Raw genomic sequence first — 56,343 nt, forward strand, 5'->3', positions numbered from 1 at the left:
CAGAAACGCGATTCCATAGACCAACAGCATCAGCGAGCCGGCTACATAGCGGTGCAGCATTTCCTTCCACGCTTTCGGGATACTGACCGGGCGCTCCGGATAGGCCTCATTGGCGATGCTGATTTCTTCGCTGGTGTCGGGCCAGGTGACTTCACCGTAACAACCGGGCCAGTCGGGACAGCCGAGGCCGGCATGAGAGAGACGCACCCAAGCGCCGAGCACAACCACCGTCAGCGCCAGACCCACCGAGCCCCAGGCCAGTAATCGTAGTGTCTTCATGAGCGGAACTTGCTGTGGCGAATAAGGCGGTCCAGATCCTTGCGCAAACCCGTGGCGTCAGGCTCCGGCGGGTAATACATCATCGCATTACCGAGCGGATCAACCAGATACAGACCGTCTGCGCTGAGCTCGCGGGTCCGGAACGCGGTGTGCAGGGTCTGACTGAGCGCCGCATCGACACCGCCGCCGGCCGCCTGTACGTCGGTCACCAAGATCTGCAGCTTGTCCTGGTGGCGGCCGAGGGTCTGTTTGATGCGCGTAAGCACGTCGACCTGTGCCTGGCAGGAGGCGTCACACGTTCCCGCCCGCGGCCAGATCAGGCGCCAGGGAGGCAGCTCGTCCGCGTCGGCCGGTCGCTGGTCGTCTAGCGCGTTGAACACCTCGCCGAGCGGCACCACCGGCATGATGAGCTCGCCGTAGTTTTTGGTTGCGCTCGGCTGCCAGTCGCTGAGCCGACTGTTTAGAAACAGGGCGGCGACAATCGGCGCCAAAAATAGCGCGAAGATCAGACCCAGGACCCAGCGGCCGCGAGCCTGAGGCGGCAGCTCGGCGCTGTCGGGCAAAGGGTTGGAAGATTGCGTCATGGTTGTGGAACCGATTTTTTCATTCTCAACAATAGGATCAGCGACACAACGACAACGGCCCCGGCCAGGCTAAACCATTGGATCGCGTACCCGCGATGTTTTTCCGGCGCCATCACCCGCGGTTCCCACAGCTGCACGTACGGCGCGGGGTTCGCATCGGTGGCTAGTAGAATCTGGGGCGTCAGCTGCTGGTCGAGCGCGTCAGCCAATTTGTCGGGTTCGAGATATACCAAGAGCCATGGTGTCGGCGCGTCATAATCCGGTTGCCCCACCTTGATGCCGGGCTGCGGGTAGCTATACAGATGTCCGGCAACCGTTGTCGATCCTTCGGGAATCGGTGGCAGTTTCGGGAGGTTCCGGCGGGTCCGGTCCATGGGCAGCCAGCCGCGATTCACCAAGATAGTAGAAGCTACCGAGTCGAGCGCGAAGGCGGCGTAGACGTGCACACCCGTCTGCCCGTCAAGGATCTGGTTGTCTAAAAAAAACTGCTCGCCGGTGAACATTCCGGTCAGCGACACTCGACTGAACCGGGGTTGAGGTGCGTAAGGGTCCAGCGGCCGGGGCGGCTGCTCCATCGCTATTTCGAAGCCCTCGAAAAGCGCGCGCTTCTCCTGCTCACGATCAAGCTGCCAAAAACCCAGGCGGGTGAAGAGCCCGATAAACAGCAGGGCAGAAATCACCGGAATAACGCGTTCCATCGTTTATACTCCACTGCCGTTTATTTGAGACAGCGTTATGTGGGTGAAAGTCCTTATCGTGGCTATGTTGGTATTCATCATTGCCAACCTGGCCATGAGCATGGCCTACCTGGTGAAAGATCAGGGGGAAGGCAACCGGGCGCTCAACGCCCTGAAGTGGCGTGTGGGTCTATCGATACTGCTGTTTGGTGGACTGATTGTGGCGGTCAAGCTGGGCTATATTCAGCCCCATGAGAACCCGCTTGGCGTCAGGCCACTGCCCGCCGCTAACTCCGACTAGGCGCCCTGCTTAGAGGATGTAGACGAAAACAAACAGGCCGAGCCAGACCACGTCCACGAAGTGCCAGTACCAGGCGACACCTTCGAATCCGAAGTGGTTGTCCGGCTTAAAGTGACCCCGCATGCAGCGGAACATAATCACCGTCAGCATGATGGCCCCGACAGTCACGTGGAATCCGTGAAAACCCGTCAACATGAAAAACGTTGAGCCGTAGATACCGGAGGTCATCTTCAGATTGAGGTCCGCATAGGCGTGAATGTACTCGGTGGCCTGCAGATAAACGAAGATAAATCCAAGCGCTACGGTCGCGGCTAGCCACCACACCAACGGTTTGCGCTGCTCGTGCTTAAGGGCGTGGTGAGCCATCGTCACAGTAACGCCAGAAGTCAGCAGAATCAGGGTGTTGTAGAGCGGCAGGTCGAAAGCCGGGATAGTGGCGAAAGCCCCACCGAGCTCCGCCGGGCCGTTGGTCGGCCAGGCCGCTTCAAAGTCGGGGAACAAAAACTGCTGTGTCGCCAGGCCCGATCCTTCGCCGCCCAGCCAGGGAACCATAAACTGCCTGGCGTAAAACAATGCGCCAAAGAACGCGGCAAAGAACATCACCTCGCTGATGATGAACCAGATCATGCCCATGCGGAACGAGACGTCGACCTGCTCGTTGTAAAGCTCGCCTTCTTCGCTTTCGCGAATCACGATGCCAAACCAGCCGAACATCATGACGACCACAATCGCCAGCCCGCCGAGCATCGTCGTCAGCCAGAAGCTGCCGGTGCCGTTCATGAAGTTGGCGGCGGACACCACCAGCGTGGTCAGGCCGATTGAGCCAACGATAGGCCAGGTCGTACCGTGCGGGACGTAATAGCCGTTGTTTGCGTGTGCCATGGTTAGATTTCCATTCAGCTGCCGTCGACGGCGGCAGTGGTTTCGTTGTCCATTCCGTAGAAGCGGTACGACAGCGTGACCACTTCGATATCGTCCGGGAGTGCCGGATCAAGCATAAATTTGACCGGCATCTCCTTGGATTCGCCGGCCTTCAGTTCCTGCATCGTGAAGCAGAAACATTCGGTTTTCGCAAAATAGATAGAAGCCTCAGCCGGCGCCACGCTGGGCACGGCTCGCCCGACTACCGGGTGGTCAGCCAGGTTTTCCGCGTCAAAAAGCGCTTCGTGCAGTTCTCCCACGCGTACCTTAACGAATTTGTCCTGCGGGGCAAATTCCCAGGGGAGATGCTGCTCGACACTCGAATCCATGTGCACGGTGACCCAGCGCTCCTCGGCTGGCACAGCCATGCTGGCCGCGTCCGCGTCGGAGACCCGGCCGTTGCCGTCCTCGAGTCGAATGCCCAGCACGTCGCAGAAAACATTGTAGAGGGGCACCATGGCGAAGCCGAAGCCGAACATGCCGACCGCAAGCCCGCCCAGCAGCGCAATGACCTTGCCGTGAGACACGTCCCTCAGCCTCCGGCCGCAACCACGCCGCTGGCGATGAACACCACGTAAATCACCACCGCAACCACACCGAGGGCACCGGCCATCAGGAGGGAGCGGTTGCGCTGCTGCGCTGGCGTACGTTCACTCATCGCCGCTAGTGCGCCACGTCGCCGTGTGCGAGGTCTTCATCGTGCAGCTCCGGCGGCTGCTCGAACGTGTGGTGCGGCGCCGGGGTTGGAACCGTCCACTCAAGACCTTTAGCGCCTTCCCAAACCTTATCCGGCAGCTCCTGGGTGCGCTTGCCGAAGGCGGCCTTGAGCACGATGTACAGGAAGATCAGCTGGGTCAGGCCAAAGGCGAAGCCACCGATCGACGACCACAGGTTGAACTCCGCAAACTCGACCGAGTAATCGGGAATCCGTCTCGGCATCCCCGCCAGCCCCAGAAAATGTTGGGGGAAGAACAGGATGTTGACGGTGATGGTCGACAGCCAGAAGTGCAGCTTGCCGAGCTTTTCCGAATACATATTGCCGGTCCACTTCGGCAGCCAGTAGTAGGCGGCGGCCATGATGGAGTAGACGGCACCGGTTACCAGCACGTAATGGAAGTGGGCGACCACAAAGTAGGTGTCGTGGTATTGGAAATCCGCCGGAACAATGGCCAGCATCAGTCCGGAGAAGCCGCCGATGGTGAAGAGGATCACAAAGCCGATCGCAAACAGCATGGGCGTTTCGAAAGTCATCGAGCCTTTCCACATCGTGGCGACCCAGTTGAACACCTTCACCCCGGTTGGAACGGCGATCACCATGGTGGCGTACATAAAGAAGAGCTCGCCACCCAGCGGCATGCCGACCGTAAACATATGGTGCGCCCAGACGATGAACGACAGGAACGCGATGCTGGCGGTAGCGTAGACCATGCTGACGTAGCCAAACAGCGGCTTACGGCAGAAGGTGGGCAGGATCTCGGACACAATCCCGAACGCCGGCAGGATCATGATGTAGACCTCCGGGTGCCCAAAGAACCAGAAGATGTGCTGGAACATCACCGGGTCACCGCCGCCGGCGGCGTTAAAGAAGCTGGTGCCGAAGTAGCGATCGGTCAGCAGCATGGTGACCGCGCCGGCGAGTACCGGCATCACCATGACCAGCAGGAACGCCGTAATGAGCCAGGTCCAGACGAACAGCGGCATGCGCAGGAGGTTCATGCCCGGCGCCCGCAGGTTGAAAATGGTCACGATGATGTTGATCGCGCCCATGATGGAGGAGAAACCCATCAGGTGAATGGCGAAGATCACAAACGCAAAGCTGTTGCCGCCCTGCAGCGACAGCGGCGGATAGAGCGTCCAGCCGCCGGCCGGTCCGCCGGAATCCATCAGCAGGGTGGAAAGCAGCATCGCGAAAGCGAACGGCAGGATCCAGAAGCTCCAGTTGTTCATCCGCGGCAGCGCCATGTCGGGGGCGCCCACCATCATCGGAATCAGCCAGTTGGCAAGACCGACGAATGCCGGCATCACAGCCCCGAAGATCATCACCAGGGCGTGCATGGTGGTCATCTGGTTAAAAAAGTCGGGTTCGACCACCTGCAGACCGGGCTGGAACAGCTCGGCGCGGATCACCATCGCCATGGCGCCGCCGATGAAAAACATCGCCAGCGAGAACAGCAGATATAGGGTTCCGATGTCCTTGTGATTGGTGGAGAAAACCCAGCGACGCCAGCCGCGTACGGGTTCGTGATGGTGGTCGTCCTGGTGGACCGCTGCAGTACTGCTCATAACGTTAAGTTCCTAAAACGTAATCGGGTCGGCATCAACCGCGCTTGGCGGAGACGACTTCGCGGGGCTGGACCGGCGTCTTGTCGGCATTGCCCCAGGCGCTGCGGGTGTAGGTCATGGCGGCGGCGATGTCGGTTTCGCTCAAGGTGCGACGGAAAGCCTGCATGGCCGTACCCGGGCGGCCGTTCAGCACCACTTTCAGGTGCTCGGCCACCGGCCCGGTGGCCACCGGGCTGCCGGCCAGCGCCGGGAAGGCCGGCGCGAGGCCTTCGCCGTTCAGCTGGTGGCATGCCGCACACTGCTGTTCGTAGACGCCCTGACCGCGCTCGAAGAGTTCGGCATGCGTCCATTCCCGCGCAACCTGCTGGGCCTCAGCCAGCTGCTCACCCTTCTGCTCAGCCACCCAGGCCGCGTAGTCTTCAGGCGAGCGGGCGTCGATCACAATCGGCATGAAGCCGTGATCTTTGCCGCAGAGTTCAGCGCACTGCCCGCGGTACACGCCGGGCTCTTCAATGTAGGTCCAGCCTTCGTTGACCTTGCCGGGGATGGCGTCGCGCTTCCAGCCGAGTTCCGGTACCCACCAGGCGTGCAGCACGTCCTCAGCGGTGATCAGGAAGCGGACCTTGGTATTAGTCGGAAGCACCACCGCGTTATCCACCTCCAGCAAGTAGTTGGGCACTGAGGCCGGGTCGATGCCGGAGCCGAGCTGGCGGGCAGCGTTGCTGGCCGGATCGAGGTTGCTCAGGAAGCTGATGTCGTCCTCGATGTAGTCGTACTTCCACTTCCACTGATAGCCGGTGATTTTGACGGTCATGTCCGTGTCACCAGTCTGTTCCATCTGGATCAAGACCTGGGTGGCGGGGATGGCCATCACCACAAGAATCACGATCGGGATGATGGTCCAGATGATCTCTGCTTTGGTGCTGTGGCTGAATTGTGCCGGCTCGTGGCCTACCGACTTGCGGTGTTTGAACATCGAATAGAACATCGCGCCAAACACCACCACGCCGATGGCCACACAGATCCACAGGATGGTCATGTGCAGGTCGTAGACATTGGAGGAAAAGGGCGTGACGCCTCGCGGCATGTTCAGCCCGTATTCGGCGTTCGCTGTTCCTGCCGCCAGCAGCCCCAAACCGGCCGAGAGACCCGCCTTACGCCATTTGGCGCCGGAGACTTGTACTTGTCCGTGTGCTTGCATGAGTGTTCTCAAGTCCTTCAATACTTTGACTAACAAGACCGCAGCGCACCCAGCGTTGCGGTCAGCTGCCCCTGCAGCTCGTTCCGTTCGTCTTCGGTGAGAAAACTTCCCACCTCGACGCGATTTCCATGGCTCGTTAACCAGAGGCGTCGGGGATGCCCCCGAGCCACCGCTGCGCCACGCTCGACTCGCACCCAGTGCGGGTTGAAGCTGGCGCGAAAGTTCTCCATCTCGCCCATCACCTGCACCTGGCCGGGGTCGAGCTCGATAATCTGCTGACGCTCACCGCTGCGCAGCACCAGCCACCAGCAGTACCCCAGGGCCGCCAGTTCCGCGCCGGCCAGCGGTAGCGGTACCCAGAGGCCCTGCAGCGCAAAGAATCCAGCGGCCGCCAGACACATAACGGATATGGCGGTAAAAACCTTCAGTGCCGCTGTGCGATCCATCGACCGGTTGGGCGATACGTGGATGCGCCAGCTGGGCCCCGCGTCAGATTTCGGGGCGGATTTGGATACCTGAATCACTGCCAGAGAGTACTCCTGACAGCGCATTTTAAGCAGCGCACCAGCCCCGGGCAATACGCAGCCCGCTATTGTCAAGGTAATGTGAGCGTTTGTCGAACAATTATCGAGCAAATCTGTCCAAACCCCCGTGACCGCTGAGATTCTGCGTGAAGGCCGGCAACACCTGCCCCCACCGTGAGGTCCGGGAAATGACGACGGAACAAGTCCGTTGTCGATCGACGGCAGCGCCCTCGAGAACCCACCCAAGCAGCCAAATGCAGGCTAGAATCGCGGCTTTGACCTCCTCAACGGAGGAGGCAGGCAATCGGGACAGTCATACGGCATGAACACAGCACCTTCAGCGACATGGATCAGCAGCAACCCGCAGCAGCTGGAATGGCCCGGACATCAGGCCATCAGCGGGGACTGGCTCGCCGATGAAAACGCCCATATGGCCAAGGTGCTCGAAACGGTAGAACTCGCCCCCGAGCTGCAGGAAAAGATCACCGCGCTGGCCACCTCGCTGGTGGTGAAGGTGAGGGCAGGCCAGGACGACCGCAGCCCGGTGGACGCTTTCATGCAGCAGTACGATCTGTCTTCAACCGAAGGCGTGCTGCTGATGTGCCTGGCCGAAGCGCTCCTGAGGATCCCCGACGCGGACACCGCGGACGCGCTGATCGCCGACAAGCTCGGCGACGCCGACTGGGAAGCACACCTGGGCAAAAGCCAGTCGATGTTTGTCAACGCTTCCACCTGGGGCCTCATGCTGACGGGCAAGATGGTCCGGGTCCCGACGGAGATGGAGCGCAGCTTCCTCGACCCCTTAAGAAAGCTCGTTTCGCGCAGCGGCGAGCCGGTGATTCGTCAGGCGGTGCGCCAAGCCATGCGCATCATGGGGCACCAATACGTAATGGGCCGCACCATCGACGAGGCGATGAAGCGCGCCCGAGAAAAGGACAACCGAGCCTATCGATACTCCTTTGACATGCTCGGCGAGGCCGCGCTGACCGATGCTGACGCGGAGCGGTATTTCGAAGCCTACCAGGAGGCGATCCGGCGGCTCGGCGCACACGGCCAGACGGACACCGACCCGTTCAGCCTGCCCAGCATTTCGGTCAAGCTGTCAGCGCTCCATCCGCGGTATCTGTTCAGCCAGTTCGACCGGGTGCTGGCGGAACTCACGCCACGACTGAAAACGTTGGCCATCATGGCTCGCGAGGCCGGCATCAACCTGACGCTGGACGCCGAGGAGGCCGACCGACTGCAGCTCTCGCTCGCGGTGTTCGAGCAGGTCTACCGCGATCCGGACCTGGCCGGGTGGGAAGGGATGGGCCTGGTGGTGCAGGCCTACCAGAAGCGTTCGCTGGCGGTGCTGGCCTACCTCGCAGACCTGGCCCGGGAGAGCGGCCGGCGCCTGCCGCTGCGTCTGGTCAAAGGCGCCTACTGGGATACCGAAATCAAACGGAGCCAGGAACAGGGGCTGGACGGCTACCCGGTATTTACCCGCAAAATCAACACCGACTGCTCTTATCTGGCGTGCGCACGGGTGCTGCTCGATCAGCGAGAAACGTTCTACCCGCAGTTCGCGACTCACAATGCGCACACGATCGCCGCGATCTATCTGCTGGCCGGCGACGCCGACGGGTATGAGTTTCAGCGTCTCCACGGCATGGGGGAGGAGCTCTACGATGAGGTGATCGGCGAGGGCAACCTTGCGCTGCCCTGCCGGGTTTACGCCCCCGTCGGCAGCCACAAAGACCTGCTGCCCTACCTGGTTCGCCGCCTGCTGGAAAACGGCGCCAACACCTCTTTTGTTAACCGCATCTCCGACCGCGACCTGCCGGTAGCGGAGATCGTCGCGGATCCGGTATCCCAAAACCGATCCATCGACTCTAAGCCTCATCCCCAGATCGGTCTTCCGGAGACGCTTTACGGTGAGGAGCGCAACAACTCGCGGGGCCTCAACCTCAACGACCCGGCGGCGCTGAACTCGCTGAAAGCGCAGCTGGAGTCAGTACCCACAGACGGCTGGCAAGCGGCGCCGCTGATCCCGGGTTCAGCCGACGGCTCGGACGACTTCGACGTCCACAATCCGGCGGACCGAGGCCAGCGGCTCGGCAGCTGGCGAGCCGCGAACGAGGCCGCGACCGGCAAAGCGCTGGAAAACGCTGCCGCGGCGGCACCCCGCTGGGACGCAACGCCGGTCGAGGAGCGCGCGCGCTGTCTGCTAAAAGCTGCGGAGCTCATGGAGGCCCGGGCGCCGGAGCTGATCTATCTGTTGACACGCGAGGCTGGTAAGACCCTCCCGGACGGCTGGGCCGAGCTGCGCGAAGCGGTGGACTTCTGTCGCTACTACGCAGCCAGCGCACTGGATATGAAGGCCCACCGGCTGCCGGGACCGACGGGCGAGTCGAACGAGCTGACCTTCCACGGGCGAGGATCGTTCGCCGCGATCAGCCCCTGGAACTTCCCGCTGGCGATCTTCACCGGCCAGGTGGTCGCCGCCCTGGTGACCGGCAACGCGGTGCTGGCCAAACCCGCCGAACAGACTAACCTTGTCGGCCACCTGGCAGTTCAGCTGATGCACGAGGCGGGAATCCCTAAGGACGTCCTGCAGTTTGTGCCCGGCGAGGGCCGCCGCGTCGGACCGGTTTTGACCGCCGATCCGCGGCTGGCGGGCGTAGCGTTTACCGGCTCGACGGAAACCGCCCAGGCGATCAACCGCGCGCTGGCCGCGCGAGACGGCGCCCTGCCTGCGCTGGTCGCCGAGACGGGTGGCCTCAACGCGATGATCGCGGACAGCTCATCGCTGCCAGAACAGCTGGTCAACGATCTGGTGGGCTCAGCGTTTATGAGCGCCGGCCAGCGCTGTTCCGCCGCTCGGGTGCTTTTTATCCAGCGTGACGTGGCGCCTCGAGTGCTGGAGATGCTCGAAGGCGCGATGGCGGAACTGACGGTCGGCGATCCGGCGCTGCTGTCGACCGACGTCGGGCCGGTCATCGACCGGGCAGCCCAGCAAACGCTCCAGGCCCACATCGATCGGCTGTCGGCCGATGGCGGGCTCATCGCCAGCACCCCGCTGCCGTCCTGGCACGAGCAGGGTACTTTTGTTGCACCCACGGCCTTTAAGATCGACCGGCTCGATCTGCTCAAGCGAGAGGTCTTCGGACCCATCCTGCACGTGATCGAATATCGCGCGCAGGACCTGGACCAGGTGCTCGACCAGATCAACCGGAGCGGCTATGGCCTGACGCTGGGCATCCACAGTCGAATAGAGGATACGATCGAGCACATCCGAGCCCGCGCCCGCGTCGGCAACTGCTACGTCAACCGCAACATGATCGGCGCTGTCGTCGGCGTGCAGCCGTTTGGCGGCGAGGGGCTGTCGGGTACCGGGCCGAAGGCCGGCGGTCCGCATTACCTACACCGGTTCATCACCGAGCGAACCTTCACCGTCAATACGGCCGCCGTGGGCGGCAATGCATCACTGCTGGCCATGCAGCCGGCGGTGGACTGACGGGCGGCCGGGGATCGCGGTGATTACCAGGCGAACCCAACGCGGTGACGTCGCGCCCCCTCTAACAGCCGGAGGGACGTGATGTATCTGCAGTACTTTGGTTTGCACGAGGCCCCGTTCTCCATTACGCCAGACCCGCGCTTTGTGTTTCTGAGTGCTCGGCATGAGGATGCGCTGGCCCATCTAAAATACGGCATCACCGAGGGCGGCGGCGGTGGCTTTGTGCAGCTCACCGGCGAGGTGGGAACCGGCAAGACGACGCTATCCCGATGCCTGCTGGAAACCCTGCCTGACAACATCTCGGTGGCGCTGCTGCTGAATCCGCGGCTGCCGCCGCTGGAGCTGCTGGAGGCGATCTGTGAGGAGCTGAAGGTTTCCACCCGAGCTGCCAAAGGCAGTCAGAAAAGACTGGTCGACCGTCTCAACCGGTATCTGCTCAGGGCCCACGGCGAGGGCCGCAACGTCGTGTTGATCGTCGACGAAGCGCAGAACCTGCTGCCGGAGGCGCTGGAACAGGTCCGCCTGCTCACCAACCTGGAAACGCCAACCAAGAAACTCCTGCAGATTGTGCTGCTGGGACAGCCGGAGCTGCGCGACCTGCTGGCGCGCGCCGACCTGCGGCAGCTCGCGCAGCGCATCACGGCCCGCTATCACCTGACCGCGCTGGACGGCACCGAAACCGCCGACTACCTCGCTCACCGCCTCAAGGTCGCCGGTGCCCTGGAAAACCTCTTTACCCCCGGCGCCTGCCGAGCCGTCCATCGCTACACCGGCGGCGTACCCCGACTGATCAACATTGTGGCGGAGCGCGCGCTGGTGGCGACCTACGCCGCGGGCGAGCGGCGGGTGAGTGCCGCGCTGGTCAAGCTGGCCGCTGAGGAGGTGCTGCCGCCGGCGGTCGGCACCGTCGAGCCTGGACCTCAACGATCAGCACCCCCCCTCGGTGCGGTGCTGCGAGGCCAGCTGGGAGGACTCGCCGCAGGCCTGACGCTGGCGGCCGCAGCGGCCGTTGCCTGGTGGTGGTGGGACAGCAGCAGACAGGCTGCTGCTACCTCACCGCAGAATGCAGCGCTGAGCGGCCTGACAGCGAGCCGTCCGGCGGTCGGGTCTGCACCGGACTCGAGCATCGCGGCTCCGTCGGTTGAGGCGAAGGGCCGCTTGGGGCAAAGCGGCGAAAATTGGATCCAGACCTGGGACCAGGCCTGGCTCCGGCTGAGTGATGGGCTCAGCACAGCTGCGGCGGCTGCGCCGCGCCGTGGGGAGTGCCCTGACGAGCCGGTTCCGCCCCTGCGGTGCCGGCGCGCGCGGGCCGGCACCGATGAGCTTGAGGCTCTGGACCGGCCGGTGATGATCCAGCTGTCGGCCGCGGATAATCGCTACGCGCTCGTGCGGTTCGCCGACTCGGCGGTTGAGGTCATGGGGCCAGAAGAGTCGAACTGGCTCGACACGCGAGAGATCGAAGCGCGCTGGAGCGGTCTGTATATCGATCTCTTTATGATTCCCGGCTACGTCCCCGACGTCCTGCGTGAGGGCGACCGCGGACCCGGCGTGCTGTGGGTCAAGGCGGCGGCCAGTCGTTCCAAGCCGGCCTTTCAGGCAGACGCTAGCGACCCCTACTTCGGTCCCGCGCTGCGAAGCTGGGCCGAGGCGTTCCAGTCAGCTCACGGACTGCCGTCCGACGGACTGATCGGTCTGGCGACGCTTCAACGGATCGCTGACCGCGAAGATCTGATGCCATGATGGGGCCAGCGACGCTGGCGGCTGGCGCAGCCGCTGATCGGGGAGAAGCCTGATGTCCAGCATCCTTGAGGCGCTCAAGAAATCAGAGGCGCAGCGCGCCGCCGGCAACGCATCGCGGGCGCCGCTAGCGACCGAGCCGCAGCACAGGTCATCCCAAAACCGGCGGCTGCTGCTGATGATGCCACTGGCCATCGGACTGGCGGTGACGGTCGCGTGGCGCTATGGGCTGTTGACGTCACCCGATGACGTCGACTCGATCGAGACACCGACCGTGGCCGGCACGGCGCCCGCTGCCGGTGAAGCGGTTCCAGCTGTCGCCCCGGCGCCGGCGCAGCCAGCCCCCGCTCGCGCCATTCAGCCGACCACCGCCGCCGAATCGGCCGGCGCTGCACCAAAGCCGGTCACCGAGGCACAGCCGCTCGGACCGACGACGGAGGCCCCGGCGCCGGCATCATCGCCTGAACTTGGCGACGCCACGGTGCAGACCGAAACCCCGGCTGCGCCGGTTGCTACAGCAGGGTCTTCGCCGCCCTTGGCTGAGCCTACCGACGTACCCATGCCTGCGACGGCAACGGCCGAACCCCCGGCACAACCTGCCGACGACACCGCGGACGCACCACCGCCTAAACCCGGCTCCCGCCTTCCCTCACTGGCCCAGCTCCCGGCTTTGGAACAGGAGATCGGGGCCGTTGAGATGACGATGCTTGTGTATAGCCAGGATCCGGCGCGCCGGTTTGCGCTGGTTAACGGTCAGCGGCTCAAGGAGGGTGAAACCCTGGAAGGCGGGGTGGAGCTGCTGGAGATCCGGCGTGACTCCTGCGTGTTTGCCGCTCGCGGTCAGCGGTTTGTCATCCGCAGCCAGTAGGCGAGCACAACCCATGATGGCGTTTTGAAAAGGACTCGGCGCGACAAGGCCTGGTTTCGTAAGCCTCAAAAGCGGCGCTGGCCGCTCGCGGCGGTGCTGCTGGGCGTGGCGATGGCCGCGACGGGCATCTGGCAACGGGCCTCAGACTGGACTTTTGGCGCCTGGGGGCTGATTCCGGCGGAGTTTGTGGCGGCGTTTCAGGGCAGCGTCGAGTGGTGGCAGCCTCCGCTGATCACGCCGCTGACCTCGCTGTTTATGCACGCCGGCTGGCCGCACTTGATCGGCAACCTGATCTATTGGGCCCTGTTCGCTCCCCGCGTAGAAAGTCGGATCGGCGCGCTGGGCTTTGCGTCGCTGCTGCTGGGCTGCGGCGTGCTGGCAAACCTTTACTCGGTCTGGCTCGAACCCGAGGGCCTGGCGCCGCTGGTCGGGATGAGCGGGATGGTTTCAGCCTGCATGGGTGCATTCCTCGGGCTGTTTCCCCGCTCGAAAGTGGGCGTCATCCTGCCTCTCGGGCTATACCTTCAGTTCCTGCGCATCCCCGCGATCGCGCTGATTGGCTCGTGGTTTGGATTCCAGGTGTTATACACTTTTTTCGGTGACGCGCTTGGCACCGTGGCCTGGTGGACCCATATCGCAGGCTTTGTGAGCGGACTGATCCTTGCGATCCCGCTCAGCTTTCTCACGCCCGCCGTTGCGCAGCGCGAGCGCTGACCTGCATCGGGAAACGCGCCGGCATCGTGCGCAGTAGCAAGGACAGAACATGGCCAAAAACACGCTCTATAAAGTCATCTTTCTCAACCACGGGAAGGTCTACGAACTGTTTGCCCGCAGCGCCAGCGCCAGTGGCCTCTATGGCTTCGTTGAAATCGGCGAGCTGGTGTTCGAGAGCGGGGAGTCCCTGGTGGTCGACCCCACCGAAGAACGAATCCGGGACGAGTTCAGTGACGTCAAGGTGCTGCACCTGCCCATGCACAGCGTCATTCGCCTGGAAGAGGTGGAAAAGCGCGGCACCTGCCAAATTCGCGATCGCGAGAGCGGCGAGAAGATCACACCCTTTCCGCTGTCAGCCCCGACCGGCCGCAGCGAAAGCTAAACCATACCGTGGATACTAGTAGGCTGTTGAAAAAGCCTTCCCTGGCCCATTTTTTTACTATGGCAACAACGCCATTGAAAATGCCGGCACGTCCATGTGCCGGATGCAGCGCGCCGAAAAACTTCGGTTTTTAGCGCGCCGCTAGTTCGACGCAGCTCCGGCCGGTTGCCCGGCGAAGTCCGACTGCCGCAATAGCTTCGTCGCCTCCAGCAGCGCCCGGTCGATGCCGTCGGGCCCCGGCTTGCTCTCCATAGCGATATCAGGCTCGATGCCCGTACCGTGGATCGATACGCCAGATGGCGTGTAATACCGCGCGGTTGTGAGCTTGATGGCGCCGCCGTTGCGCAGCGGTAGCACGGTCTGCACCGATCCTTTGCCAAAACTCTTCTCCCCGAGCAGCGTCGCCCGGCCGTGATCTTTCAGTGCGCCGGCGACAATCTCTGACGCGGACGCGCTGACCTTGTCGAGCAGCAGCACGATCGGCGCACCCTCGAGCGCGTCGTCTGCATCCGACTGGTAGGTCGCCAGGTCAGCGCCGTCTCGGCCGCGGGTGGAAACGATGTCGCCCCGGCTCAGAAACAGGTCGCTGACGCCAACCGCTGCCGACAGCACGCCGCCCGGGTTGCCGCGCAGGTCGAGGATCAATCCCCCGAGCGGTGCGCCATGGCCCGCCTCGAGTTCGGCCAGGGTGTCGGCGACCCGGCCAGCCGTTCCCGTCTGAAAATTCCCGATCTTCAGGTAGGCGAGGCCACCGTCCAGCAGCTCACCGTGCACGGCGATGATTCGAATTACCTCACGGCGCAGAGTCATGCGGCGGTCTGCCTGACCCTCACGCCCAACCGTGATGGTCACCTTGGTATCCGCAGGTCCACGGACCCGCTCGAGCGCGCTGCGGGGCCCGGCTTTGGTAATGGGGATGCCCTCCACTTCGCGAATGGTGTCGCCGCGGACGATGCCCGCTCTCGCGGCGGGTCCTTCCTCGGTGACCGCGACCACCGCCAGCTCACCGTCGCGCCAGTCGACCTCGATGCCGATGCCGCCGTACCGACCCTGACTGTCACTCTCGAGCCGCCGGTATTGGTCAGCGTCCAGGTAAACGGTATGCCGATCCAGTCCGGACAGCATGCCGCGGATGGCGTCTTCCAGCAGGTCAGCATCCGCCGTATCGTCGACGTAATCTCGCTGCACGTGACCCATCACGTCCGTCAGCGTGCGCATCTGCATCAGGGTCAGCGCCATATCATCAGGCGGCGCGGCCACCGCGCGGCTGGTGCACACCGCGGCGACGACAAGCGCCAGAATCATCGTTGTGACGCACCAATCTCGGGTGGCTGGACGCCTCACGATGCTTATAGAGGAGCGGCTCGCGGTCTGTCCGCGAACGTCGTGCTGGCTTCGACTTCGGTGGTTTGGCATTGCGCGGTTCCTCGCGTGTGCTTAGCTGGCAGGGCCACTACCCCTGTCTCTAACGTCGGCCCAGGATCATCGGGGCTTTATCCATAGACCGCGCTAGGGCACAAAAAGATTCATCCAGCGCGGCTGGGCTGTGGCACACTCCGTGCCATGACCGATCCTGACTATCGTTCGAGCAAGCTCATCGACCCGGCGGAGCGCCTGATTTTTGCCCTCGATGTGCCCCATCGCAGCGACGCTTTAGCGCTCGTAGACCAGCTTGGAGACGCGGTACGTTTCTACAAACTTGGGCTTGAGTTTTTTCTGAGCGGCAGCTTCTTTCCGGTACTGGAAGAGCTCTGCAGCCGCGACAAGAAAATTTTTGTCGACCTCAAGCTATTCGATATTCCGGCAACCGTTGCCGGCGCGGTCCGGCAGCTGAACCAATACCCCATCGACCTCACCACCGTGCATGGCAACGACGCCATGCTGCGGGCCGCAGCGGAGGCGGCCGATTCGCTGAAGGTTCTGGGTGTGACCGCCCTGACCAGCCTGGACCGCGGTGATCTCGACGACCTGGGGTTCAGCTGCAGTGTCGAAGACCTGGTGCTGTCCCGGGCTCGCCGCGCGCTGGAGGCCGGCTGCGCCGGCGTGGTGTCCTCGGGGCTTGAGGCCACGCGACTGCGCGAGAACCTCGACCACAAGCTGCTGGTTGTTTGCCCCGGCATTCGGCCGGTGGCCAACACCGACGACCAGCAGCGCACCGTCGACGTGGCGCAGGCGTTGCGCAATGGCGCTGACTACCTGGTCATCGGCAGGCCCATCCGAGCCGCCGACGACCCTCGGGGTGCTGCCAGCGCCATCGTGGAGACAATCCACTCAGTGTTCGATTCACCCTGACACGGTCCGATGCTCGCAAAACGGCTCTACGAGACCGCTTCGACGGCCTTCGCCGTCAACCATCCCAGGTAAGCCAGGTAGCCGGCGAGCAGCGCCGCCCCCTCAAACCGATTGATTCGACCGCCGCCACCGCGGCGATAGCCGAACACCAGCAGCGCAACCGTCATCACCAGCATGGTCGGGAGGTCGCGGTCCAGCACAGCTGGCGAAACCGGCACCGGGGCGATGCTGCCGGCCAGGCCGACCACCACCAGCGAGTTAAACAGATTCGATCCGAGCACGTTGCCCAGCGCAATCTCGTGCTCGTTTTTTCTGACCGCCACCAAAGAAGCCGCCAGTTCAGGCAGAGAGGTGCCAACAGCGACCACCGTCAGGCCGATCACCAGTTCACTGACGCCCAGACCGGTGGCGACACCCACCGCGCCCCAAACCAGGAACCGGGCGCTGACGATCAGCAGCATCAGACCCACCGACAGCTTGAGCAGCGCCTGCCTGAGCGGCAGCAGACGGCTGGTGATCTCCTCCCGCACCTCTAGACCCAACGCGTCCACCGTGCGCAGCTTGCTGCTGGCGTACACCGACCAGCCGAGAAAAGCGCCAAAAACCCCGAGCAGCAGCAGCCCGTCGAGGCGACTAAGCGTACCGCTGTGGAGCATCCAGCCGAGGAGACCCGTGACCAGCAAAAGAAACGGGAGCTCCTGTCGCAGCACCTTTGACTCGACGCTGATCGGTTTGAGCAGCGCCACCAGCCCCAGGATGAGACCGATGTTCGCGACGTTGGACCCCATGGCGTTGCCGAGAGCCAAAGCCGGCGTACCGTCCAGGGCTGACTGAACGGACACCACAATCTCCGGGGCTGAGGTGCCAAAGCCGACGATCAGCATCCCGATCAGCAGCGGCGACATACCGGCGTGGCTGGCGGTGGCCGCAGCGCCTTCGACAAACCAGCTGGCGGACGCCATGAGCACCAGCAGGCCACCTGCGATAGCGAGGAGCTCGAGCGTCATCGAGCCCCCGGCTCAAACGAGCGCACGGACGCAAAGTCGCCGGTAACCAGGCAGACGAAAACGAGGAAGCGACATTCGGCGTAGCTGTCGGTCGAGGAGGTAGAAGAAATGAGTCCCGCATCCCGCGGTGGCGGCATCAGACCGGCAAATTACCACTCTTTGGCGGGACCCAGAGCCAAATGCGGGAAATTTTTGCGGCTGGCCAGGGCTGTTGGTGGCGTTTTTGTCCGCGAATCCGAAAAGGATCACGGAAATATTGGGATTTTCAGCTTACTTAGAGTGTTTTTCTAAGTATTTTCTCAGAAAATGATTGTAAGCCACTCAAAAATATATAAAATACCCGAAAACCAATAAACGAAGGGAATCGGAGGGGATAGCCTTCGGGCCATCCATTACTGCCCCGGCGAAGGCCGGGGTTTTTTGTGTCCGATGTCTACAGGGTCGCTCAGGCGTCCCAGTCCAGGTCCAGATCGACGTTGACCAGGTCCTCGTCATCCAGGAGTGCCGCCACGTCCTCCGGGTCGAGCTGGCCGGCGATGTTAACCAGCACCGCCTCCGCTTCATCGTCCATCGCGATGACGGTAATGCCTTCCAGCATGTCCTCGCTGCCCTTGACCAGGACATGGACCCAGCTGTCGGGCTCGATAACCTTGGCGAAACGCTCCCATCCCTCACCCATAAGGTCGCGAACAACGCGGTTGGCCTGAGCCTGGTAGTCACGCCGCTGGCTCACCTCAAAGACCTTAACCCGGACGCTTTCGACCTTGCTAAGCACCTCGAGATCCTCGTCCCCTTCGGCCGCCGCCTGGGCCCAGCTCAGCAGCCAGCCGCCGATCTGGATATCGACGGTCACATTCGTTTCATCAAAGCCTGCCAGCGTTGCGAAGTCGATTTTTCCGGGATGGCGCGACTGCGCCAGCGCCAGCGTTGAAACAGTCAGCAGGGCGCAAAAAGCGCCGGTAATCATTTTTTTCATGGTGAATCCTCAGCCTGTGTGAAAGGGATACGCTCAGCGTGAGATTCGGTTACAGGGCCCGCACATTATTTTGAATGTGTACGTGGCCCCTGGCTCTAAGGACCGGGGCGGTTTGCGAAGCGCCCGCCGATCGCTGAAAATGGTTGTCCACCACAGCACCGCTCTGCATGGCGACCCACCTCACACCCAGACGTTCTTCCGCGCGCTTGTCGGACTCCCTGTTCGGCCGACTGCTGCGCGCCCTGGTGAAAGAAAAGGTCATGCCGCGGGAGCCGGCCATCGACCCGGATCGACCGATCTGTTACGTGATTGAGTCGGACGCGCTGTCAAACCTGCTGATTTTGCAGAAAGCGTGTCGGGATCGTGGCCTGCCGCTCCCGCTCGACCCACTGGACCTGGAAAACGAGCAGCCGTCCGATCGACGGGTGATCGGTCTGCAGACTCTGCGAGGCCTGTTGTTCCGACGACCCGACTGGCGGCCGCATCTGCAGGAGCTCAACGCCATGACCCGGGTGCTGGAGGCTCGGCCAGACCTGGATCTGCAGCTGGTCCCCGTGTCGATTTTCCTCGGTCGTCGGCCGGATAAGGAAACCGGATTCTTCCGTATCCTGTTTTCGGAAAACTGGACCGTCGCGGGCCGGCTTCGCCGTCTCCTGGCGCTGCTGCTCCACGGTCGCAACACGCTGCTCCAGTTTTCACAGCCTATCGAGCTGCGCGAGGCGCTGGACGAAAATCTCGGCCGCCCCCGAACCGTCAGAAAGATCTCGCGGCTGCTGCGAGTGCACTTTCGCCGGCGGCGGACCGCCGTGGTGGGACCCGACCTGTCCCACCGTCGCACCGCGCTCGATCAAATTCTGCGCACCCGCAAGGTGCGCGACGCGATCCGTACGGAAGCCGATAAAAACAGCCAGCCGATCCGACGCGTGCGCCGCCGTGCGGCGGGCTACGCGAGGGAAATTGCCGCCGACTATTCGCACACCATGATCCTGATCATGTCACGGCTGCTCGGCTGGTTCTGGAATCGGATTTATGACGGCGTTCACGTCCACAACGAACAGCATCTGGATGAGGTACCGCCGGGGGCAGAGATCATTTACGTGCCCTGCCACCGTAGTCATATCGACTATCTGCTGGTGTCGTATCTGGTTTACCACTCGGGCTTTGCGGTGCCGCATATCGCCGCCGGCGTGAATCTGAACATGCCCGTGGTCGGCTCCGTGATCCGCCGCTGCGGTGCTTTTTATCTGCGCCGGAGCTTTCGGGCGAACGCGCTCTACTCCACCGTCTTCACCGAGTACCTGGACACCATCTTTTCGCGCGGTGTGTCGCTCGAGTATTTCATCGAGGGTACCCGCAGCCGCACCGGGCGGCTGCTCAAGCCCCGCACCGGCATGCTGTCGATGACGGTTCGAAGCTACCTGCGCCACCAGGAGCGCCCGGTGGTTTTTGTGCCGGTATATTTCGGCTATGAGCAGCTGGTTGAAGGCGACTCCTATCTGGGCGAGCTGTCAGGCGGACGCAAGAAGAAAGAGACCTTATCCGGGCTTATCCGCTCCTTCTCGATCCTCAAGAAGAAGTTCGGGCAGATGCATGTGAGCTACGGTAAACCGGTGCTGCTGGCCGACCACCTCGACCAGCAGGAGCCGCAGTGGCGCGAGCTGATTCCCACCGACGACCAGCGACCGCCCTGGCTCGCCGGCGCCGTCGACCAGCTTGGCGATCGCATCATGCGCCGGATCAACTCCGCCGCGGTGGTCAATCCGATGAACCTGCTGGCCATCGCGCTGCTTTCGAGTCCGCGTAACGCGATGGCGGTCGATGACCTGGAATCCCAGATCGATCTGCTGCGCGAGCTGCTGATTCGTCTGCCGCTGTCGCCTCACGCTGCGGTGACCGACCTCACCGGCCGAGAGGTGATCGAATACTGCGATCAATTCGGGCTGGTCGAGCGGCGCAGCGATAGCCTCGGCGACATGGTGGTCTGCAGCGAAAAGAACGCCTGGCTGCTGTCGTACTTTCGTAATAATTCGCTGCACGCAGTGGCCCTTTACTCCTGGTGCGCCTGCGTATTTCGCAACAACATGAGCTTTCGGCGGGAGGACTTTGAGCGCATGGCGCGCGTGCTCTACCCGTTCCTTAAAGACGAGCTGTTCCTGCCCTGGACCGGCGAAGAGTTTTTAGAAGCGTGCGACAAGTGTTTGGCACAGTTTCGCCAGCTAGGCCTGCTGGTGGCCTCCGAGCAGCCGGACGTGCTGCAGCGGGTTCGCGGCGAAACGCTGCAGGCGCTGCAGCTCTCGATGCTCAGCCAGCCGATCTTCTCCTCGCTGGAGCGCTTCTACATCACTGTCGCGCTGCTGGTGAAAAACGGCCCGGGCACGATGACGGCCTCGGAGCTGGAGAACCAGTGTCACCACACCGCCAAACGCCTGGCTGTTACAGTCGCTTTCGAAACGCCCGAATTCTTCGACAAGGCCCTGTTCAGAAACTTCATCCGGATCCTGCGCCGCGAGGGTGTGCTCACCACCTCCGAGGACGGCAAGCTGGTGTTCAACGAGGCGCTAGAAATTGTGATCCGAGACGCCAAGACGGTCCTGAGCAAAGAGGTCAGGCACAACATCTGGCGTCTCTCGCCGGCTCCTAAGCCGGTAGAGGAGATGGCGGCCTAGGCGTCGATATCGGGGATCAGCTGGCTTTCCAGAATCGTGATCTGATCGCGCAGCTTGAGCTTGCGTTTCTTCAGGCGGCGAATGTTGAGCTCATCAGCGCCGGTCTGACCCATAGACTCGATGGCCTGATCCAGTGCGCGATGTTCCAGCCTCAGCTCCGACAGTCGCCCCGCCAACGTATGATCGGTTTCAGCCACCTTCGGGCGCAGCCAGCGCCATCATATCGGCGCGGAGCTGCTCAGCGACGGCATCCATGGCTTTGGCAAGCCCCTCGGCAGCGCGATCTTTTTCTGCCAGCATTGCCTCAGTGTCTTTAAAGGCATAGGAGCTGTCGGCATCCAGCGTGATCGTCGCCTCGTCGGCATCCAGCGGGTTGTACTCAACCCGGGTCAGATAGACCTCGTCCAGCGTTTTGGCATCCAGCAGGCGGGCGCCGACGTGGAGCGTCGGCAGGTAATCCTGGTTGATCGACGGCGCGATGTACCCGACGACATCGATGTAGACGTCCAGCAGGAAATCGACCGGCTCGTTTTTCGGCGGCCGGCGTTCGAAGCGACCCGGCGCCACCTCACCCAACACGTTATCGATCGTTCGCTTGAACTCGATTTCCTTGAGGTTCAGCCGCGACTCGACGAACGCCTCGCGCAGGCGCCGGTCCACCTCCTCGCGGTAGGCGAAGTCCGCCTCAGTCAGCGCCTCAACCAGCCGCTTCTGACGAGTCTGTTCACCCTTGAAGACTGCCAGCCGGCCGGCCGTCCCCGCAAAGCCGATGGGGTTGTCGTCGACCCGGGCCTCTAACTTCTGCTGCATATTGATCGGCAGCACGCCGATAACGGCGCCTTGTTTTGCGGTGTCGGTGCTGAGCTCGGTGCGTGTCGCCGGTGCGCTGCATCCGACAAGCGCCAGCAGCAGCAGGATACTGAATCTCATTTGGGCGGTTCCCCATCAGGCATGCTGTCGCTACCATATACGCGCACCCAGGCCTTGTCTACGAAGGCCCGCCGTGCCGTCTGATCGATGCCCTCACCATCCGGGAAAACCACCTTGACCACCACCGAACGCAAAGCAAGATACCAGCAGGGCAAGCTCCAGCAGCGCCTGCGCCGCGCCACGGGTAAAGCGATCATGGACTACCAGATGATCGGTGACGGCGACCGGGTCATGGTGTGTCTTTCCGGCGGCAAAGATTCTTACACGCTGCTCGACATGCTGCTTGCGCTGCAGAAGAAGGCGCCGGTGTCATTTGAGCTGATTGCGGTCAACCTGGATCAGAAGCAGCCGGGTTTTCCTGAGCACGTGCTGCCCGACTATCTGGGTGAACTGGGGATCCCTTTTCACATCATCGAGCAGGACACCTACAGCACGGTGCTGTCGGTGGTGCCCGATGGCAAGACGTTTTGCGGCCTGTGTTCCCGGCTGCGGCGGGGGGCTCTGTACACGTGGGCCAGTCAGAACGGCATCACCAAGATTGCGCTGGGCCATCACCGGGATGACATTATTGAAACGCTGTTCCTCAATCTGTTTTTTGGCGGATCACTGAAAGCCATGCCGCCGAAGCTCAAGTCGGATGACGGCCGCCACATCGTGATTCGACCCCTGGCCTACTGCCGGGAGACCGATATCGAGGCGTACGCCGCCGGGCGCAACTTCCCGATCATTCCCTGCAACCTGTGCGGCACCCAGCCCAACATGCAGCGCCAGGCCATCAAGCTGATGCTAAAGGACTGGGCGCGCATTCATCCCGGACGCATCGAGAGCATCTTCGGCGCCATCGGCAACGTCGCCCCGTCACAGCTGGCCGACCGGACGTTGTTCGACTTTGCGGCGCTGGAGGCCAACGACAATGCCGGAGACTGGCTGATGCCCGGACAGGAAGCGGCAGAATCCGATCTCAGCAACGCAGACCCGATACGCTAGTTAATCTCTGAAGCTGGATCGTTCCGGTGCCGTCCGCACCGTCGTAGCTGAACTCCAGCTGCTGGCAGTCGAGAAAGCGAAGCGTCACCGAACCCCACGATTCCCGCTGCACGTCGTTGCGGTCAAAGGCCGGACCAAAATCGGCACCGCTGGTGCGAATCACGGGTATCGTCAGCTCGCGGGCACCGGCCGGCAGCGGGGCGCTGCCGATGAGCCACTGCTGGCGACCGGCCAGGTACGTGTACCAGCTCACGACCAGCGCCCGGCCCTCGGGCCCTTCACTAACCTCGACGATCACACCTTCACCGTCTCGGACGCGATTAAACCAGCTGCCGGCGTGGCGGGCCGAAATCTGCTGAAACGTCGGCACACCGTATTCGGCCGGGCTGTAGGCGGGATAGTCCAGCGTTCGGCGAAACTGGACGTCCTGGATGATCAGGGTCAGCTCATCGTCAAAATCGATCCCGGCGTTGTCGGTGGCCGGGCTGGACTCCACCACCAGGCGCAGCCCGGGACCCTGGGCAGCGTCCGGGCTCTGTATCAGCTGCCGACCCGAGTCGTCCTGGGTCAGCGTGTTGGCCTCCGAGGCGACCCGCACCGGCACCTGGACATCGTTCTGGACCAGGTCGACCAGGGGCGCGAGCGGCAGGCCACCCTGAGGCGTGATTTCGATCAGCAGCGCGGAGCCGTTGGTATGGCAGGGTACCCGCCATGACCGGATCTGCACGGGGACCGAAATGCCTCGCGGCGCGGTGGCGTCAGGCAAGACGGCTGAATATTCGAAAAGGATGGTGCCCTCTACGTAGCTGTTGGCAAGCGTCGGCAGCGGGCCTGGCTCAAAACAGCTTGGCGGGTAGGCGTTCTGGGCGAGTGCGGGGACCGCAACGCTGATCATCAGGGCCAGCGCAGCCCGGAGGTTTCTACGGCGCAGACCCCTAGGGGCCCGGTTGGAAAACGGCATGACAAGATATTACCGCACAAGCGCCTTTTCTGCTGAAATAGCCGCTTTCCACGAAAGGCCATCCGGTGTTTTCCAACCTCAGTATCTACGCCGCCCGTTTGCCGGGTCTGGCGCCCGAACAGCTCGCCGAACAGCTCTCGGCCGGCGTCCTCAGCCCCTGTGGCCGGCTCGAGCCCGGCTCTGCCGGCTGGGTCTCACCCTACGGACGAGATTCCGACGTGCTAACCCACATCGTCGGCCGCTGCGCGCTGTTTCGTTTCGGGATCGAGGAGAAAGTCCTGCCTCCCGCCGTCATAAAAGAGGCGGTCAGTCAGCGGCTGCTCGAAGCTGAAAAAAAGACCGGGCAGCGGGCCGCCCGCGCTGAGAAACTCCGCGTCAAAGACGAGGTGCTGATGGACCTTCTGCCGCGCGCGTTCGTCAAACCGAGACACGTGGATGCCTTTCTCGACCTCGAGGATGGCTGGCTGGTGGTGGACACCGCCAGCCGTAAAATCGCCGAGGATCTGCTGGGGCTGCTGCGCATGAACGTGACCGGTATCACCATCACCGCACCCGACGCCAAACCCGCTATCTGCCGCAAGCTCACCGCCTGGCTCCAGAGCGGCGACGCACCCCAGGGCTTCACGCTCGGAGAAGAGTGTGATCTGCGCGACGAACGCGACGCCAGCGCCACCATCCGCTGCCGACGCCAGGAGCTTGAGCGATCGGATATCCGGCGTCACGTGGAGCAGGGTATGCAGGCCTTTAGGCTCGGCCTGGTCTGGCAGGAGCGGCTGAGCTTCAGCGTGACCGAAGAGCTTTCGCTGCTGCGGGTTAAGGCGTTGGATCAGGTGCAAAGCCAGCTGAGTGACATCCGATCCGAAACGGCGCTTGAGGAACTGGACGCGAGATTCGCGCTCTTTTCGCTGGAGTTTCGGGCCCTGCTGGAGCAGCTTTGCGGCGTGCTGGACTGGCCGGGAGCAGCGGAAGACTAGCCGGTCGAAGCTGGCCCCAACGATAAAACGGCCGAGCGTTGGACCTCAAACATTCTTTGTTAGAATGGCGGCTGTTTACGTAGACACACATCTTCTCACGGAGACTCCCCTATGAAGCGTCAAAACTTTTTTCTGATCCTGCTGGCCACGCTGCTGACGCTGGCACTGACCGCCTGTGGTGGTGATGATGGCAGTTCCGGCAGCGGTTCCATGGCTGAGAAAGCGGCCGACAGCGTTGAGGAAGCGGCGGCCGAGGTGGCTGACGCGGTCGAGGACGGCGCCGACGCTGCAGCCGATATGGCCAGCGAAGCCGGTGATGCGGCCACCGACATGGCCGGCGATGCGATGGACGCCATGAGCGATGCTGGCGATGCCGCGGCTGGGATGGCCGAAGACGCCGGCGATGCCGCCATGGATATGGCTGACGATGCGATAAACGAAGCCAAAGACATGGCCGGCGCCGCGATGGACGAAGCCAAGGACATGGCCGGTGACGCCATGGACGAAGCCAAAGACATGGCCAGCGATGCCGGCGATGCAGCTGCCGGCGCGGCCGCCGGGGCTGCGGCGGGCGTGATGGGCAAAGCTGAAGAGGTTGCCAACGTCGCGGCTGGCTGCACCCTGGACATCGAGGCGGGCGACACGATCGCCTACAGCACCAACGAATTGGCCGCCCCGGCGGGCTGCGACGCGGTGACCGTGACCCTCACCCATACCGGTCAGTTTCCCAAAGAGGCCATGGGCCACAACTGGGTCCTGCTGCCCACGGACGCCATCGATTCGGTCGCAAACGCCTCGATGGCGGTGGGCCCCACCGGCAACTACGTGCCCGATGACGATCGCATTATTGCTGCTACCAAGCTGATTGGCGGCGGCGAGTCGGCAAGCATCAGCTTTTCGCTGGAAGGCCTGTCAGGCACCTACTCGTACATCTGCACGTTCCCAGGACACTGGGCTGTGATGCGCGGTACGTTCACCGTCGGCGGCTGACTCCAGCCGGTCTGGCGGGCTGCTACCCGCTCGCCTAACTCGCAAGGAAGACCCCGGGCTCAACGTCCGGGGTTTTTATGTGGGCCTTGCAACTCGTCGCTCCCGCTCATAGGCAAGAGCAGCGTCTGCAGCACCTGCTCGCCTACCTGATGGCCCAGACGGTTGCCTTCGATCGAGTCATAGCGAAAGTGAATCCCCAGGTAGACCCGTGATAGGGCGCATTCCATGGCCGCCTCGGAGAAGCTGTTGAATTGACGACCCGGAGGTTCCATCGGGCGCTTACCGGATAGAGGTCCAGCCATGTCCACCTCTGCGGTGATCATAGTGAACGCCATATCGTCCCCAAACGTTTCTGCCAGCGCACTCATCGCTGCCGCGCACGCGGTGCCGTGAGCTGACGGGTAGGAGGGAAATGCGTAAGTGTGGCCATGGGTATTGTTCCAGTCGGGGTCCGCGCTAGTCGCCGGATTACCGTCATTTTCCGCCCAGCGTATCGCCGTGTAGGGTCGCCAGTGATTGTAGAAAAATTTGTTGTTAAACGAGCTGACGTAGGCGTCGAAGACGGCCACGTTCAGCAGCGCAAAGAGGCGGTTAGCCGTTACGCCGGTCAGGCCCCGCTCGAGGGTCAGTCGGCGAGCCAGCCGATTGTGGGAGTTCTCAGCGAAATCCTTCCACCAGAGCGCCAAATGCGTCTGATCGGGACTTCGTTCATCGCTCAGATCCCGCCCGACCCGCTTCACCTCGTCGAAGGCTTCAGCATAGGCCGGCCCGTCAATCGCTGGCGGCGGCGGCACCCGTAGGCTCGCGGGTGCGTTTATGGCAAAAGGCTCTGCTTCCGCCCAACCGGCCCCGAATACGAACCCTTCCGGCGTGCCGCTGTGGTCGGAGAACTCGGCATAAACGCCGGGCGCCATCGGGTGCCAGCGGTATTCCGCCTCGCCGTCCCAACCATCACCGGCCCTCGCGGCCAGGATGGCTGCCGCCGCCCGATCGCCGAGCTCAAGGCCAAGCGTCCGGGCGCGGCCCTGAGGCACATCCGCCAGCCACCGTTCGCGTTCGGTCGACCAACGCTGCACTTGGTCCGGGTACTGTGAGCGGGCCAGCGCAAAGGCGGCTTGGGTTAAGGCCGAGAGGGGGTCGGCCTCCGGTTCCGGATGATTGAGCCGATACGGCTGGAAGCGCGGCTGAATGTTGCTCAGCGCATCATGGATAGCCAGATGCATCAGCGTTGCGGTACGAAGGCCTTTGAGCGTGAGGAACCCGTCTTCCGCTTCGGCGGTCTCCATCACCAGCTGATTCCAGCGCACCACAGGCTCCGACGTCAGGGGTGTCGGTTTGGTGGTTCCTCTCACGCTGCAGGCGGTCGCGAGCACGAAGGTCAGCCATAGGCTGATGATGATGTTCCTCATGATTGCCGAGCCTCTGGATGCTTGGTCCTTCAACCTAGATTGCCGCGCCGCGTTTTTCCACTACTGTTTCTGTAGTTGCACTGGCAGCCGACGCCCTAGAAAATCGTCTCATGAACAAGGGATATGGGCAGTACTGCCCCTTGGCGCTGGCGGCGGAAATACTTTCTCAGCGGTGGACGATTCTGGTGATCAGCCGGCTCATCGATGGGTGCACCCGCTTCAATGAAATTCATCGCGGCCTGCCGCGGATGTCACCCACGCTGCTGACCAAGCGTCTCGCGGAGCTGGAAAACGCTGGCCTCGTAAAGCGACAAAAAGAACGCGGTCGCGATCGCTACCGCTATCTCCTCACCCCAAGCGGCGAAGAGCTCGAGGAGATCGTGATGCAGATGGCAGTCTGGGGGCAACGCTGGGCTCGAGACATGACCACCGATGATCTCGACCCAGCATTCCTGGCGTGGAGCATGCACTTGAGGCTCGACACCTCAGTGATGCCGCCCGGTCAGACCGTCATGGAGTTTCGTTTTTCGGGTAGCCCGGAACAGCTGGATCGCTTCTGGCTGGTAAAGCAGGCTGACACCGTGCAGATGTGCCTCAGAGATCCGGGCCTGGAGGTTGATTTGCTGGTTCGCGCTGACCTGCGCCGGTTCATCGAAACCTGGCGAGGGTTTCGCAACCTGCGAAAAGAAATCCGGTCAGGCCGTATCAAGCTCGCGGGACCCAAAGAGCTGAAAAACAGCTTTCCTCATTGGCTGCAGCTCAGCACTCTCGCGCCCTACAAGCGTCAGCGATCTGGTCGAGAGCGACGCTTGGTGCGCTGAACGTTAGCCGGCTTATCGAAGCATCCCAAAGTCAGCAAAAGAAAAGGGCCCGCTTGGGCCCTTTCCTTGCTCTCGAACGAAACGGATATATAGCACTCTGGTCAGTCTTGCTTCTTACGGGTTGGGATTCGGCGCGATGCCATGTTCCATGGCCCACAGGTACCAGTTATCGACCACCGTCCCGGAGAGGATAATCCCGATGCCGCCGGTCAACGTGCAGAGAATGGCAAACCACAAGGCCCAGCGATGGATGGACTCGATTGAAGCGTTGAAGCCCATCGTCCAGCGCCAGAACAGCGCGCCGCGTTCAGCACCCGTACCGCGGTCGAAGATCTGCTCCACCTCTTTATGAGCACCGAAGCGGTCGGTCGCCAGGATGGTTGCGCCATGCATGGCAAACAGCAGCGTTGATCCGTAGAGGAAGGCAATGGACAGCATGTGGAACGGGTTGTAGAACAGATTGCCGTACTTCAGCGAAAAGTTCTGCGTCCAGTCCAGGTGCGGGAAGATGCCAAACGGCACCGCTTCGGAGAAGTCGCCCATGGCCAGCGGTCGCAGGAAACCCAGCACCAGGTACAGCCAGATAGCCGAAGCAAACGCCCAGGCGATGTGGGTACCCATTCCCAGCACCTTTGCCCGCAGGTACATGCGCAGCCACCAGAGCAGGATTGACACGGTCAGGAACAGACCGGCCAGCTGCCACCAGCCGCCTTCTTCCAGCGGCGCTAACCCGAGTCCATGCTCAGCGGTCGGCGGATCCAGCGAGAGCCAGAACAGTTGCCTGACAAACTCAATGGGGTTCCAATCGACCTGAGCCAGCATGTTGAGACCGATGATCTCAAAAGCGATAAAGCCGCTGAAGAGCGAGGCCAAAGCCAGCCAGCCGAGGTAGAACGGACCCACCTGGGCATCGCCGAAGGTGCCCAGCAGCCAGCTATCGAACATGCCGGTGCGGGGCCAGTCTTTGTCGGGCCCGACGCTGGCTTCACCGCCAGCAGTGACCTGAACGCGCGAAAAGATATTTTGATATTCCATGGCTTAACGTCCCCTCAGCCCCAGATCGGCAGCTGCCGCCACCACTCCCACCACAGTGGCCAGCCTTTGGTCCAGGCCGGGCCGCTGATGATCATGCACACCGCGCTCCAGAAGCCCGCATTCAGCGCCAGGAACAGGCCCAGCCGATGAATGCCCAGAGACCCAACCGAGTAGCCGATCGCGTCACGGAAGTAGCTGTTCTCGTGCTCAGAGCCCTTGGACAGCTGTCCTTTGCCGGGATTGGCCGCCGACAGAATCAGGCCGCCGTGCATGGCCAGCGCCAGCGTGGTGGTGAAGAAGAAGGTGATGGCAATCATATGAGCCGGGTTGTAGTGGAAGGCGATGTGTGAATAGCCCACCGCGGACACCCAGTCGAGATGACTCATGATGCCGTAAGGGAATCCATAGCCCCAGGCACCCATCAGAATCGGCCGGAACACCACCAGCGTTGCGTAGGCAAAGATGGCCATGCCGAACGTAAACGGCACGTGGTAGCCCATCCCGAGTTTACGGCAGATTTCGACCTCCCTGAGCGCCCAGGAGATGAACGCCCCCAGCGCACAGATGGTGACCACCTGCCAGATCCCACCGTCATTCAGTGGTGCCAGACCCAAGCCATAGCTCACGTCTGGTGGCTTGATGTTGATTAACCAAGGGTTCCAGGTGTCGCCCAGTGCGGCGCCATAGAAAATCATTGCCGAGCCGAGCAGGGCAAAAAACATCGTGGTCACACCAAAAAAACCGACATAACACGGCCCCATCCAGAAATCGAACAGGTCGCCCCCCAACAAGGTGCCGCCGCGCACCCGGTATTTCCTTTCAAAACTGAGCATCGCCATCAGCTCTTAACCTCCAAATTCGGCGTGACAATCACTGTCGTACAGACACCAATAATGGCTGCAGCCCGCGGCCCGGTGCATCGGGCCGCGAGCTGCGGCCAGCTACACAACGGAGATATGCGACAGATCCTCGCGGGTTGCGGAAACCAGCGCTTCTGTAGCGAACTCCGTAGTAGCGTTTGCCCCACTGGGTCCTTCAATCCAGTTAAACCGATCTGTGCTCAGAACGACGAAATGGATAAAAATTGCCAGCGTAAATAAGAAGACCGCAACAGCAACAAGTGCTCTGCGCGGATCGAACATCATCCATACACGCCACATGTTTTAGTCTCCTTATGTCAAGCGCGCTAAGACGCTTTGGGCGACGGCGTTAACGCCGTCAGAAAGTGATGCATAGCCTTCCGGTCCAGGGAACCATGGGCGCCATTGCCACACTAGGAAGTGAGCAACGATTGCAACCACCGTAAACACAACAAATCCCACCATGAACAGCCGATGGAATTCCTGTGCTTCATTTGGGGTAAAGCCCGACATCGAGCCCCCCGTTTCTCCGAAATCAGCCATAGTTTTCTTCCTTATGACTTGGTGGCCTGACGGCCGTTACCGTACAACTCCCGTACGGCAGGGAACATCGCCCGGACGGAGACCAAGGCGAATCCTGTAGCGGCGGCGCATTACCTGCGACCGCCACGAAACCCCTTCAGGCGGAAAACACCATCGCCGTAATGGTGATGGCTTTCAGCCGCGTTTCGCTGAACACCGGTCGATAGCCGCGCGCGCCGGGCGCCCAGGGCTGCCAGCGCCAGCCGGTGGCGGCCGCAACCAGAGCCACCGGGAGCAGCAACGTGAAGCTCACGGCAAAAATCAGTTTGCCGATCAGCGCCTCGTTACGCCGCGGTGCATGGCTGTTGCTGTTATGGTGAGTCGCAAGGTCCATGGTGAAATCCTCGTTTGATTTCGCGGTGTTCAATTCGCGGTTTCTTTTGCTGCCTGCTCAACGCAGGCCACGTCAACGGTGTCGCATTGCCCTAGGCGAGCCGCTTGCTCAGCGGCGTCCCGGACCTTCTTGGCGGCAGAGATCCGCACTAGCACCGGTCGGGCCTCGACAATTTCATCCAGCCGGCGGCGAGCCTCTTCATCCCAGGGCAACGCCTCCTCCAGCCTGGCGGGGGTCTTGTCGACCTGATCGAGATCCGTTCCAAGCGGGAGAATGTGGAACAGGGCATCGAACAGGGCGTTGCACACCTCCTGGACCAGGTAGGTTGCGCCGCTGTAACCCATGAACGGGGTGCCGGTGTGTCGGCGGATGATCGCGCCGGGAAACGATGCCGGAATAAACTGCGTACCGGCACCAACCTCGGCCAGATACATCCGCTCGTTGTAGCTGCCGAACAGCACGAGCGGTGGGTTGCTCGTCAGGGCCTGGCGGACACTCTGGTTTTCCGGCTTTATGCCGGGCTTCCGGGAAGCAGCCAGGGTGCACGGCAAACCCAAATCGTTACAGAGGAAGTTTTCGATGCCGCGGACGTGTGTTTCGTTCGCCACAATCGCAAAGCTGGCGGTGGCAAAAAAGTCCTGGGTCACAGAACGCCAGAGGTCCCACAGCGGCTTGATGGTGGTGTGCTTCTCGCGTTCGATAAACGGCTCGGGGTCGACCTCCAGCAGCTTGCCCAGCTCCCGCAGGAATGCGGTAGTGCTGTTGAGGCCGATGGGTGCCTGCAGATAGGGCCGTTCGAGCTGTTCACAGAGGATGCGCCCGTACTCACGGTACATGCAGATGTTGACCTGCGCGTCCATCAGCTTGGGCACGTCGCTCAGGTGGCTGCCGAGCGGGAATTCCAGGTTTACCTCAGCACCGATACCCTCTACCAGGCGTCGGATCTCGGCAAGGTCGGACGGCATGTTGAAGTAGCCGTAGCTCGGGCCGATGATGTTGACCTTCGGCTTCTCACCCTCTTTGGGTTTGCGCGCTGCCTTGATGCGACCCTTCTTGGGTCCAAACTCCGACCATAACCACGACATCGCACGGTCGGCGCTCTGCCACTGATCCTCGTCGATCGTGCGTGGCAGAAAGCGTTTGATGTTAGTGCCTTCCGGCGTCACGCCGCCGCCGATCATCTCGGCGATGGAACCGGTGACAACCACGGAGGGTTGATCGGGGTCGAGCGTCTCGTGGGCCCGGCGCATGGCACCCTCGGTACCGTGCTGACCCAGCTCCTCTTCGGCCAGCCCCGTGACGGTGATCGGCAGCTCGTGCGGCGGCAGCGCGTCGGTATAGTGCAACACCGACGTCACCGGCAGATTCTCGCAGCCCACGGGACCGTCGATGATCACCTGCAGACCCTTGATTGCCGAAAAGACGTAGACGCTGCCCCAGTAGCCGCCGGCGCGGTCATGATCCTGGACCAACATCAGGCGACCACCGAACTGGCGACGGGATTCTTGGACTTATCCCGGGATTTGGGTCCGTGGATGGCGCCGCGCGACCGTTTTTTGGGCGGTGCTTTCGGCGTATCGGAATAGATACCCGCCGTATCGCCCTGGCCGACGCCTTCAAAGAACGCTTTCATCTGGCCCATCCGCTCCGCCTGGCCCATAGCGCCGTTGATCACCTGCGCCAGGGATGCCGGGCCGGGCATACCCATGAGCGGCCTGGCAGAAATCAGGTTGGTGAAGTAGAGGCCCGGTACCGCCAGCTCTTTGGCTTTCTGCACCACTGGCGTGGTACCGATAGCCAGATCTGGCTGGAACTCTTTCATGGCCGCAACGTCCTGCTCGAGCGATGCCCGGTATTCGACGTGGACGCCCCGAGCTTCGAGCCACTCCCGATCGTCATTCGACCAGGCGGTTTTGGGACACGCCGTGCCGACGTACCTTAAGTCCGCGCCGCACTCCATCAGCAGGCGGCCCACCAGCAGCTCCGAACCCTCGTAACCGGAAAGCGTGATGCGACCCTTGATCGGTGCACCGGCGATAGCGCCCTTCAGGGCCGGCAGGAATTGTGCTTTGGCTTTTCCAATCAGCTCCGCGCTGACGTTGCAGGCCGCACCGATCTTTTCCAGCCACTGCTCGGTGGCGTCGTGGCCCACCGGCGCTGAGCCCACAATCGGCCGACCCGCTGCTTCGAACTCGCGGATGCTCGCGGTGTAAAAAGGATGGATGGCCGCAACAGCGGTGCCGTCCAGCGCACCGTAAAGCTCGCGCCATTCGCGTGTCGGCACCACCGGACCTGCCGCCAGGCCGAGTGGCTCCAGCAGACCGCCGATCGACATCGGGTCAGCCGGGAACATTTCACCCAGCAGCGTGACCGTCGGCCGGCCGTCAGATTTCTGGGCTGGCGCCTGCACGGGGCCTGCCTCGACTTCGGCACGCGCGTATTTCAGCATCGCGCCGGCGAGGATATCTTTGGCTTCGGCATGGGTCGGAACCCCAAAACCCGGTACGTCGATGCCGATGATTCGGACCCCGTTGATCTGCTCGGGCAGCATCTGCAGCGGAACGCCAGAGGCGGTGGGGACGCAGAGGTTGGTGATCACCACGGCGTCGTAATGCTCCGGATCCGCCATCTGGTAGACCGCGTCACGGATATCTTCAAACAGCTTTCCGGTGACCAGCGTTTCGGAGTTGAACGGGACGTAGCCGACGCTGCGACGGGCCCCGTAAAAGTGTGAGGTGAACGTCAGACCGTAGACACAGCAGGCCGAGCCGGACAGGATGGTGGCCGTCCGCCGCATCCGCAGGCCCACCCGCAGCGATCCGAAGGCTGGACACATGCTTTGCGGCTGATCGTGCGGACCGACGGGGTAGTCCGCAGCGTACTGCTCGAGGATCTCGCTCTTGCCGGCAGCTTCCGCCGCCTTCTTGAGCTCGCCGCCCGCATGACAGCCGCCAGCCGCCTGCGCGTCGTTACTCTGAGATTCGGTCATCGGAGTTTTCTGGGTCATCGTCAAACGTTGTCGTAAACCACTTCCAGAGAGGGCTTCGATTTGATCTCTCCGCCCATCATGTCCGCCGCCGTGGCGGGCTGCAGGACCACATCGCGGCCCGTTTCTTCACTGCTGAACAGCCCCAGCAGACCATCCTGATCCAGCGGCTTCGGCTGACGGGGCGGCGCCTCGGCGACGTTGACCGCAAGCTCTTCGAACAGCGGCGCCCAGGGACCCCCGGGCTTGCCAATAATTTCGTAGTTCGCGCTTTTGCGGCGAATGTCTTCGTCAGCGGGAATGGCCGCGAGCACCGGGATCCCGACCGCTTCAGCAAAGGCCTGGGCTTCGCCGGTGCCGTCGTCTTTATTGATGGCCATGCCGGCAACGCCCACGTTGCCGCCGAGCTTGCGGAAGTACTCCACCGCCGAGCAGACGTTGTTGGCCACGTAGAGCGACTGGAGATCATTGGAGCCGACGACAATCACTTTCTGGCACATGTCGCGAGCGATCGGCAGGCCAAAGCCTCCGCACACCACGTCGCCGAGAAAATCGAGCAGCACGTAGTCAAAATCCCACTCGTGAAAACCGAGCTTCTCCATCAGCTCGAAGCCGTGGATGATGCCTCGGCCGCCGCAGCCTCGGCCTACCTCAGGCCCGCCCAGCTCCATGGCGTAAACGCCGTCGCGAGTAAAACACACGTCGCCGATTTCAACCGGCTCGCCGGCGGCCTTTTTGGCGGAGGAAGTTTCGATAATGGTCGGGCAGCTGCGCCCGCCAAACAGCAGGGATGTGGTGTCACTTTTCGGATCACAGCCGATCAGCAGGACCTTCTTCCCCTGCTGGGCCATCATGTAAGAGAGGTTCGAGAGCGTGAAGCTCTTGCCGATCCCACCTTTCCCATAGATCGCAATAATCTGCGTTTCTTTGGCGGGCTCTCCCGTCGGCACCGGGTCGGGCTCAATGGCCGCTTCGTCGCGCAGTCGTGCGTGCACGGGCTGGGTTAGATCGACAGATGGGGTTACCGGTTTGTTGCTGGCACTCATTGAAGATTTCTCCAGTCCAGAATCATTTTCAGGCAGGTCGGCTCGGCAAAAGCCGTTTGATAGGCCGTGGCTGCGTCATCAGGGGTTGCGTGGTGGGTGATCAGCTGGTCCAGATTCAGCGCGCCGTCTTCCACAAGCTGACGCACGCGCTGGAGATCCTGGGGCTGCCACTGCGCGGCAATCCGAATACGCGCTTCTCGCATAAACGCGGGGGCAAAGTTGAAGGTCACGGGCGCGGAATAAAAACCGGCGAGCACCACCTCACCCAGCGGGGCCAGGTTGAACATGACCTTATCCAGAATGGCGCTGTCGCCGCTGACGTCAAAGACGCGCTGGTAATCGCGGCGGGCGTCGCTGTCCGGCTGAATGACGGGATAGCCCTCGTCGCCGGTCATGCGGTCAGCGTTGAGCTCCCACACGGTCGGCGCCGGGCCACCGCAGGCGATCGTCGCGCGGGCGAGCAGTCGCCCGAGTACGCCGTGGCCGATGATCAGCTCGGGCCAGACGGGTTTACCGTCGGGCGCGCAGTAGATGGCATGAACGGCGGTGGCAGCAAGCGCCATCAGGGTGCCCGTTTCGTCCAGCCCCGGCTGGATTTCAAGCGCCTTGGATTGATCCACCAACAGGCGAGACGCGGCGCCACCAAACAGACCGCGAATCTCGCCAAAACACGACGCGCCGGAAACAAAAACCCGCTGACCGATGCGCTCGCGGCACGCGTCGCCGGCGTCGACGATGCGACCGACCGACTCGTAACCCGGAACCAGCGGATAACCCATGCCGGGAAAGTTCGGCATGGTGCCGTCCCACAGCAGGCGCTCGGTGCCGGTGCTGATACCACTGTATTCGACCGCCACAAGCACCTCGTCAGTCTCGGGCTGACGGAGCGCAATCCGCTGTAAATCCAGGCTTCCTGGGGCGTTCATGACAACCGCCAGGGAAGTCACGTCCGAATCCGGCAGAGACTTTTCGGCGGAAGTATGGAGTAAGGAACTCATGAGAAGTGTCAGTTTACGCTGACTAATGACACTGTCAACTTTTTGTTACGTTACCTTCGCCGTCAATTTCGGGCGGCGGACTCGGCTTCTGAACCGTCACCACGCTGGCCATGAGCGGCAGTGCCGTCGGGTGGTGCTCAAACAGCACAAATCCAACGCGCTCCAGGAAACCGCGCAGCTCCTTTAACGACCTCGGACGGCCGCTGCCCATCGCTTTGAAATAGAGCGAGAAGTAGGCACCCGCGATGGCTCGAGCGCCGGTCGTTTCGGCCATGGGCTCAGCGATCAACAGGCGCCCGCCGGGCGGCAGATAGTCAAAAATGCGCCGAAAAAGTGCCATCACCGTCGGGTCGTCATGGTCGTGTACGATCCGAATCAGCGACACAAGATCCGCGCCTTCCGGCAGCGGATCGTCGGCAAAGCTGCCGCCAAAAGCCTCAATGCGGCTGTCATCCTCAGCCAGCTTGCGCCGCGCCAGCTCCGCAACGGGTGGCAAATCAAACAGCTTGAGGTCCAGAGCAGGAAAATGCTCACCCACCTCGGACAAAAAGGTGCCGTCGCCGCCGCCGATATCCAGGAGGCAGCGGTGCAGGCCAAAGTCATACGCAGCGACGACCTGCTCCGCCACCATAATCTGAGACTGAGACATCAGATCGGAATAGCGCTGAGCGGCGTCCGAGGACACGTCCCCGGCAGCGTAGGGCCAGTAGGCAGCGAGCTCCGCCTTGACCTCACCGCGCAGCATGGCGAGCGGATCAGACAGGTCACGATAGAAGTGTTCGTGGTGCCGGATCATCGCCAGCAGGGAGGGATTGGCCAGCAGCACCGCGCCCTGGGGCCCCAAGGCAAACTCATCGCCAACACGCTGAACCAGGCCGGTGGCGGCGGCCGCATCGAGCAAGGCCAGCAGCGCGGGCGCCGGTAGCTGGACGCGGTCGACCAGCTGCACGCCGCTTAACGGGCCGTCTCGAAGGATCTCAAACAGCTCAAGCTGGACACACGCCTGCAGCGTTTGGGAGTAGACAAATCCTGCGACCAGATCAAACAGCGCGCTGGCGCGCTGGCGGACCAGAGGACGCAGCAAGCGCATCGCGCCGACGCGGCTGTGGAAAGCCGGATCAGACAGGCGACGGTTGCGCCAATTGATCCAGGATTTTTGCAGCGACGCTATCAGGACCAGGTGACCCTACTCTTTTATGCGGCCCACCGGAGTCGCGAGTCGAATGGAACGGTCGGTATATCCGAGCTCAGGCAGCAGCGCTGCGCATCAGCGCATGGTCGATAAACGCGCGCGCTTCGACCTCGATCAAGCCCCGCAGCTTCTCCTCACCCGGACAGGCGGGAATCGAATCCATCGCCTCGGTCACCAGCCGCTTGAGGCGCTCTTCCGAGGCACTCATGCCTCGCTCGAGCACCGAGTTGGGCCGGTGAAGGTCGCTGTCACGGCCGATCGGCTTCCCGATCTCTTCCGGGTCGGCTGTCACGTCAAGAATGTCGTCCGCCACCTGATACGCTTCACCCATCCGCCGGCCCAGCATTTCCCAGGGCTCTGCCTCAACGCCGGCGGCTGCCGCACCCAGGGCCGTTGCTGCGACAAACAGCGAACCGGTTTTCTGCCGCTGATAGCGACCCAGCGGCGCCTCAGGCTCACACTCCCAGGCCTGGCCGGCGGCGATCCCGCACGGAGCACCAACCGATGAAGCCAGCACGCCGACAAGCGCTGGCAGCCGTTCCGGATGGTTGGCTGCACCGCGCGCCAGCGTTTCGAACGCCATCACAATCAGCGCGTCACCCGCCAGCACGGCGAGACGTTGTCCGTAGGCCATGTGGACTGACGGTTTGCCGCGCCGGGTCGCGGCATCGTCAAAGCACGGCAGGTCATCATGGACCAGCGATGCACAGTGGATCATCTCAACCGCACAGGCGGCTGAAGCCACCGTTGCCGGATCATCCGCATCGCACGCCTTGGCGACCGCCAGCGTCAGCTTCGGCCGAACTCTCGCGCCACCTGGCATCACCGCATAATTCAGCGCCTCGAGAAATCGGGGCGGACAGCATTCGTCGCTGGCGTTAGCCAGCACCTGCTCGAGCGACGCGTTGATGATTGCGGTTGGATCCATGGGCGCACCGTCAGTAGTTAATTGTTATTGACACTTGTGAGTGTCATGTAGAATAGACACCTGGTCAAGCAGCGTCAACTCGCACCGTTTATGTCCGTTTTTCCGGTTTTCTCCCGCCCGGTACCGCGACGCGGCTATCAGTGGTGGTACGTGGACGCCAGCAGCAGCGACGGCCGCGAGCATCTGGTCATCATCGCTTTTGTCGGCAGCGTCTTTTCGCCCTACTATGCGCGTGCCTGTCGGCGGGTCGAGGCCGATCCGATGGACTACTGTGCCATCAACGCGGCGCTTTATCGAAGCGCCGGCAAGCGATGGGTACTCACGGAAAAGCCTCGTGGATTGATCAGCCGCGGCGACGATCACTTTCAGCTGCACGATTCCAGCCTCCGCTGGAATGGCACACATCTCGACATCGAAATCCGGGAGCGTGGCGTTCCGATCCCCCAGCAGGTGCAAGGGCGGATAACAGTCAATCCGCGCTTCACGACCGACCCTGACCAGGCGCAGATTCATCTGGATCCTCACGAGCGCCATCAGTGGTGGCCTTTTGCGCCTTCGTGTGATGTCACCGTCCAGTTTGATCATCCCGACTGGCAGTGGCGCGGTTCAGGCTACTTCGACACCAACCAGGGCGCGGAACCGCTGCATGAGGGGTTTGAGGTGTGGAACTGGAGCCGCAGCCATCAGGCTGAAGAGACTCTGTTGACCTATAACGCGACTCCCCGCAACAGCGAGGCCAGCTATCTGGCGCTGGCGATCGATCCGCAGGGCAATATCAGTCCGCGGGACATCGCTCCGGCGCAACGCCTCAGGCGCGGACTCTACGGAATGGATGGCGAGGTGCATCTGGCCCAGCCGGTGACGTCGGTAAAAATGCTGGAAGACACCCCTTTTTACACGCGCTCCATGATCGCCGCTGGCGATCAGCAGGTGATGCACGAAAGCCTGTCGCTGCGGCGCTTTCGGCAGGCCTGGGTGCAGTTCCTGCTGCCGTTTAAGACCCGGCGACAGCGCTGACGCTCAGGTGTCCTCGGGTGGCGGCGGTTCGGCGGGCTGTTTGTCCCGCTCTTTGCGCTCCCGCTGGAGGCGAAGCCGCCTTAGGTTATAAAGCTCTAGCAGCGCCAGACCGAGCACGGTTCCCGCTATCCCAAGCTCGATCCAGGCCAGCTTCACCTCGCTCGCGGCGCGGCGGCGTCGACCAGGAACGCCACTTCTTTCAGCGGCGGAGAATAATCGCTGCGGCTACGCCGCACCACGGAAGCCGCCGCCTGCGCCAACAGCGCAATCTTGCGCGACCGCATCACCACGGCCCGCTGCGAAACGCTGTCTAAACCGTTTGCCCGGACAACCGTGCCAATTTCTGAATAAATTCTGCGGGCCGCCTCAATGCCCGGACGGCAGCCGGCGGGAAGCTGATCGATGCCGGCGATCGCGCGCCGGTAGAGTCCGTCAGCCGTGTCGAGAACTTCTGCCACGACCTCTCCTAACGCCTGGCTGAACTTAGGCTTGGAAAGGAACGCATCAACGTCGACGTTCGCCGCGGACAACAGGTCGAGCGGGAGATAAACACGGCCGGCGCGCGCGTCTTCACCCACGTCCCGGGCGATGTTGGTGAGCTGCATGGCCACCCCCAGGTCGCAGGCGCGCGCCAACACCTCGGGTGCCCGGGCGCCCATCAGCATCGCCATCATCACCCCGACGGTACCGGCCACGCGCGCCGCATAGCCGTAGAGTGCGGACATGTTGGGATAGCGACGCTCGTCCACGTCCCATTCGAAACCCTCGATAAGCGCTGCGGGCAAGGTGTATGGAATGCCATAGCGCTGGACCACTTCGGTCAAGGCGCGATCAGCCGCAATCGGCTGCGGGTGACCGGCGTAGATACACTTAAGGCGCGCATAAAGCGCATCGACGGCCGGCGTCGGATCTTCACCCTGAAAATCATCGATGGCGTCGTCCGCCTCGCGGCAAAACGCATACAGCGCTGAAGCCGGATCACGGACCGGTTTTGGCAGCACCATGGAGGCTGCGTAAAACGATTGGGAACCCACTCGCAGCTGCCGCCGACAAATGCGGATGTCAGCAGGATAGCGAAACGTTTTTTGCCAGTTTTGTCTTGTTGTCATTGTGAGCTCCCCTCAGAGCGGTTGATCAGTCCGTGGTCAGCGGCGATGTGATTGAGCAGGGCTGCCACCGACGCCGGCTGCTCCTCATGGGCCAGGTGGCCGAGACCCGGCAGGTGGTGAGTGGCCGCCAGCGCTATACGTCGACCGAGCTGCTCAGCCTGCCGCGGCGGGACGGTCTTGTCGCGGTCGCCCACAAGCAGGTACAGCGGTCGCGGCAGCCCGCGCAGGTCGCGCAGCAGCGGGCGCAGATCCCAGTGGGCCATCATGCGCAGCGTGCCCGAGACGTGCTCCGGTCGCTGGAGCTGTTCCCGATAACGCTCAGCAGCCTCTTCGGTCACCGCAGAACCGGTCTGCTCAAGCAGCCGTTCCACGGCCCCCGCCTGCGACGCCCGGCGGGCCAGCTGTCGGGTCAGCACGCCGCTCTCAGCACACCAGCGCGCGATCGGCATCATCAGGCCCGCCGCGGCGCCGCCGTAGGGCATGAACGCACCGTTGATCGCAACAAGCGCGCGCGGCGCAATCTGCGCATCCAGCGTCAGCCTCGCCGCGAGTGCGGCCCCGGCCGAGTGACCCACGACAAGATCCGGCTCGAAGCCTTCGGTTTCCAAAAGCGCTGCCAGCCCGTCAGCCATCGCGGGCAGCGACGGTCGCCAGCGATCGGGCGCATGGGTGCTGCCATGACCGGGAAGGTCGGGTGCCAGCAGCTGAAAATCTTGGGCGAGCAGTGGCCAAATCCCGTTCCAGGAATGAATGCCGGCACCGGTGCCATGAAGCAGCAGCAGACGAGGCCGGGCCTCTTCCCGAGCGTCATCAGCGCGCATGCGCCAACGAATCCCTCCGGCACTGACCTGGCGAATACCGCCGTTCGACGGCGCGGTCTTGCTGAAAGCGCCCAACGTTGCGGGTCGATCACCCGCTGGCGGAGGGCTTAAGCGGACGTCCGCTGAAAAATGGACTGCGCTGCTCACGGCGCAGACGCCTGCTGCACAGCAGCCGACAGGCTGTGGGCATCCACCCGCGGCAGCACCAGGTAGCTTGCACCCAGCGTATCCGCCAGCTCGCTCGCCTCTTTTCGGGGCCGGCGCGCCACGTCAACCAGCAGCGTGTTGAAGCCTTCAAGACCCAGCTCACCCGCAGCATCCAGCGTCTGGCTGGCTGCTTCGGGGTGGCCGGGCGTGCCGTCTCGACCAACGTTGCCGCGCCCGTCCGTCAGTACCACCAGCACGGGCTGCTGGTGTTTGCGCTGAAGTCCCGCGGCCAGTTCCCGCGCAGCGTCCAGCGCACCTGCCAGCGGCGTTGCGCCACCGCCAGGGAGGTCCGACAGCGCGCGCTTGGCGCGGGCCAGCGATCGCGTGGGCGGCAGGAGGAGCTCCGGTGCGCTGCCGCGAAACGCCAGCAGCGCAACCTGATCGCGACGCACGTAGCAGTCGGCCAACAGCAGCTCAATCGCCCCTTTTACTTCTCCGAGGCGCTGCATCGCCGACGAGCCCGATGCGTCCACCACAAAAACGGTTGTCAGCTGGGTTTTCTGTTTGAACCGCGACACGCGGAAGTCGTCGGTGCGCACCGCCAGGCGGCCTTTCCTGCCGCCGCGCAGGCGCTGCCAGGGCGCCGCGGCTTTGATCGTCGCCAGGAGATTGAGGCGCGGTCCCCGGGAAGCGTGACCGCGGCGAATGCCGATAGGTCGACCACGGGTCGCCGGACGCCGTATCCGCGAACGTCCCCCGGCGCCGGCTCGTCGGCGGTTCTTGCCGCTGCTGAGCGAGGCCAGCAGTCCGGGCGGCAGCACCGCCTTGGCGGCCGCAATCAACATTTCGTCAGGAATCTGGTCCCCGGCCGGCTCCCGGTCGGCCTCTCCTGGGTCGCTATCCGTTTCGGCACGACTATCGGGCGGCTCCGGGGCTTCGGGTTCGGGCTCTTCCGGTGATGGCAGCGTCAGCGCGTGGGGGAGCAACACCAGCCGGGCGGCGTCACCGATCTCTTCGGCTCCAACCGTCTGGAGCTTGCGCAGCCCCGCCAGAGCGCACGCAGCCAGCGCCGCCTGCCGCACCCGACGCAGCGAGGTGATTCCCATGCTGAGCGCCGCGCGATCCAAGGTCGCGATGGCCTGCTCGGCCAGCGGGGGAAGAGCTTCCCGAGCGGCACGGATTTGCGCCTCGGTAAACGGTTCCGCGGGCAATTCATGAAAAGTGTCTGAGAACGAGCGAAACGCCAGCCGGTCGGTCAGACCACCGTCCATGGCCTCGTCATCCTCGAGCGCTTCGTCCAGCGCCAGCGCCACAAACCGCGCCGGCCTTGTGGTTGAAAAGCCGTCGCGTTCCAGTCGATATTCCCCGCGATCCAGCGCCGCGGTCAGGGCGCTTGCCACCTCGCGGCTCTGCCGCTCCGCCATGTTGACAAGCAGCAGGCCGCCGTCAGCTTCCGTTAGCAAACCTTCCTGGAGGATCGGTTTACCCAGCCCAGCACCGTTGGGAGAGGACGCCGCCAGCGACGCTGCCAGATCCAGACCGCCCAGCAACCGTTCCGGGCTGACGCCCAGGGGTAGCCGCACCGCTCGCCGGCCGTCGTTCAACGTGTGCTCGGCGCGGGCCAGCAGCGCGTCCCGGCCAGGTCCCGGCAGGCCGCAGATCTGCAGACCGCCGAGCTTCGGTGCCACCGCCAGCAGCGCCAGCGCCAGCGCGGCGTCGCCGGCCGCGGTCGGTTCGCCGCTCATCCGAAGACCTCTTCGACGGCCCGCTCTACCCGAACCAGGGCCCGCGACTCGTCCAGTGGATTGCGCCGCAGGCGGTGGCCTAACGCGGCGCCCGACATGGTGCGCAAATCTTCCGTCGTGACGGCGTCTCGACCATGATAGGCAGCCAGGGCGCGCGCCGCCCGGATCAGCGTCAGCTCGCCGCGCAGGCCGTCGGTTTCCAGAGCGAGACAGAGCCTCGCGGCATCTTCCAGGACCGCCGTAGGCACCTCTACCGCATCAAGCTTTTCGCGTCCGGTAAGTATTTTTTTTCGGATGGCACCTTCGCGGCGCGCCCAGCGGCGACGGAAGCCGGCGGGATCCCGATCGAAATCGTCGCGCCGCCTGATGACCTCCACGCGCTCGGACAGCTCGGTCGGCGTGGTGATATCGACGGCCAGGCCAAAGCGATCCAGGAGCTGGGGTCGTAGCTCGCCCTCTTCCGGATTACCGCTACCGATCAGGACAAAGCGCGCGGGATGACGCACGCTTAAACCTTCTCGCTCGACGGCATTTTCGCCGGAGGCCGCCACGTCCAGCAGCAGATCCACGAGGTGGTCTTCCAGCAGGTTCACCTCATCGATGTAGAGAAAACCCCGGTTCGCCGCCGCGAGCAAACCGGGCTCAAACGACTTCTCGCCGCGCACCAGCGCCGCTTCGAGGTCCAGCGCGCCGACCACGCGATCTTCGGTTGCCCCCAGCGGCAGATCCACCACAGGGATCGGACGTTTAACGATCGCCTGTTTGTCACCTTTGAACGGCGGATAAAGCCTCGCCGGGCTATCCGGCGGGCGATTATAAGGGCAGCCATTCACCATCTCGATCTTCGGCAGCAGCGCCGCCAGCGCCCGGACGGTTGTGGACTTCCCCGTGCCGCGGTCCCCCAGCACCAGTACGCCGCCGATGCTCGGGTCGACCGCGCTGACCAGCAGCGCCTGTTTCATGGCTTCTTGGCCGACGATCGCAGCAAATGGGAAAACGGTTTTCATCAGCTTGCGGGCGTTCGCTTTGCCGAGCAGTGCTCAGCGGCTTTGGTGAGAGGTCCGGGCAAGCTGCCACAGCTTCCCGTCGGGCACGTCCATCATGAGAAAAATATGTTCCAGCAACGCCAGCGCCGTGAGCGTTGCCAGCAGCAGTGAGCTGCTGACGGCAAAATCGCTGGCGCCCGTCGCGAGGCCCTGCACACACCAGTAGCCGACCAGGGCCAGCCCGGCCGCCACCGAAAGCGGAAACAGCGGGTTCATCCGCCGTCGAGCCATGTAGCTGGCAAGGTAAGACAGGCGCGGCGGCAGGTATTCCAGATGGAAATTCCACACGCCGAGAAAAATATTGAGCTTGGTACTCCAGCGCATCAGCCACAGCAGACAGAAGGTCGCTAACCCGACCTTGTTGGGCTGACCAAGACTCATCCACGCGATGACGCCCGCCGTGCCAATCACGGCCAGCTCGTGCCACAGGCACGCACGTACACCATGCAGAAATCGCTGCCACTGGCTCAGACCCGGCGGGCAGCGCTGCGGTCGCGGGCCGGTGACATAGCCCAGAAAGTAGGTGATTTCGTGCCAGCTCCAGATCGCCAGCGCGGACGTGAAAGCCAGGTACGCGTGAACGCTACTGCTGTTGCCTACCGAATACGCCAGACCCGCAACGCCGAGCATCGCAATCGCGCTGGCCAGCCAGAACGTCGACCCATAGGTACGTTCCGGCAGACCTGTGCGATACAGCGCCAGGATCGTGAACAGCCACCAGCAAGCGGCGGCTGACGCTATGGGCAGGAGTATGCTCATCAGCTACCAGGTGGGCGCCAAACGAACGTTGCTGCGTCGCTCGTTCTTTTTCACCGGCATGAAATACAGCCGAGCGAAAACGCCAAAGGCCTGCAGCCCCAGGCCAGCTCGGCGGACGCGATTGACGATGCCGCCTTCCGCTTTGGCCTTTTCCACCGACGCATTGATCTCCACCAGGCGATCCAGCATCTCCCAGAACCGCGGATTGTCGAGATCGAGCGAAATGGGGAAGATCTGCTCGCTGATGGTGGAGGTGACGTTGAGCACCTCCTTGTCGTAGTCGGTGGGATTCATACCCAGGGCTTTGTGCAGCTCTGGCCGACTGTGATCTCGCACGTACATGGTGGCGAAGACCGCCAGCAGGAAGAACCGAATCCACAGCTTGTTGTGCCCCTTCAGCAGCTTGGGGTCAGCCTTCATGATCAAGGCGAAAACCTCGCCGTGTCGAAACTCATCGTTACACCAGTCCAGGAACCACCGGAAAATCGGGTGGAAGCGTTTATCCGGATTGCGCTCAAGCTGCCGGTAGATCGTGATGTAACGCGCGTAGCCGATTTTCTCCGACAGATATGTAGCGTAGAAAATGTACTTGGGCTTGAAGTACTGATATTTCTTGGCTTTGCGCAGAAAGCCGAGATTTACCGGCATATCGAAGTCGTCGAGACACTTGTTGAGGAATCCCGCGTGCCGCGATTCGTCGCGCGCCATGTGGGCCATCACCTCTTTGATGTCCGGATTATTGACGGCCTTTTGAATGTCTTTATAGAGCACGCAGCCCGAGTACTCGGAGGTGATCGAGGAAATCAGAAAGCCGAGAAATTCTTTTTGCAGGGCCGGCGGCAGGGTTTTGATTTCGTCGAGGAACGCCTCGTCCCGCTGAAAGTGATCGTGGTTGGCGTCACCGCGAAACTCGTCCATCAGCTCATCCCACTCGCGCCGAACCGGCTCGAGATCCAGACGATCCATCGCGTCAAAATCGGTGGTGTAGAAACGGGGTGCGAGCAGCGCCTCCTGTCGAGCCTCCTCGGTGGAGTTGGCGATACCCGTCTTGCGATCTTGCGTACTCATCAGCTCTTCTCCTCGACGGCGGAAAGGCCGCCATCGCCGTCATGAACAGGCAATACATATTTTTCAAAAACAGCCTTGTTGGGGGCACCAAAGGCCCACAGATCGATCACCTGCTCGGTCGTCGGATCGATCAGCAGCAGCTGGCCGCTGGCGTAATGCTCCAGGTGAAAGGGTGAGTCCATCGGATGGCCAGCTTCGCGGCGCGTTTTGCCCAAAGCACGCAGCGTTGCGCGCAGGAACCCGTTGCCGGCCCCCAGCGTTTCGACCGCCTCGCCGGTCTGGGCGTCGGTGACCACCACGGTTCCGTCAAGGCCATCAGCAAAGGTCAGCGATCGAAAGCCGACCATCGCCGTCTGCGGCGAAACCTGGGCGACCGGCTCGGTCCAGGTCGCCGCCAGGGTAAAGGTCATTAGCAGCACAACGCCGATGGCGGTCAGGGGCTTCCACATCATTGCGGCTGGCGAGTGATCATGGGCATGATCATGGTGATGATTGGATTGGTGCCGGTGGCCGTGAACCTGGTGATCCATGATTAGCGCCCTGCCGCAGCCAGCGGAAGATCGGGGTGGGCATCACCCACGGTACCGACGTCTATGGCGCCGCGCTCAGGCGTCATCGCCTTTGCCCTTCCTTCGGTCACCGTCGGCTTGATCGCGTCAACAAAGACCTTTGCCACGTGCTCAACGTCTTCGAGGCACCGCAGGCTCGGCTGCGGCGACAGGAACCGAAATGGGCGCACAAAAGGCCACATCAGGCAGTAGCCAACCCGCTGCCCAGGCATCAGTTTGAGGCAGACGTCGCCGCTACCGTCGCGACTGCGCCGGATTCCCGCGTCCTGAATATGTTTGAAAGGCAGATTGACGGTCATCGGCAGCGCCACGCCAAAGCGCATGACAATGCGCTGGCTGGTGATCGTATAGACCGTCGTGCGGGCAATCAGGTAAGCGAGCAGCTGCAGAATACCAATAGCCGCTACGCCCACAATCGCCAGATTGACCACGGACCCGACGCCGGAGGCTGCGGCGTTTTCCACGCCGCCAGCGTTGGCGTCGATGAGCCGCCATAAGCACAGGAGCACAAAATAGACGGCAACTTTGCGCCAGTGAAACAGGCGCCGAGCCAATAAGGCTCGGGTCGGAGCGCCCCGCCAAAGCAGCGTCTCGCCGTCGGTGAGGTTCTGTTCCAGCTCAACGATGTCGTCCGCTTCGGTCAGCTCGGTCACAGCAGCGGCTCCTGTCGCGTATCGTTGGCGTACAGCGTTCCACCGCCGAAGTAGCCCATGATCTTGTCTTCCTCGAGCCGGGTGATCCGATCGGGATTGCCCAACGCTGGAACCTGAGCAAACTGATTAGCGTTGATCGAGGCGACGTTGATCCGATCGCCCTTGACCCGGGAGAACGTAAAAGGCAATAGGGCGGTATGGTTTTCGGTACCCTCCACCGCCACCTCAAAAAAGACAACCATCGGCTCGCAGCGGTCGACCCAGATATCCACCACCTTGCCGGCCAGCTCGTCATCAGCGCCGTAAACGGGGAAGCCCATCGGATCGGTCCCGGAACGCTGACCCGTACCGATCAAATCGATGCCGGGATTCACCTTAAAGTCCGTGGCAACGCGCATCGGTACGATGCGGTCTTCGCCGTGGATCGTATGGTCCGGCACATCATCTCGATCCGAGTAAGACGCCGGGCCGACGCCGTCCAGCATCGGGTTGCCGGTGGGTTCACCCGGTGCGCCGGGATAGCGGCCGGCTGGCCTTAAGGCGAGCTTACGCTCATTGACTGGACGCGGTACGGTTACCGTTTCGCCATTTTCCAGCTTGAAAGTCTTAGGTGGCGGGGTCATCGGAAAGCCATGCACCTGAACCATTCCGCCGCTGCGGTTGGTCCGATCTGAGTCCAGGGGATAACCCTCGCGCTTGCTCTCGCGGTGCAGGTACAGCACCAGAACAAGGAAGAAAATCCAAAATAGCGTGAATAGGATTTCGACCAGATCAATTTCGTTCATGACAAAACTCCACCTCGTTTAACTGACTTCTCGCTTCGCCGCCGTCAGGCTGTCGAAGATCGCTCTCTCAACATGTTGCTACCCAGGAAACTCCGCCAGGCCGACCGAATCGTCTTCCCCCAGCGGCTCACGCGAGTGCCGAGCCAACGGGCCGATCACTACCAGCGTGACAAACAACAACAGGATTTCGAACTGATAGACGGCGCTGTAGCCGGCGCCGACAGTCGTGAGGGCCGGCCCCAGCAAACCACCCTCGGCCAGCATGCTGACCAGATCGCGGGCACCGCCGCCGGCCGCAACGGCCAGCCCGGCTGACGTCGCCTGGACCGCACCCCAGGCACCTAGCGCCAGACCGTTGCGCTCACCAGCTTCGGCACCATCTCGGTCAGCCAGCTTCATGGCGGCGGTCATCGTGCCGACACCAAACAGTCCGGCGCCAAAGCCAACCAGCGTGACCCCGACGCGAAATAGATTGGTCCAGTAGAACGCCGCCACCAGGGTCAGCATGGCAAAAGCGAGTATGCCAACGAGGGCGCCGTAGCCAGCCAACCGATGCGGATCGATGCCCACCTTTAGCGCGCGGGCGGCACAGGCGAAGGCCAGCAAAGTCCCGAACGCGAAAAGCGCGGTGAGCACAGTGGTTGCGGAGACCGACAGACCGAGTACCTGTCCTCCGAACGGTTCCAGCAGGATGTCCTGCATCGCGAAGCCAAAGGTACCGAGGCCCACCGCGACCAGCAGACGGACGCAGCGGCTGTCGGACGTCAGCTGCCGCCACGCCTCGCGGAATCCTACCCGGGGGCGGTCGGGTCGGGTCAGCTCGCGGTTGCGTGGCTCTTGCTTCCACAAGGCGAGCAGGTTCAGCGCCATCGTGACGATAGCGGCACCCTGAATCACTCTGATCAGCCGCAGCTGGCCGAAGTCGGTCAGCAGCGCACCGAAGATCAGGGCGCTAAAAAACATGCCGACCAGCAGCATGACAAACAGGAGCGCAACCACCTGCGGTCGCTGAGACTCGTCGGCCAGGTCGGTAGCGAGCGCCAGGCCCGCGGTCTGCGACATATGCATGCCGGCGCCGAGCAGCAGAAACGCCAGGGCCGCGCCAAGCTGGCCGTAGATAATGGGCCCGTGCGTGTCGCCGGAAAGGACCAGCAGCGCAAATGGCATCATCGCCAGACCACCAAACTGCAGCAATGTGCCAAACCAGATGAACGGCACCCGACGCCAGCCGAGGGCCGACACATAGCTATCGGACCGGTGTCCGATCAAGGCGCGCAGCGGCGCAAAAACCAGCGGCAGGGCAACCATCACCGCCACAAGCCAGGTCGGGACCCCCAGCTCAACGATCATGACGCGGTTCAGCGTGCCGGTCAGCAGCACCATCGCCATGCCGACGCTGATCTGGAACAGGGCCAGGCGCAGCAGGCGCGACAACGGCAGCTTCTCGCTTGCGGCATCGGCGAACGGCAGCAGCCGGCTGCCGAGCTGAGCGACAAGCTGGTGCCAGTTGTTCGCCGGCGTTTGGTTCATCGGCGATGCAGCTCCAGGGCCTGAGACGTGTAAAAGCCGCCACTGATGCGGCGGGTCTGAGAGATGGCCCAGTCATTGAGCCTGGGCTCCCGCTCGACCCGACGACACAGATCGGCGTCGGAAACCGGGACGATGGCGGGCGCGCGGTGGCTGCGGCTCGGAATCAACCGACCGACTCCGTGCATCAGCGACAGCGCGGGCGTGCGCGGCGCAAACGTCATCAGCATGGCCCGGCTTACGCGCGGCGCCCAGGTGCTGAGCATCCGGACCATGTCGGCGGGCTCATAGTGGATCATGGAATCCATGGCGACGAGGTAGTCGAATTCGCCGAAGTCGCCGTCGAGCATGTCGCCGACGTGAAACGAGACGCGACCGTGAAGCTCATCAGGTGTTCGCTCCCGAGCCAGCTCGATGAGGGTCGGCGATACGTCGACGGCCACCACCTGTCCACCTCGTCGGGCAACTTCCAGCGCCAGCGCCCCGGTGCCGCAGCCGGCGTCGAGCAAACGCAGCCCGCTCATATCCCGGGGCAGCCAGCTCAGCAGCGTATCGCGCATGGCGTCGCGGCCCGCTCGGACCGTGGCGCGAACCCTTCCTACCGGGGCGTCGCTCGTTAGCCGCTGCCAGGCGGCCGCTGCCGTCCGGTCAAAATATTCGGTCAGCTGGTCGCGGCGGCTGAGGTAAGAACCGTTCATCAGTCAAATCCCAGAAAATCGAAGATGTCTCGATCTTTCATCGGCTGAGCGGACAGTGGCTCCGTGCCGTCCCACAGCCGCTGTGCCAGCCGCAGATATTCTGACTGGACCGCCTCAAGCTCCGGCGACTCTTCCATTTCAAAAAGTGTGGACTTCTTCAAACGGCTGCGCCGGATCACATCCAGATCAGGAAAGTGAGCGATCCGATTGAGACCGATCGCTTCGTTGAATCCGTCGATCTGATCCGTACCCGCGCTCCGGTTCGCAATGACGCCACCCATGCGCACCTTGTAGTTTTTCGATTTGGCCCCGATCGCCGCGACAATCCGGTTCATGGCGAAGATCGAGTCGAAATCGTTCGCCGTGACCACCAGCGCGCGATCGGCATGCTGCAGAGGCGCAGCGAAGCCACCGCAGACGACATCCCCGAGGACGTCGAAGATCACCACGTCGGTGTCCTCGAGCAGGTGATGCTGCTTGAGCAGCTTGACCGTCTGTCCGACAACGTAGCCGCCGCAGCCGGTGCCGGCAGGCGGGCCGCCAGCTTCAACGCACATCACACCGTTGTAACCCTCGTAAACAAAATCGTCGGCTCGCAGCTCCTCGCTGTGAAATTCCACCGACTCGAGGACGTCGATCACCGTCGGCACGAGCTTCTTGGTCAGCGTAAAGGTCGAGTCGTGTTTCGGATCACAGCCGATCTGCAGCACCCGCTTGCCGAGCTTGGAAAACGCCGCGGACAGGTTCGACGACGTGGTGCTTTTTCCGATGCCGCCTTTGCCGTAAACGGCAAATACTTTGGCGCCGTCAATCTTGTCGTTGGGGTCCATCTGGACCTGAACGCTGCCTTCACCATCAGGCACTCGGTGCTCTACCTTTACGGGCAGCGGAAATGGGGTCTGGCTCATGCGATGTTCACCTTGGTACGTCGGTCAAGACGGTCTTGAAATGGATTGCAGCGAGACTTTGGCTCAGCAGGAGCCGCGCAAAGCACGAGGGTGGCACTAGCGGCTGAAATGCGCTTTAGCATCGTACAAAGTCTCGACGGTAATGGTGGATACGCCCTGATCACGGGCGAAAGATTCGGTGTTGCGCCGGGCCTTGCCGCGGACAAAAAACGGGATCTGTCCCAGCGCCCTCTCTGCGTCCGGGGTCCAGCTGGGCGCGCCGGCCGGTACAGGCTCTACCGGCAGAGCCGCCGGTGCCGCAGGCTCCGGCGAGTCGACGGCGGATGGGCCTCCGTAGCGTCCCAGGTGGGACGGAGCGGCCGTTTCGTTGAACTCGAAATCTTCCCGGAACATGCCCAGCAGGTGTTCTTCCAGACCCATCATCAGCGGATGGACCCAGGTATCAAAGAGCACGTTGGCGCCTTCAAAACCCATCTGCGGCGAGTGAGCCGCCGGGAAATCCTGAACGTGAATCGGTGAGGAGATTACGGCACACGCGATCCCGAGGCGCTTGGCGATGTGGCGCTCCATCTGAGTGCCGAGCACCAGTTCTGGCTGCAGCTCGGTAACCCGCTGCTCGACCTCTAGATAGTCGTCGGTGATCAGCGCCTCCAGGCCCATGTCCTTGGCGAGGGCCCGGACCTCCCGGGCGAACTCCCGGCTGTAGGTGCCCAGACCGACGACCTCGAACCCCAGCTCATCGCGGGCCACCTTGGCGGCCGCCAGGACGTGGGTGGCATCACCGAAGACGAAGACTCTTTTGCCGGTCAGATAGGTTGAATCGATCGAACGCGAATACCAAGGCAGACGCGATTGATGCCGCTCCAGCATCGGCTGGGCGTCCAGTTCGGCCAGCGCGGCCACCTCGCGGATAAAGTCGCACGTGGCGTTGACGCCGATCGGGACCACGCTGGTCATCGGCTGCCCGAAGGTTCGCTTCAGCCAGCGTGCGGCCGTATCGGCGATTTCCGGATAAAGCACCACGTTGAAATCGGCCTCGCCAAGCCGGGCCAGATGTTCTGGAGCTGCGTCGAGCGGGGCCACCACGTTGATCGCCACGCCGAGCTCCTGCAGCATCGCCACCACCTCTCGCACGTCGTCCCGGTGCCGGAAGCCGAGGGCGGTCGGGCCGAGAATATTGCAGCGAGGGGTCGCGTCCGGACTTCTTTCGCGCTGCTGCCCCGGCGGCGGTGCCTGGGGGCCGGCGAGCGCCCGCACCAGGTGATAAAACGTCTCGGCGGCTCCCCAGTTCTCCTTGCGCTGATAGGCAGGCAGCTCCAGCGGCACCACGGGGATCGGCAGCTCTAGCGCCTCAGCGAGCCCGCCCGGGTCGTCCTGGATGAGTTCCGCCGTGCAGGAGGCGCCGACGATCATCGCCTTGGGCTTGAAGCGTTCATACGCTGCCTGCACCGAGTCCTTGAACAGCGTAGCCGTGTCCGAACCGAGATCCCGAGCCTGAAACGTGGTGTACGTGACCGGCGGGCGCCGCGGAATCCGCTCGATCATCGTAAAAAGCAGGTCCGCGTAAGTATCACCCTGGGGCGCGTGCAGCACGTAGTGCAGATCCCTCATCGCGGTGGCCACCCGCATGGCGCCTACGTGAGGCGGCCCTTCGTATGTCCAGACCGTAAGATGCATTAGACGGTCAGCACCTGACGGCGCCGGAGCGGCCGGCAGAATAGCTCGGCGCAGTCGCCGGCCTGTTCGTAACCCTGGATCGGCGTGAACAAGAGCTCGATCGACCACTTGGTCGTGATTCCGTCGGCTTCTAGCGGATTAGCCAGTCCCAGTCCGCACACCACGATGTCCGGGGCCAGCTCGCGGCAGCGGTCGAGCTGGCGCTCCACGTCCTGTCCCTCGCTGAGCTGAACGGCCTCGGGCAGTGCCGGCAGCTCGCAGTCCAGATGCTCCTGATGCAGGTAAGGTGTCCCCACCTCCAACAGCTCCATCCCGAGCTCCCGATAGAGGAAGCGGGCGAGCGGAACCTCGAGCTGGGAGTCGGGGAAGAAAAATACGCGCTTATCTTCAAGCTGCGCGCGCTGGGCGCCAACCGCGTGCTGCGCCCGGCGGCGACCCGCGGCGGTGGCCTCGGCAAACGGTTCCTGACCGACGCCAAACTCTGTCGCGGCCGCCTTCAACCAGCCGGTGGTGCCTTCTTCACCCAGCGGAAAGGGCGCGGCCAGCCGCCGTGCGCCACGCTGATTTAGCGCCAGCGCCGTGTCGGTCAGAAAGGGCTGCGCGAGCAGATAACACGTCTCTTCCCCAACCGCCGGCAGATCGGCAGCCTGGCGCGGGGGCAGAAACGCGACCGGCCCGATCCCCATGGCGTCGAAAAGACTGCGAAACTGATCCTCCACCACGTCAGCCAGGGCGCCGACGACCAGCAGCTGGCGCTCGGCGGTGTGGGCCATCTCGGGAACCAGCGCCGCCAGACAGGCATCTTCACCCTGAGTGAAAGTGGTTTCGATGCCGCTGCCGGAATAGTTGAGCACCCGCACGCTGGGCATAAAGCGCTGCGACAGCCGCTCGGCCGCGCGATGGAGGTCGAGTTTGATCACCTCAGACGGGCACGAACCGACCAGAAACAACAGCTTGATATCGGGCCGCCGATCCAGCAACCGTGTGACCTCGCGGTCGAGCTCTTCGTTGACGTCGGCCAGACCAGCAAGATCTCGCTCGTCGATGATGGCGGTGGCAAAACGCGGCTCAGAAAAAATCATCACGCCGGCTGCTGACTGAATGAGATGCGCGCAGGTGCGTGATCCCACCACAAGAAAAAACGCGTCCTGGATTTTTCGGTGCAGCCACACGATGCCGGTCAGCCCGCAGAACACCTCCCGTTGACCGCGTTCCCGGAGCACCGGGGGTGCGACGCTCATTTGCTGAAGCGCTTCGGTCACTAGGCGGCCTCCGCGGTGGCGAAGGTGGCCGTCAGCCGTGCGCGCCGGAATTTCCAAAGGAACTGACCCGCATTAACCATGTAGGCCGCGTATGCCGCGATGGCGATGTACATCTGTTCGACTACGCTGAGACTGCCGCTCATCCACGCGTATAAATAAAGCGTGTGCAGCGCAATTACGCCCATGCTCACCAGGTCTTCCCAGAAAAAGGCTTTGGCAAAGAGGTATTGCCCGAAGACCTCGCGCTCCCAGATCGCGCCGGTCACCATAATGGTGTAGAGCACCAGCGTTTTGGTGACCACGGAGGCGGTGGCGACACCGGCGCCGTCGCCGGTGACGAGGAACCGGACGACGAGGCCCAGGCTGCAGAGAAAGATCACAAATTGGAGCGCTGCCAGCACACCCTGTACCTGGGTCCAGGGTGACGCGTCGCGGCGCCTCCGTTGCTCCGGCGTGTAGATGGGCGGCGGCGAACCAGACACTGGTGGCAGAACTCCTTAAATTCAGGCGGCAGGACCGCGAGATACCGAATCTAATGGGCGCGAGGCAATGTGTCAACTAAAGTGTACGTAAGTGTAACTTGACAAATGATGGCTGTCGCGCTTTATTCACACTTCTATATGTCAGATTGGCTGGCAGGCCGCGCGATGCGGATCAGCCGGGGCGGCCTGTCTGGGAGGACAGTCTCATGCGTAACCGTCAGGGAACTGACCGTATCGACCACACCGAAGGGAGCACCCGCTGGGCCGGCAGCGCCGATTCCGAAGACTCTGGCGATCAGGAAGGTGATCAACGACCGGCGGGGGATGATGCGTGGAATCAGCTTGAGTCGACCATCGAAGGAGAAATTGTTCCCCGCCTGATGATGGCTTTCCAGCAGCCCAGCGCGATGCCGATCGCCGCGCCCGTTGCTGCCGATCCGAACACCCAAATGGACGAGTTTGTAGACCTCATCCTCGCGGGTGACACGCCCGCTGCGATTGGATTTATTCGGCAGGTGTACGGCGCCGGCTCCTCGCTAAAGCCCAGCTACCTCAATCTGATCACCGACTGCGCGCGTCAGCTCGGGAGCCTTTGGGACGAAGATCGATGCAGCTTCTTTGACGTAACGGCGGGAATCACCCGTCTACGCCAGATCATGCTGGAACTGAGCCCCCAGTTCTGTGCCTCCAACCGTCACGAAGTGCGGGAGGGTCTGCACGCGCTGATTCTCCCCGTGCCGGGTGATCAACACACGCTGGGCCAATCGACGGTGGTGGAATCCTTTCGCCGGGCCGGCTGGAACGTACAGGCCGGCACGTCCGAGACCGTCGGCGCCATCACCCGGCTCGTTGAGCGTCAGCATTTCGACGTGGTTGGCCTGTCGGTCAGCGCTGACCGATTTGTCGACGATCTCGGCCCGATCATCACCCGGATTCGCGAAGCTTCCTGCAACCCCAAGCTCAAGGTGCTGGTCGGCGGTCGATCCGTCGCAGCTCGAGACGGCCTGGCGGATGAGCTGGGTGCCGACGCCACGGCCGGCGACGGGCATGCTGCCGTGGCGGCTGCCGAACGCCTCGTCTGCCACTAATGAGCTTTCGCTGTGGCTGACAAAAATTCTTCGACTCTCGGCGAAAACTATTTCGCTGACCTGAGCCCGGCACAGCTGGCGACGATCGTCTCCGGCGCCAACGACCTGGCGCTGATCGTCGACAGTCAGGGTGTGGTTCGAGACGTCGCGGTGGAAGATCCCAAAGGCGCGATGGCCGGCGCCCCGGACTGGGTCGGCCAGCCCTGGGTGGACACAGTCACCGTCGAATCGCGGCCGAAGATCGAGGCGCTGATGGCCGAACAGAGCGGCTCACAATCACGCTGGCGTCAGGTGAACCACCCGACCAGCACCGGGCTCGATCTGCCGATTATGTATCGCTCCTTTAATTGTCAGGATCACGCGATTGTGCTCGGTAAGGACCTGCGCCCATTGTCCCAGGTGCAGCAGCAGCTGCTCGACGTGCAGCACTCGATGGAAAATGAGTACGCGCGCCTGCATCACGCCGAAACCCGGTATCGCATGCTCTTTCAGCTGGCCGCAGAGGCCATCCTGATCCTTGACGCTGACGGTCGTTCCATCCAGGAAGCGAATCCAGCAGCGGCTCAGCTGCTTGGCGAGTCCGTGGCGAAGCTGGTTCGGCGCTCGCTGGCCGATTACCTGCGGGACATCGACCTGACCGAGCTGCTCGCCGAGTCGCGCTCCGCGGGTCAGGGGCGGGAGCTGAAGGTCAAGCTGCAGGACGGCCGCGAATGCCAGCTCTCCGCAACCCTGCTCCGGCAGGACGACGCGATGCTCTACCTGATTCATCTAACGCCCAGCGATCGCCAGCTGCTGCCGGACCGCAGCGATGAGGCAATGTCGACGCTGGCGGTGGTTCGCGAATCATCCGACGGTTTTGTGATCACCGACATGGACGGCCAGATTCTGGCCGGCAACGAGGCGTTTGTGCGCATGTGTCAGCTGGGCAGCGAAGCCCAGCTGAAGAATCAGCCTCTTGAGCGCTGGCTGGGACGCTCCGGCGTTGATATGCGGGTGATCCGCAAAAACCTCAGCCAGCGTGGCGTGGTCCGCCAGTACAGC

At 62.7% G+C, this 56,343-nt stretch carries 58 protein-coding genes (1 of these 58 only partly in view); 15 read left to right on the forward strand and 43 right to left on the reverse strand.

Annotated elements, in window-relative coordinates:
* The 3 genes from AAF358_07975 to AAF358_07985 all read right to left on the reverse strand — a co-directional run.
* Window positions 1–279, reverse strand: a 279-nt coding sequence (locus AAF358_07975) for a COX15/CtaA family protein (protein MEM7705471.1), incomplete at its 3' end; no start/stop codon positions are given.
* Window positions 276–863 carry a hypothetical protein gene (locus AAF358_07980; protein MEM7705472.1) on the reverse strand — a complete coding sequence of 196 codons (588 nt, stop codon included), beginning with the start codon at window positions 861–863 and terminating at the stop codon, window positions 276–278. The genes AAF358_07975 and AAF358_07980, both read right to left, overlap by 4 nt.
* Window positions 860–1,561, reverse strand: coding sequence for an SURF1 family protein (locus AAF358_07985; protein ID MEM7705473.1), 702 nt, complete (start codon window positions 1,559–1,561; stop codon window positions 860–862). The genes AAF358_07980 and AAF358_07985 overlap by 4 nt, the downstream gene beginning before the upstream one ends.
* Before the next feature lie 43 nt (window positions 1,562–1,604).
* Between AAF358_07985 and AAF358_07990 the strand changes: the two genes are divergently transcribed.
* Complete coding sequence (locus tag AAF358_07990) at window positions 1,605–1,841, forward strand: DUF2909 domain-containing protein (protein MEM7705474.1); 237 nt, start codon at window positions 1,605–1,607, stop codon at window positions 1,839–1,841.
* A 9-nt stretch (window positions 1,842–1,850) separates the two neighbouring features.
* Here the strand turns inward: AAF358_07990 and AAF358_07995 are convergent, their stop codons facing one another.
* Genes AAF358_07995 through AAF358_08020 form a run of 6 tightly spaced genes read right to left on the reverse strand, consistent with a single transcriptional unit; the run spans window position 1,851 to window position 6,770 of the window.
* A complete protein-coding gene (locus tag AAF358_07995; protein ID MEM7705475.1) occupies window positions 1,851–2,723 on the reverse strand; it encodes a cytochrome c oxidase subunit 3 in 873 nt (290 codons plus the stop codon).
* 14 nt (window positions 2,724–2,737) lie between these two features.
* Window positions 2,738–3,289, reverse strand: a complete 552-nt coding sequence (locus tag AAF358_08000) for a cytochrome c oxidase assembly protein (GenBank protein ID MEM7705476.1) — start codon at window positions 3,287–3,289, stop codon at window positions 2,738–2,740.
* 5 nt (window positions 3,290–3,294) lie between these two features.
* A complete protein-coding gene (locus AAF358_08005) occupies window positions 3,295–3,420 on the reverse strand; it encodes a hypothetical protein (protein ID MEM7705477.1) in 126 nt (41 codons plus the stop codon).
* A gap of 5 nt (window positions 3,421–3,425) precedes the next feature.
* Entirely contained in the window at window positions 3,426–5,045 is a 1,620-nt protein-coding gene (gene ctaD, locus AAF358_08010; GenBank protein ID MEM7705478.1) for a cytochrome c oxidase subunit I, read from the reverse strand.
* Between the two features lie 34 nt (window positions 5,046–5,079).
* Window positions 5,080–6,246, reverse strand: a complete 1,167-nt coding sequence (coxB, locus tag AAF358_08015; GenBank protein MEM7705479.1) for a cytochrome c oxidase subunit II — start codon at window positions 6,244–6,246, stop codon at window positions 5,080–5,082.
* 29 nt (window positions 6,247–6,275) lie between these two features.
* Window positions 6,276–6,770 carry a DUF2244 domain-containing protein gene (locus AAF358_08020; GenBank protein MEM7705480.1) on the reverse strand — a complete coding sequence of 165 codons (495 nt, stop codon included), beginning with the start codon at window positions 6,768–6,770 and terminating at the stop codon, window positions 6,276–6,278.
* A gap of 322 nt (window positions 6,771–7,092) precedes the next feature.
* On the opposite strand from AAF358_08020, the gene putA reads away from it, so the two are divergent.
* The 5 genes from putA (at window position 7,093) to AAF358_08045 (ending at window position 13,967) form a co-directional block, all read left to right on the forward strand.
* Window positions 7,093–10,266 carry a bifunctional proline dehydrogenase/L-glutamate gamma-semialdehyde dehydrogenase PutA gene (putA, locus tag AAF358_08025; GenBank protein MEM7705481.1) on the forward strand — a complete coding sequence of 1,058 codons (3,174 nt, stop codon included), beginning with the start codon at window positions 7,093–7,095 and terminating at the stop codon, window positions 10,264–10,266.
* Between the two features lie 81 nt (window positions 10,267–10,347).
* Window positions 10,348–12,006, forward strand: coding sequence for an AAA family ATPase (locus AAF358_08030; GenBank protein ID MEM7705482.1), 1,659 nt, complete (start codon window positions 10,348–10,350; stop codon window positions 12,004–12,006).
* Between the two features lie 52 nt (window positions 12,007–12,058).
* On the forward strand, window positions 12,059–12,871 hold the full coding sequence (locus AAF358_08035) for a general secretion pathway protein GspB (protein ID MEM7705483.1): 813 nt from the start codon (window positions 12,059–12,061) through the stop codon (window positions 12,869–12,871).
* A gap of 24 nt (window positions 12,872–12,895) precedes the next feature.
* A complete protein-coding gene (locus AAF358_08040) occupies window positions 12,896–13,585 on the forward strand; it encodes a rhomboid family intramembrane serine protease (GenBank protein ID MEM7705484.1) in 690 nt (229 codons plus the stop codon).
* 49 nt (window positions 13,586–13,634) lie between these two features.
* Entirely contained in the window at window positions 13,635–13,967 is a 333-nt protein-coding gene (locus AAF358_08045; protein ID MEM7705485.1) for a DUF1820 family protein, read from the forward strand.
* 141 nt (window positions 13,968–14,108) lie between these two features.
* On the opposite strand, the gene AAF358_08050 is transcribed toward AAF358_08045, so the two are convergent.
* Complete coding sequence (locus AAF358_08050; GenBank protein ID MEM7705486.1) at window positions 14,109–15,272, reverse strand: S41 family peptidase; 1,164 nt, start codon at window positions 15,270–15,272, stop codon at window positions 14,109–14,111.
* Window positions 15,273–15,530: 258 nt separating this feature from the next.
* Between AAF358_08050 and pyrF the strand changes: the two genes are divergently transcribed.
* A complete protein-coding gene (pyrF, locus tag AAF358_08055) occupies window positions 15,531–16,259 on the forward strand; it encodes an orotidine-5'-phosphate decarboxylase (GenBank protein MEM7705487.1) in 729 nt (242 codons plus the stop codon).
* A gap of 26 nt (window positions 16,260–16,285) precedes the next feature.
* On the opposite strand, the gene AAF358_08060 is transcribed toward pyrF, so the two are convergent.
* Entirely contained in the window at window positions 16,286–17,266 is a 981-nt protein-coding gene (locus tag AAF358_08060) for a calcium/sodium antiporter (protein ID MEM7705488.1), read from the reverse strand.
* A 445-nt stretch (window positions 17,267–17,711) separates the two neighbouring features.
* Window positions 17,712–18,242 (reverse strand): DUF4252 domain-containing protein, encoded by a 531-nt coding sequence (locus tag AAF358_08065; protein ID MEM7705489.1) that lies wholly within the window; start codon window positions 18,240–18,242, stop codon window positions 17,712–17,714.
* 167 nt (window positions 18,243–18,409) lie between these two features.
* Between AAF358_08065 and plsB the strand changes: the two genes are divergently transcribed.
* Window positions 18,410–20,908 (forward strand): glycerol-3-phosphate 1-O-acyltransferase PlsB, encoded by a 2,499-nt coding sequence (gene plsB / locus AAF358_08070; protein ID MEM7705490.1) that lies wholly within the window; start codon window positions 18,410–18,412, stop codon window positions 20,906–20,908.
* Here plsB and AAF358_08075 read toward each other — a convergent pair.
* A complete protein-coding gene (locus tag AAF358_08075) occupies window positions 20,905–21,105 on the reverse strand; it encodes a DUF465 domain-containing protein (GenBank protein ID MEM7705491.1) in 201 nt (66 codons plus the stop codon). The two genes, plsB and AAF358_08075, sit on opposite strands and share 4 nt — an antisense overlap.
* On the reverse strand, window positions 21,098–21,838 hold the full coding sequence (locus AAF358_08080; GenBank protein MEM7705492.1) for a hypothetical protein: 741 nt from the start codon (window positions 21,836–21,838) through the stop codon (window positions 21,098–21,100). Before AAF358_08080 ends, AAF358_08075 begins: the two co-directional genes overlap by 8 nt.
* A gap of 114 nt (window positions 21,839–21,952) precedes the next feature.
* Here AAF358_08080 and ttcA point away from each other — a divergent pair, with 114 nt between their 5' ends.
* Window positions 21,953–22,825, forward strand: coding sequence for a tRNA 2-thiocytidine(32) synthetase TtcA (gene ttcA / locus AAF358_08085; protein MEM7705493.1), 873 nt, complete (start codon window positions 21,953–21,955; stop codon window positions 22,823–22,825).
* On the opposite strand, the gene AAF358_08090 is transcribed toward ttcA, so the two are convergent.
* Complete coding sequence (locus AAF358_08090) at window positions 22,800–23,786, reverse strand: hypothetical protein (protein ID MEM7705494.1); 987 nt, start codon at window positions 23,784–23,786, stop codon at window positions 22,800–22,802. The genes ttcA and AAF358_08090 overlap by 26 nt on opposite strands.
* Before the next feature lie 65 nt (window positions 23,787–23,851).
* Between AAF358_08090 and AAF358_08095 the strand changes: the two genes are divergently transcribed.
* Both AAF358_08095 and azu read left to right on the forward strand, forming a co-directional pair.
* The gene (locus tag AAF358_08095; GenBank protein ID MEM7705495.1) at window positions 23,852–24,760 is read left to right on the forward strand and encodes a recombination-associated protein RdgC; all 909 of its coding nucleotides are present in this window, start codon (window positions 23,852–23,854) and stop codon (window positions 24,758–24,760) included.
* Window positions 24,761–24,871: 111 nt separating this feature from the next.
* Entirely contained in the window at window positions 24,872–25,750 is an 879-nt protein-coding gene (gene azu, locus AAF358_08100) for an azurin (protein MEM7705496.1), read from the forward strand.
* Window positions 25,751–25,809: 59 nt separating this feature from the next.
* On the opposite strand, the gene AAF358_08105 is transcribed toward azu, so the two are convergent.
* Window positions 25,810–27,159 (reverse strand): vanadium-dependent haloperoxidase, encoded by a 1,350-nt coding sequence (locus AAF358_08105; protein MEM7705497.1) that lies wholly within the window; start codon window positions 27,157–27,159, stop codon window positions 25,810–25,812.
* 110 nt (window positions 27,160–27,269) lie between these two features.
* Here AAF358_08105 and AAF358_08110 point away from each other — a divergent pair, with 110 nt between their 5' ends.
* Window positions 27,270–27,980, forward strand: coding sequence for a helix-turn-helix domain-containing protein (locus AAF358_08110; protein MEM7705498.1), 711 nt, complete (start codon window positions 27,270–27,272; stop codon window positions 27,978–27,980).
* A gap of 114 nt (window positions 27,981–28,094) precedes the next feature.
* Here the strand turns inward: AAF358_08110 and pufM are convergent, their stop codons facing one another.
* From pufM to AAF358_08165, 11 genes are all read right to left on the reverse strand, one after another.
* Entirely contained in the window at window positions 28,095–29,015 is a 921-nt protein-coding gene (gene pufM / locus AAF358_08115; protein MEM7705499.1) for a photosynthetic reaction center subunit M, read from the reverse strand.
* 14 nt (window positions 29,016–29,029) lie between these two features.
* Window positions 29,030–29,854: a photosynthetic reaction center subunit L gene (gene pufL, locus AAF358_08120; GenBank protein MEM7705500.1), complete on the reverse strand. Its 825-nt coding sequence runs from the start codon at window positions 29,852–29,854 to the stop codon at window positions 29,030–29,032.
* 102 nt (window positions 29,855–29,956) lie between these two features.
* A complete protein-coding gene (gene pufA / locus AAF358_08125) occupies window positions 29,957–30,175 on the reverse strand; it encodes a light-harvesting antenna LH1, alpha subunit (GenBank protein ID MEM7705501.1) in 219 nt (72 codons plus the stop codon).
* 12 nt (window positions 30,176–30,187) lie between these two features.
* Complete coding sequence (gene pufB / locus AAF358_08130) at window positions 30,188–30,418, reverse strand: light-harvesting antenna LH1, beta subunit (protein ID MEM7705502.1); 231 nt, start codon at window positions 30,416–30,418, stop codon at window positions 30,188–30,190.
* Window positions 30,419–30,554: 136 nt separating this feature from the next.
* Window positions 30,555–30,791, reverse strand: a complete 237-nt coding sequence (locus AAF358_08135) for a hypothetical protein (protein ID MEM7705503.1) — start codon at window positions 30,789–30,791, stop codon at window positions 30,555–30,557.
* 29 nt (window positions 30,792–30,820) lie between these two features.
* Window positions 30,821–32,266 (reverse strand): chlorophyllide a reductase subunit Z, encoded by a 1,446-nt coding sequence (bchZ, locus tag AAF358_08140; GenBank protein ID MEM7705504.1) that lies wholly within the window; start codon window positions 32,264–32,266, stop codon window positions 30,821–30,823.
* Window positions 32,266–33,780 (reverse strand): chlorophyllide a reductase subunit Y, encoded by a 1,515-nt coding sequence (gene bchY, locus AAF358_08145; GenBank protein ID MEM7705505.1) that lies wholly within the window; start codon window positions 33,778–33,780, stop codon window positions 32,266–32,268. The genes bchZ and bchY overlap by 1 nt, the downstream gene beginning before the upstream one ends.
* A gap of 20 nt (window positions 33,781–33,800) precedes the next feature.
* A complete protein-coding gene (locus tag AAF358_08150) occupies window positions 33,801–34,823 on the reverse strand; it encodes a chlorophyllide a reductase iron protein subunit X (GenBank protein MEM7705506.1) in 1,023 nt (340 codons plus the stop codon).
* Window positions 34,820–35,821, reverse strand: a complete 1,002-nt coding sequence (gene bchC / locus AAF358_08155; protein MEM7705507.1) for a chlorophyll synthesis pathway protein BchC — start codon at window positions 35,819–35,821, stop codon at window positions 34,820–34,822. The genes AAF358_08150 and bchC overlap by 4 nt, the downstream gene beginning before the upstream one ends.
* Window positions 35,822–35,855: 34 nt before the next feature.
* On the reverse strand, window positions 35,856–36,911 hold the full coding sequence (locus AAF358_08160; GenBank protein ID MEM7705508.1) for a methyltransferase: 1,056 nt from the start codon (window positions 36,909–36,911) through the stop codon (window positions 35,856–35,858).
* 157 nt (window positions 36,912–37,068) lie between these two features.
* On the reverse strand, window positions 37,069–37,941 hold the full coding sequence (locus AAF358_08165; protein MEM7705509.1) for a polyprenyl synthetase family protein: 873 nt from the start codon (window positions 37,939–37,941) through the stop codon (window positions 37,069–37,071).
* 90 nt (window positions 37,942–38,031) lie between these two features.
* On the opposite strand from AAF358_08165, the gene AAF358_08170 reads away from it, so the two are divergent.
* Entirely contained in the window at window positions 38,032–38,958 is a 927-nt protein-coding gene (locus AAF358_08170) for a carotenoid 1,2-hydratase (protein MEM7705510.1), read from the forward strand.
* A gap of 3 nt (window positions 38,959–38,961) precedes the next feature.
* Here the strand turns inward: AAF358_08170 and AAF358_08175 are convergent, their stop codons facing one another.
* From AAF358_08175 to bchF, 16 genes are all read right to left on the reverse strand, one after another.
* Complete coding sequence (locus AAF358_08175) at window positions 38,962–39,114, reverse strand: hypothetical protein (GenBank protein MEM7705511.1); 153 nt, start codon at window positions 39,112–39,114, stop codon at window positions 38,962–38,964.
* On the reverse strand, window positions 39,111–40,067 hold the full coding sequence (locus AAF358_08180; GenBank protein MEM7705512.1) for a phytoene/squalene synthase family protein: 957 nt from the start codon (window positions 40,065–40,067) through the stop codon (window positions 39,111–39,113). The genes AAF358_08175 and AAF358_08180 overlap by 4 nt, the downstream gene beginning before the upstream one ends.
* Window positions 40,064–41,035: an alpha/beta fold hydrolase BchO gene (gene bchO / locus AAF358_08185; GenBank protein ID MEM7705513.1), complete on the reverse strand. Its 972-nt coding sequence runs from the start codon at window positions 41,033–41,035 to the stop codon at window positions 40,064–40,066. The genes AAF358_08180 and bchO overlap by 4 nt, the downstream gene beginning before the upstream one ends.
* Entirely contained in the window at window positions 41,032–42,780 is a 1,749-nt protein-coding gene (locus AAF358_08190) for a magnesium chelatase subunit D (protein MEM7705514.1), read from the reverse strand. Before AAF358_08190 ends, bchO begins: the two co-directional genes overlap by 4 nt.
* A complete protein-coding gene (gene bchI / locus AAF358_08195; GenBank protein ID MEM7705515.1) occupies window positions 42,777–43,787 on the reverse strand; it encodes a magnesium chelatase ATPase subunit I in 1,011 nt (336 codons plus the stop codon). Before bchI ends, AAF358_08190 begins: the two co-directional genes overlap by 4 nt.
* 33 nt (window positions 43,788–43,820) lie before the next feature.
* Window positions 43,821–44,585 (reverse strand): putative photosynthetic complex assembly protein PuhE, encoded by a 765-nt coding sequence (gene puhE / locus AAF358_08200; GenBank protein MEM7705516.1) that lies wholly within the window; start codon window positions 44,583–44,585, stop codon window positions 43,821–43,823.
* 3 nt (window positions 44,586–44,588) lie between these two features.
* Window positions 44,589–45,653 (reverse strand): magnesium-protoporphyrin IX monomethyl ester (oxidative) cyclase, encoded by a 1,065-nt coding sequence (gene acsF / locus AAF358_08205; GenBank protein ID MEM7705517.1) that lies wholly within the window; start codon window positions 45,651–45,653, stop codon window positions 44,589–44,591.
* Window positions 45,653–46,183 (reverse strand): photosynthetic complex assembly protein PuhC, encoded by a 531-nt coding sequence (gene puhC, locus AAF358_08210; GenBank protein MEM7705518.1) that lies wholly within the window; start codon window positions 46,181–46,183, stop codon window positions 45,653–45,655. The genes acsF and puhC overlap by 1 nt, the downstream gene beginning before the upstream one ends.
* Before the next feature lie 2 nt (window positions 46,184–46,185).
* A complete protein-coding gene (puhB, locus tag AAF358_08215) occupies window positions 46,186–46,875 on the reverse strand; it encodes a photosynthetic complex putative assembly protein PuhB (protein ID MEM7705519.1) in 690 nt (229 codons plus the stop codon).
* Complete coding sequence (gene puhA, locus AAF358_08220; protein MEM7705520.1) at window positions 46,872–47,660, reverse strand: photosynthetic reaction center subunit H; 789 nt, start codon at window positions 47,658–47,660, stop codon at window positions 46,872–46,874. The genes puhB and puhA overlap by 4 nt, the downstream gene beginning before the upstream one ends.
* A 78-nt stretch (window positions 47,661–47,738) precedes the next feature.
* Complete coding sequence (locus AAF358_08225) at window positions 47,739–49,190, reverse strand: BCD family MFS transporter (GenBank protein ID MEM7705521.1); 1,452 nt, start codon at window positions 49,188–49,190, stop codon at window positions 47,739–47,741.
* Window positions 49,187–49,888: a magnesium protoporphyrin IX methyltransferase gene (bchM, locus tag AAF358_08230; GenBank protein ID MEM7705522.1), complete on the reverse strand. Its 702-nt coding sequence runs from the start codon at window positions 49,886–49,888 to the stop codon at window positions 49,187–49,189. The genes AAF358_08225 and bchM overlap by 4 nt, the downstream gene beginning before the upstream one ends.
* Window positions 49,885–50,793: a ferredoxin:protochlorophyllide reductase (ATP-dependent) iron-sulfur ATP-binding protein gene (gene bchL, locus AAF358_08235; GenBank protein MEM7705523.1), complete on the reverse strand. Its 909-nt coding sequence runs from the start codon at window positions 50,791–50,793 to the stop codon at window positions 49,885–49,887. Before bchL ends, bchM begins: the two co-directional genes overlap by 4 nt.
* Window positions 50,794–50,889: 96 nt before the next feature.
* Window positions 50,890–52,470 (reverse strand): ferredoxin:protochlorophyllide reductase (ATP-dependent) subunit B, encoded by a 1,581-nt coding sequence (gene bchB / locus AAF358_08240; GenBank protein MEM7705524.1) that lies wholly within the window; start codon window positions 52,468–52,470, stop codon window positions 50,890–50,892.
* Window positions 52,470–53,711, reverse strand: a complete 1,242-nt coding sequence (locus tag AAF358_08245; protein ID MEM7705525.1) for a ferredoxin:protochlorophyllide reductase (ATP-dependent) subunit N — start codon at window positions 53,709–53,711, stop codon at window positions 52,470–52,472. Before AAF358_08245 ends, bchB begins: the two co-directional genes overlap by 1 nt.
* A 20-nt stretch (window positions 53,712–53,731) precedes the next feature.
* A complete protein-coding gene (gene bchF / locus AAF358_08250) occupies window positions 53,732–54,214 on the reverse strand; it encodes a 2-vinyl bacteriochlorophyllide hydratase (protein MEM7705526.1) in 483 nt (160 codons plus the stop codon).
* A gap of 206 nt (window positions 54,215–54,420) precedes the next feature.
* On the opposite strand from bchF, the gene AAF358_08255 reads away from it, so the two are divergent.
* Window positions 54,421–55,302 carry a cobalamin-dependent protein gene (locus AAF358_08255; GenBank protein MEM7705527.1) on the forward strand — a complete coding sequence of 294 codons (882 nt, stop codon included), beginning with the start codon at window positions 54,421–54,423 and terminating at the stop codon, window positions 55,300–55,302.
* Between the two features lie 12 nt (window positions 55,303–55,314).
* Window positions 55,315–56,343: the 5' portion of a transcriptional regulator PpsR gene (gene ppsR / locus AAF358_08260; GenBank protein ID MEM7705528.1), read on the forward strand. The gene runs 381 nt beyond the window's last position; the window shows 1,029 of its 1,410 coding nt (coding positions 1–1,029); it begins with the start codon at window positions 55,315–55,317; the stop codon falls past the right edge of the window.

It is taken from the genome of Pseudomonadota bacterium, assembly GCA_039033415.1.
GTDB lineage: Bacteria > Pseudomonadota > Gammaproteobacteria > Xanthomonadales > SZUA-38 > JANQOZ01.

Bases quoted from the DNA above. Each gene is read 5' to 3' on its own strand.
- pyrF (MEM7705487.1), top strand. From the start codon at position 15,531: ATGACCGATCCTGACTATCGTTCGAGCAAGCTCATCGACCCGGCGGAG.
- AAF358_08255 (MEM7705527.1), top strand. From the start codon at position 54,421: ATGCGTAACCGTCAGGGAACTGACCGTATCGACCACACCGAAGGGAGC.
- AAF358_08135 (MEM7705503.1), bottom strand. From the start codon at position 30,791: ATGGACCTTGCGACTCACCATAACAGCAACAGCCATGCACCGCGGCGT.
- bchC (MEM7705507.1), bottom strand. From the start codon at position 35,821: ATGAGTTCCTTACTCCATACTTCCGCCGAAAAGTCTCTGCCGGATTCG.
- puhC (MEM7705518.1), bottom strand. From the start codon at position 46,183: ATGGATCACCAGGTTCACGGCCACCGGCACCAATCCAATCATCACCAT.
- coxB (MEM7705479.1), bottom strand. From the start codon at position 6,246: ATGCAAGCACACGGACAAGTACAAGTCTCCGGCGCCAAATGGCGTAAG.
- AAF358_08035 (MEM7705483.1), top strand. From the start codon at position 12,059: ATGTCCAGCATCCTTGAGGCGCTCAAGAAATCAGAGGCGCAGCGCGCC.
- pufL (MEM7705500.1), bottom strand. From the start codon at position 29,854: ATGGCGATGCTCAGTTTTGAAAGGAAATACCGGGTGCGCGGCGGCACC.
- AAF358_08005 (MEM7705477.1), bottom strand. From the start codon at position 3,420: ATGAGTGAACGTACGCCAGCGCAGCAGCGCAACCGCTCCCTCCTGATG.
- pufB (MEM7705502.1), bottom strand. From the start codon at position 30,418: ATGGCTGATTTCGGAGAAACGGGGGGCTCGATGTCGGGCTTTACCCCA.
- AAF358_08065 (MEM7705489.1), bottom strand. From the start codon at position 18,242: ATGAAAAAAATGATTACCGGCGCTTTTTGCGCCCTGCTGACTGTTTCA.
- pufA (MEM7705501.1), bottom strand. From the start codon at position 30,175: ATGTGGCGTGTATGGATGATGTTCGATCCGCGCAGAGCACTTGTTGCT.
- plsB (MEM7705490.1), top strand. From the start codon at position 18,410: ATGGCGACCCACCTCACACCCAGACGTTCTTCCGCGCGCTTGTCGGAC.
- bchL (MEM7705523.1), bottom strand. From the start codon at position 50,793: ATGAGCCAGACCCCATTTCCGCTGCCCGTAAAGGTAGAGCACCGAGTG.
- bchZ (MEM7705504.1), bottom strand. From the start codon at position 32,266: ATGTTGGTCCAGGATCATGACCGCGCCGGCGGCTACTGGGGCAGCGTC.
- AAF358_08245 (MEM7705525.1), bottom strand. From the start codon at position 53,711: ATGAGCGTCGCACCCCCGGTGCTCCGGGAACGCGGTCAACGGGAGGTG.
- AAF358_08105 (MEM7705497.1), bottom strand. From the start codon at position 27,159: ATGAGGAACATCATCATCAGCCTATGGCTGACCTTCGTGCTCGCGACC.
- putA (MEM7705481.1), top strand. From the start codon at position 7,093: ATGAACACAGCACCTTCAGCGACATGGATCAGCAGCAACCCGCAGCAG.
- AAF358_08225 (MEM7705521.1), bottom strand. From the start codon at position 49,190: ATGAACCAAACGCCGGCGAACAACTGGCACCAGCTTGTCGCTCAGCTC.
- AAF358_08190 (MEM7705514.1), bottom strand. From the start codon at position 42,780: ATGAGCGGCGAACCGACCGCGGCCGGCGACGCCGCGCTGGCGCTGGCG.
- AAF358_08170 (MEM7705510.1), top strand. From the start codon at position 38,032: ATGTCCGTTTTTCCGGTTTTCTCCCGCCCGGTACCGCGACGCGGCTAT.
- AAF358_07980 (MEM7705472.1), bottom strand. From the start codon at position 863: ATGACGCAATCTTCCAACCCTTTGCCCGACAGCGCCGAGCTGCCGCCT.
- acsF (MEM7705517.1), bottom strand. From the start codon at position 45,653: ATGAGTACGCAAGATCGCAAGACGGGTATCGCCAACTCCACCGAGGAG.
- AAF358_08050 (MEM7705486.1), bottom strand. From the start codon at position 15,272: ATGATTCTGGCGCTTGTCGTCGCCGCGGTGTGCACCAGCCGCGCGGTG.
- pufM (MEM7705499.1), bottom strand. From the start codon at position 29,015: ATGGAATATCAAAATATCTTTTCGCGCGTTCAGGTCACTGCTGGCGGT.
- bchI (MEM7705515.1), bottom strand. From the start codon at position 43,787: ATGAAAACCGTTTTCCCATTTGCTGCGATCGTCGGCCAAGAAGCCATG.
- AAF358_08110 (MEM7705498.1), top strand. From the start codon at position 27,270: ATGAACAAGGGATATGGGCAGTACTGCCCCTTGGCGCTGGCGGCGGAA.
- AAF358_08180 (MEM7705512.1), bottom strand. From the start codon at position 40,067: ATGACAACAAGACAAAACTGGCAAAAAACGTTTCGCTATCCTGCTGAC.
- azu (MEM7705496.1), top strand. From the start codon at position 24,872: ATGAAGCGTCAAAACTTTTTTCTGATCCTGCTGGCCACGCTGCTGACG.
- AAF358_08060 (MEM7705488.1), bottom strand. From the start codon at position 17,266: ATGACGCTCGAGCTCCTCGCTATCGCAGGTGGCCTGCTGGTGCTCATG.
- bchY (MEM7705505.1), bottom strand. From the start codon at position 33,780: ATGACCGAATCTCAGAGTAACGACGCGCAGGCGGCTGGCGGCTGTCAT.
- ctaD (MEM7705478.1), bottom strand. From the start codon at position 5,045: ATGAGCAGTACTGCAGCGGTCCACCAGGACGACCACCATCACGAACCC.
- AAF358_07995 (MEM7705475.1), bottom strand. From the start codon at position 2,723: ATGGCACACGCAAACAACGGCTATTACGTCCCGCACGGTACGACCTGG.
- AAF358_08045 (MEM7705485.1), top strand. From the start codon at position 13,635: ATGGCCAAAAACACGCTCTATAAAGTCATCTTTCTCAACCACGGGAAG.
- AAF358_08090 (MEM7705494.1), bottom strand. From the start codon at position 23,786: ATGCCGTTTTCCAACCGGGCCCCTAGGGGTCTGCGCCGTAGAAACCTC.
- AAF358_08150 (MEM7705506.1), bottom strand. From the start codon at position 34,823: ATGAGTGCCAGCAACAAACCGGTAACCCCATCTGTCGATCTAACCCAG.
- AAF358_07985 (MEM7705473.1), bottom strand. From the start codon at position 1,561: ATGGAACGCGTTATTCCGGTGATTTCTGCCCTGCTGTTTATCGGGCTC.
- AAF358_08030 (MEM7705482.1), top strand. From the start codon at position 10,348: ATGTATCTGCAGTACTTTGGTTTGCACGAGGCCCCGTTCTCCATTACG.
- bchB (MEM7705524.1), bottom strand. From the start codon at position 52,470: ATGCATCTTACGGTCTGGACATACGAAGGGCCGCCTCACGTAGGCGCC.
- AAF358_08080 (MEM7705492.1), bottom strand. From the start codon at position 21,838: ATGAGATTCAGTATCCTGCTGCTGCTGGCGCTTGTCGGATGCAGCGCA.
- AAF358_08160 (MEM7705508.1), bottom strand. From the start codon at position 36,911: ATGCGCTTGCTGCGTCCTCTGGTCCGCCAGCGCGCCAGCGCGCTGTTT.
- puhE (MEM7705516.1), bottom strand. From the start codon at position 44,585: ATGAGCATACTCCTGCCCATAGCGTCAGCCGCCGCTTGCTGGTGGCTG.
- puhA (MEM7705520.1), bottom strand. From the start codon at position 47,660: ATGAACGAAATTGATCTGGTCGAAATCCTATTCACGCTATTTTGGATT.
- AAF358_08165 (MEM7705509.1), bottom strand. From the start codon at position 37,941: ATGGATCCAACCGCAATCATCAACGCGTCGCTCGAGCAGGTGCTGGCT.